Source organism: Massilia sp. UYP32 (assembly GCF_050434365.1).
In the GTDB taxonomy this organism is placed as follows: Bacteria; Pseudomonadota; Gammaproteobacteria; order Burkholderiales; family Burkholderiaceae_D; genus Telluria; species Telluria timonae.
The window spans coordinates 113006-170421 of record NZ_JBNDIK010000003.1 but is presented as its reverse complement, the minus strand read 5'-3'; the positions used below and the strand labels follow the sequence as shown (position 1 = coordinate 170421).

At 63.2% G+C, this 57416-nt stretch carries 50 protein-coding genes (2 of these 50 running past the window's edge); 29 read left to right on the top strand and 21 right to left on the bottom strand.

Going from position 1 to position 57416, the window contains the following annotated elements; translation table 11 throughout:
• On the top strand, nucleotides 1–425 hold the 3' portion of the coding sequence (locus ABIB42_RS03605) for a fumarylacetoacetate hydrolase family protein (protein ID WP_429247914.1). Its footprint begins 568 nt before the window's first position; 425 of the gene's 993 nt are visible here — the last part of the coding sequence; its start codon lies beyond the left edge, outside the window; the stop codon is at nucleotides 423–425.
• A gap of 22 nt (nucleotides 426–447) precedes the next feature.
• On the opposite strand, the gene ABIB42_RS03600 is transcribed toward ABIB42_RS03605, so the two are convergent.
• A complete protein-coding gene (locus ABIB42_RS03600) occupies nucleotides 448–1626 on the bottom strand; it encodes a hypothetical protein (RefSeq protein WP_429247913.1) in 1179 nt (392 codons plus the stop codon).
• A gap of 292 nt (nucleotides 1627–1918) precedes the next feature.
• On the opposite strand from ABIB42_RS03600, the gene ABIB42_RS03595 reads away from it, so the two are divergent.
• The 9 genes from ABIB42_RS03595 (at nucleotide 1919) to ABIB42_RS03555 (ending at nucleotide 12501) form a co-directional block, all read left to right on the top strand.
• Entirely contained in the window at nucleotides 1919–3172 is a 1254-nt protein-coding gene (locus tag ABIB42_RS03595; protein WP_273162305.1) for an MraY family glycosyltransferase, read from the top strand.
• Nucleotides 3173–3301: 129 nt separating this feature from the next.
• Nucleotides 3302–4477 carry a flagellar biosynthesis protein FlhB gene (flhB, locus tag ABIB42_RS03590; protein ID WP_005665816.1) on the top strand — a complete coding sequence of 392 codons (1176 nt, stop codon included), beginning with the start codon at nucleotides 3302–3304 and terminating at the stop codon, nucleotides 4475–4477.
• A 21-nt stretch (nucleotides 4478–4498) separates the two neighbouring features.
• Nucleotides 4499–6616 (top strand): flagellar biosynthesis protein FlhA, encoded by a 2118-nt coding sequence (flhA, locus tag ABIB42_RS03585; RefSeq protein WP_184239093.1) that lies wholly within the window; start codon nucleotides 4499–4501, stop codon nucleotides 6614–6616.
• A gap of 822 nt (nucleotides 6617–7438) precedes the next feature.
• Nucleotides 7439–8815, top strand: a complete 1377-nt coding sequence (gene flhF / locus ABIB42_RS03580) for a flagellar biosynthesis protein FlhF (protein WP_219865008.1) — start codon at nucleotides 7439–7441, stop codon at nucleotides 8813–8815.
• Nucleotides 8808–9629, top strand: a complete 822-nt coding sequence (locus tag ABIB42_RS03575) for a MinD/ParA family ATP-binding protein (protein WP_219865007.1) — start codon at nucleotides 8808–8810, stop codon at nucleotides 9627–9629. Before flhF ends, ABIB42_RS03575 begins: the two co-directional genes overlap by 8 nt.
• Nucleotides 9630–9675: 46 nt before the next feature.
• On the top strand, nucleotides 9676–10404 hold the full coding sequence (locus ABIB42_RS03570; protein WP_005665822.1) for an RNA polymerase sigma factor FliA: 729 nt from the start codon (nucleotides 9676–9678) through the stop codon (nucleotides 10402–10404).
• Nucleotides 10386–11129 (top strand): flagellar motor protein, encoded by a 744-nt coding sequence (locus ABIB42_RS03565; RefSeq protein ID WP_005665823.1) that lies wholly within the window; start codon nucleotides 10386–10388, stop codon nucleotides 11127–11129. The genes ABIB42_RS03570 and ABIB42_RS03565 overlap by 19 nt, the downstream gene beginning before the upstream one ends.
• A 14-nt stretch (nucleotides 11130–11143) precedes the next feature.
• The gene (gene motD / locus ABIB42_RS03560; RefSeq protein ID WP_071361625.1) at nucleotides 11144–11899 is read left to right on the top strand and encodes a flagellar motor protein MotD; all 756 of its coding nucleotides are present in this window, start codon (nucleotides 11144–11146) and stop codon (nucleotides 11897–11899) included.
• 98 nt (nucleotides 11900–11997) lie between these two features.
• Nucleotides 11998–12501, top strand: a complete 504-nt coding sequence (locus ABIB42_RS03555) for a hypothetical protein (RefSeq protein ID WP_208279123.1) — start codon at nucleotides 11998–12000, stop codon at nucleotides 12499–12501.
• Nucleotides 12502–12646: 145 nt separating this feature from the next.
• On the opposite strand, the gene ABIB42_RS03550 is transcribed toward ABIB42_RS03555, so the two are convergent.
• Nucleotides 12647–13696 (bottom strand): M35 family metallo-endopeptidase, encoded by a 1050-nt coding sequence (locus tag ABIB42_RS03550; RefSeq protein WP_429247912.1) that lies wholly within the window; start codon nucleotides 13694–13696, stop codon nucleotides 12647–12649.
• A gap of 309 nt (nucleotides 13697–14005) precedes the next feature.
• Between ABIB42_RS03550 and ABIB42_RS03545 the strand changes: the two genes are divergently transcribed.
• The 6 genes from ABIB42_RS03545 to rfbC all read left to right on the top strand — a co-directional run bounded on the left by ABIB42_RS03545 (nucleotide 14006) and on the right by rfbC (nucleotide 21024).
• Nucleotides 14006–16582, top strand: a complete 2577-nt coding sequence (locus tag ABIB42_RS03545; RefSeq protein WP_429247911.1) for an EAL domain-containing protein — start codon at nucleotides 14006–14008, stop codon at nucleotides 16580–16582.
• 182 nt (nucleotides 16583–16764) lie between these two features.
• Nucleotides 16765–17343, top strand: coding sequence for a hypothetical protein (locus ABIB42_RS03540; RefSeq protein ID WP_429247910.1), 579 nt, complete (start codon nucleotides 16765–16767; stop codon nucleotides 17341–17343).
• 270 nt (nucleotides 17344–17613) lie between these two features.
• On the top strand, nucleotides 17614–18690 hold the full coding sequence (gene rfbB, locus ABIB42_RS03535) for a dTDP-glucose 4,6-dehydratase (protein ID WP_429247909.1): 1077 nt from the start codon (nucleotides 17614–17616) through the stop codon (nucleotides 18688–18690).
• Nucleotides 18687–19592 carry a dTDP-4-dehydrorhamnose reductase gene (gene rfbD / locus ABIB42_RS03530; protein WP_429247908.1) on the top strand — a complete coding sequence of 302 codons (906 nt, stop codon included), beginning with the start codon at nucleotides 18687–18689 and terminating at the stop codon, nucleotides 19590–19592. The genes rfbB and rfbD overlap by 4 nt, the downstream gene beginning before the upstream one ends.
• Nucleotides 19589–20482 carry a glucose-1-phosphate thymidylyltransferase RfbA gene (rfbA, locus tag ABIB42_RS03525; protein WP_429247907.1) on the top strand — a complete coding sequence of 298 codons (894 nt, stop codon included), beginning with the start codon at nucleotides 19589–19591 and terminating at the stop codon, nucleotides 20480–20482. The genes rfbD and rfbA overlap by 4 nt, the downstream gene beginning before the upstream one ends.
• The gene (gene rfbC, locus ABIB42_RS03520; protein WP_429247906.1) at nucleotides 20482–21024 is read left to right on the top strand and encodes a dTDP-4-dehydrorhamnose 3,5-epimerase; all 543 of its coding nucleotides are present in this window, start codon (nucleotides 20482–20484) and stop codon (nucleotides 21022–21024) included. Before rfbA ends, rfbC begins: the two co-directional genes overlap by 1 nt.
• A 112-nt stretch (nucleotides 21025–21136) precedes the next feature.
• On the opposite strand, the gene ABIB42_RS03515 is transcribed toward rfbC, so the two are convergent.
• From ABIB42_RS03515 to ABIB42_RS03470, 10 genes are all read right to left on the bottom strand, one after another.
• The gene (locus tag ABIB42_RS03515; RefSeq protein ID WP_429247905.1) at nucleotides 21137–22396 is read right to left on the bottom strand and encodes a hypothetical protein; all 1260 of its coding nucleotides are present in this window, start codon (nucleotides 22394–22396) and stop codon (nucleotides 21137–21139) included.
• A 1-nt stretch (nucleotide 22397) separates the two neighbouring features.
• Nucleotides 22398–23027, bottom strand: coding sequence for a class I SAM-dependent methyltransferase (locus tag ABIB42_RS03510; RefSeq protein WP_429247904.1), 630 nt, complete (start codon nucleotides 23025–23027; stop codon nucleotides 22398–22400).
• Nucleotides 23028–23053: 26 nt separating this feature from the next.
• A complete protein-coding gene (locus tag ABIB42_RS03505) occupies nucleotides 23054–25624 on the bottom strand; it encodes a glycosyltransferase (protein ID WP_429247926.1) in 2571 nt (856 codons plus the stop codon).
• On the bottom strand, nucleotides 25624–27099 hold the full coding sequence (locus tag ABIB42_RS03500; protein WP_429247903.1) for a DUF6212 domain-containing protein: 1476 nt from the start codon (nucleotides 27097–27099) through the stop codon (nucleotides 25624–25626). The genes ABIB42_RS03505 and ABIB42_RS03500 overlap by 1 nt, the downstream gene beginning before the upstream one ends.
• A 79-nt stretch (nucleotides 27100–27178) precedes the next feature.
• Nucleotides 27179–29518, bottom strand: coding sequence for a glycosyltransferase (locus tag ABIB42_RS03495; protein ID WP_429247902.1), 2340 nt, complete (start codon nucleotides 29516–29518; stop codon nucleotides 27179–27181).
• A 16-nt stretch (nucleotides 29519–29534) separates the two neighbouring features.
• Nucleotides 29535–31400 (bottom strand): glycosyltransferase family 2 protein, encoded by a 1866-nt coding sequence (locus tag ABIB42_RS03490; RefSeq protein WP_429247901.1) that lies wholly within the window; start codon nucleotides 31398–31400, stop codon nucleotides 29535–29537.
• A gap of 171 nt (nucleotides 31401–31571) precedes the next feature.
• Entirely contained in the window at nucleotides 31572–32603 is a 1032-nt protein-coding gene (locus ABIB42_RS03485; RefSeq protein WP_312485324.1) for a DUF4214 domain-containing protein, read from the bottom strand.
• Nucleotides 32604–33115: 512 nt separating this feature from the next.
• Nucleotides 33116–34459, bottom strand: coding sequence for a chloride channel protein (locus tag ABIB42_RS03480; RefSeq protein WP_429247900.1), 1344 nt, complete (start codon nucleotides 34457–34459; stop codon nucleotides 33116–33118).
• 142 nt (nucleotides 34460–34601) lie between these two features.
• Nucleotides 34602–35039, bottom strand: coding sequence for a hypothetical protein (locus ABIB42_RS03475; protein ID WP_219864990.1), 438 nt, complete (start codon nucleotides 35037–35039; stop codon nucleotides 34602–34604).
• 97 nt (nucleotides 35040–35136) lie between these two features.
• Entirely contained in the window at nucleotides 35137–36252 is a 1116-nt protein-coding gene (locus tag ABIB42_RS03470) for an NADH:flavin oxidoreductase (RefSeq protein WP_273027703.1), read from the bottom strand.
• A 115-nt stretch (nucleotides 36253–36367) separates the two neighbouring features.
• On the opposite strand from ABIB42_RS03470, the gene ABIB42_RS03465 reads away from it, so the two are divergent.
• Nucleotides 36368–37252 (top strand): LysR family transcriptional regulator, encoded by an 885-nt coding sequence (locus ABIB42_RS03465; RefSeq protein ID WP_273027704.1) that lies wholly within the window; start codon nucleotides 36368–36370, stop codon nucleotides 37250–37252.
• A 160-nt stretch (nucleotides 37253–37412) separates the two neighbouring features.
• Here ABIB42_RS03465 and ABIB42_RS03460 read toward each other — a convergent pair whose 3' ends face one another.
• The 4 genes from ABIB42_RS03460 to flgA form a co-directional block, all read right to left on the bottom strand.
• Nucleotides 37413–38594 (bottom strand): GGDEF domain-containing protein, encoded by a 1182-nt coding sequence (locus ABIB42_RS03460; protein ID WP_273034755.1) that lies wholly within the window; start codon nucleotides 38592–38594, stop codon nucleotides 37413–37415.
• A gap of 252 nt (nucleotides 38595–38846) precedes the next feature.
• The gene (locus ABIB42_RS03455) at nucleotides 38847–39317 is read right to left on the bottom strand and encodes a flagella synthesis protein FlgN (RefSeq protein WP_071361646.1); all 471 of its coding nucleotides are present in this window, start codon (nucleotides 39315–39317) and stop codon (nucleotides 38847–38849) included.
• A 3-nt stretch (nucleotides 39318–39320) separates the two neighbouring features.
• On the bottom strand, nucleotides 39321–39635 hold the full coding sequence (gene flgM, locus ABIB42_RS03450) for a flagellar biosynthesis anti-sigma factor FlgM (protein ID WP_005665849.1): 315 nt from the start codon (nucleotides 39633–39635) through the stop codon (nucleotides 39321–39323).
• Nucleotides 39636–39752: 117 nt separating this feature from the next.
• On the bottom strand, nucleotides 39753–40454 hold the full coding sequence (gene flgA / locus ABIB42_RS03445) for a flagellar basal body P-ring formation chaperone FlgA (RefSeq protein ID WP_184239033.1): 702 nt from the start codon (nucleotides 40452–40454) through the stop codon (nucleotides 39753–39755).
• Between the two features lie 344 nt (nucleotides 40455–40798).
• Between flgA and flgB the strand changes: the two genes are divergently transcribed.
• The 11 genes from flgB to flgL all read left to right on the top strand — a co-directional run bounded on the left by flgB (nucleotide 40799) and on the right by flgL (nucleotide 51668).
• Nucleotides 40799–41215, top strand: coding sequence for a flagellar basal body rod protein FlgB (gene flgB, locus ABIB42_RS03440; RefSeq protein WP_071361649.1), 417 nt, complete (start codon nucleotides 40799–40801; stop codon nucleotides 41213–41215).
• A gap of 9 nt (nucleotides 41216–41224) precedes the next feature.
• Nucleotides 41225–41626, top strand: coding sequence for a flagellar basal body rod protein FlgC (gene flgC, locus ABIB42_RS03435; protein ID WP_005665852.1), 402 nt, complete (start codon nucleotides 41225–41227; stop codon nucleotides 41624–41626).
• A 14-nt stretch (nucleotides 41627–41640) separates the two neighbouring features.
• Nucleotides 41641–42357, top strand: coding sequence for a flagellar hook assembly protein FlgD (locus tag ABIB42_RS03430; RefSeq protein WP_005665853.1), 717 nt, complete (start codon nucleotides 41641–41643; stop codon nucleotides 42355–42357).
• Between the two features lie 39 nt (nucleotides 42358–42396).
• A complete protein-coding gene (locus tag ABIB42_RS03425; RefSeq protein WP_429247899.1) occupies nucleotides 42397–43947 on the top strand; it encodes a flagellar hook protein FlgE in 1551 nt (516 codons plus the stop codon).
• Nucleotides 43948–44012: 65 nt separating this feature from the next.
• Nucleotides 44013–44753 (top strand): flagellar basal-body rod protein FlgF, encoded by a 741-nt coding sequence (flgF, locus tag ABIB42_RS03420; RefSeq protein ID WP_312485332.1) that lies wholly within the window; start codon nucleotides 44013–44015, stop codon nucleotides 44751–44753.
• A 64-nt stretch (nucleotides 44754–44817) separates the two neighbouring features.
• Nucleotides 44818–45600 (top strand): flagellar basal-body rod protein FlgG, encoded by a 783-nt coding sequence (gene flgG, locus ABIB42_RS03415; RefSeq protein ID WP_429247898.1) that lies wholly within the window; start codon nucleotides 44818–44820, stop codon nucleotides 45598–45600.
• 10 nt (nucleotides 45601–45610) lie between these two features.
• A complete protein-coding gene (locus ABIB42_RS03410; RefSeq protein ID WP_429247897.1) occupies nucleotides 45611–46264 on the top strand; it encodes a flagellar basal body L-ring protein FlgH in 654 nt (217 codons plus the stop codon).
• Nucleotides 46265–46279: 15 nt separating this feature from the next.
• On the top strand, nucleotides 46280–47392 hold the full coding sequence (locus tag ABIB42_RS03405; protein WP_005665859.1) for a flagellar basal body P-ring protein FlgI: 1113 nt from the start codon (nucleotides 46280–46282) through the stop codon (nucleotides 47390–47392).
• 15 nt (nucleotides 47393–47407) lie between these two features.
• On the top strand, nucleotides 47408–48361 hold the full coding sequence (gene flgJ / locus ABIB42_RS03400) for a flagellar assembly peptidoglycan hydrolase FlgJ (RefSeq protein ID WP_005665860.1): 954 nt from the start codon (nucleotides 47408–47410) through the stop codon (nucleotides 48359–48361).
• A 90-nt stretch (nucleotides 48362–48451) separates the two neighbouring features.
• On the top strand, nucleotides 48452–50419 hold the full coding sequence (gene flgK / locus ABIB42_RS03395) for a flagellar hook-associated protein FlgK (RefSeq protein WP_429247896.1): 1968 nt from the start codon (nucleotides 48452–48454) through the stop codon (nucleotides 50417–50419).
• 25 nt (nucleotides 50420–50444) lie between these two features.
• A complete protein-coding gene (gene flgL, locus ABIB42_RS03390; protein WP_219864983.1) occupies nucleotides 50445–51668 on the top strand; it encodes a flagellar hook-associated protein FlgL in 1224 nt (407 codons plus the stop codon).
• Here flgL and ABIB42_RS03385 read toward each other — a convergent pair whose 3' ends face one another.
• Nucleotides 51669–53696 (bottom strand): AsmA family protein, encoded by a 2028-nt coding sequence (locus tag ABIB42_RS03385; RefSeq protein WP_157225466.1) that lies wholly within the window; start codon nucleotides 53694–53696, stop codon nucleotides 51669–51671.
• Nucleotides 53697–53904: 208 nt separating this feature from the next.
• On the opposite strand from ABIB42_RS03385, the gene ABIB42_RS03380 reads away from it, so the two are divergent.
• Nucleotides 53905–54867, top strand: coding sequence for a bifunctional helix-turn-helix transcriptional regulator/GNAT family N-acetyltransferase (locus ABIB42_RS03380; protein WP_273034737.1), 963 nt, complete (start codon nucleotides 53905–53907; stop codon nucleotides 54865–54867).
• Here the strand turns inward: ABIB42_RS03380 and ABIB42_RS03375 are convergent.
• The 4 genes in view from ABIB42_RS03375 to fliP are tightly spaced (at most 51 nt apart) and all read right to left on the bottom strand, a layout consistent with a single transcriptional unit that may run on beyond the window.
• Nucleotides 54864–55775 carry an alpha/beta hydrolase gene (locus ABIB42_RS03375; RefSeq protein WP_429247895.1) on the bottom strand — a complete coding sequence of 304 codons (912 nt, stop codon included), beginning with the start codon at nucleotides 55773–55775 and terminating at the stop codon, nucleotides 54864–54866. The two genes, ABIB42_RS03380 and ABIB42_RS03375, sit on opposite strands and share 4 nt — an antisense overlap.
• A gap of 51 nt (nucleotides 55776–55826) precedes the next feature.
• Nucleotides 55827–56672, bottom strand: coding sequence for a flagellar biosynthetic protein FliR (fliR, locus tag ABIB42_RS03370; protein WP_005665866.1), 846 nt, complete (start codon nucleotides 56670–56672; stop codon nucleotides 55827–55829).
• A 7-nt stretch (nucleotides 56673–56679) separates the two neighbouring features.
• Nucleotides 56680–56949 carry a flagellar biosynthesis protein FliQ gene (gene fliQ, locus ABIB42_RS03365; protein WP_005665867.1) on the bottom strand — a complete coding sequence of 90 codons (270 nt, stop codon included), beginning with the start codon at nucleotides 56947–56949 and terminating at the stop codon, nucleotides 56680–56682.
• Between the two features lie 10 nt (nucleotides 56950–56959).
• A protein-coding gene (gene fliP / locus ABIB42_RS03360; protein ID WP_005665868.1) for a flagellar type III secretion system pore protein FliP crosses the window boundary here: on the bottom strand, nucleotides 56960–57416 show its 3' portion. Its footprint extends 281 nt past the window's final position; the window shows 457 of its 738 coding nt (coding positions 282–738); its start codon lies off the right edge, out of view; it ends in the stop codon at nucleotides 56960–56962.

Below are 57416 nucleotides of genomic sequence, written 5' to 3'. Positions count from 1 at the left end.
ATGCCAAGCCGGCGACCGCTTTCGCGCCGGTGGCGGTGACGCCGGACGAGCTGGGCGAGGCCTGGCGCGGCGGCAAGGCCGCGCTGCCGTTGCGGGTGGTGTGGAACGGCAATCCGGTCGGGACCCTGGAGGCGGGGGAGGACATGGCCTTCAGCTTTCCGCAACTGCTGGCGGCGCTGGCCGCCGGCCGCAAGGTCACGGCGGGCACCATTCTCGGCGCGGGCGTGGTCGCGAACCGCGCGACGCGCCGCCACACGCCGGGTTACGCCAGCATCGCCACGCAGCGCTGGCAGGAAACGATCGATGGCGGCGAAGCCGTCACCCAGTACCTGCGGTTCGGCGACACGGTGCGCATCGAGATGCTCGATGAGAACGGCAAATCGCTGTTCGGGGCGATCGAGCAGACGGTACGGCCGGCGGTGTAGCCGGCTGCGGCCCCGGCCGACCCTACCGCCAAAATCCACTATCGTCGCGCTCGCCCCGCATGTCCACTTCGACCGGCCGGCTGACCCGGCGCAGCGCATCGGCGCGCAGCAGCCGGCCGTCCGGCTCGTGCAGCCGGTACCAAAGAAAGGCCACGCCGGACAGGGACAGGCGTTCGCCGCCGAACAGGTTGCCGCGCACCTGGGTCAGGCCTTCCAGCCGCAGGTCGACGTCCAGCACCAGGGCGCCGGCGCTGCGTTCGGCTTGGCCAAGGTAGCGCGCCGCGGTAAACAAGGGGCTTTTGTCACTGGCTTCGCCTGCCCGCAAGCCGTCGGTGAAGGCGTCGACCGCCTTCAGTTGCGCCCTGGCGGCGGCCTCGACGGCCTGCAGTTCTTTCTTGAGTTCGCCTTTGGCGGCGTCGGCCAGCACTTCCAGCCGCGCCGCGTGCTGGGCCAGCACCGACCGTTCCGCCCCCACCAGCCTGACCTGGTCGAGCAGGCGCGCATGCCGCGCAATGTCGAGTTCGCCCATATAGCCGCCGCTCAGTCCGGCCAGGCGCGCGGGGCAGGAACGCGCCAGCGCGCTGGCGAACAGGGCGCGCGCGCCGTCGCCATAGGCGCTGCCGGCCAGCGTCGCGTCGCTCTTGAACAGGCTGGCGAGGTCGGCCCCGGCGCGGAGTAATACCGTGGGCGCGGTGAGCCAGATCAACGGTATCGCCGTGCGGCGGTCAGCCGATTCCGGGGTGTGCGCGTTAATGTAGCGTTGCAGCTCGAGATTGCGCGCGGCCAATTCCTGCGCGGTGCGCGCGAGGGCGCCGTCGACGGTGCGCGCCGCCACCACGCCCTGGCTGACGATCGGGTCGTACAGGGTGACCTGGCGGTCCTGGGGCAGGCCGGCGCAGACTTCAATGGCGAGTTCCAGCGCCAGGTCGAAGGCACGCGCCAGCCCGGCGGCGCCGAGTTTGGCGGCGTCGACGTTGCCGCTCAATGCCTTGGCCTGGGCCGGCGGCAGGCGCGCCAGCAGTTCGGCGCGCTCGGCTTCGGCCAGCGCCTGCCGGGTTTCTGCTTCCAGCAGGCGGGCATGGGCGTCCAGCAATTCGGGGGAAGGGGCGGCCTGCGACCGGGCCAGACCCGGGTACAGCGCGCTCAGGCATAACACAATATAAAAAATGAAACTAAATGGCTTGCGATTATGTTTTGCCATGGTTCACCTTGTTTGTGATCGAGAAATAAATCTATCTAAATATCACTGAAGAAAAGTGTAACAATTTGTCGAGAAATATTAGGAGAAGTTTCAGGGCGATTGATTGGCAGATCGCAACGTCCCTAGAATCGTCGAATTGTTCTTGCACAATCAATAGCTTGCATGACGTAACAGTGCGTTTGTGACATTGGGATAGAATCCGTGGCCGAGCACGTTTGCCGGAAGATCAACAAGAAATGCGCTAGAATTGACGAGTTAACAAAGTGGTTCTATGAGTATTAATAACCTGCCCATGGCTGGCCTGGAAATCGGCTTTGCCACATCGCTGATCTGCTCCCTCCTGCTCGTGTTCACCACACGCTGGCACGGGCGCTATTCGCTCGACGCGACGCGCGGTGTACAGAAATTCCACATCACCCCGACCCCGCGCATCGGCGGCGCCGCCATCATGATCGGCCTGTGGATGGCGCTGGGCGTGCTGCCGCAGGCGCAGCAGGAACTGTTGCTGCCGGTGCTGATCGCCTCGCTGCCGGCCTTCGTGTTCGGCCTGGCCGAAGACCTGACCCGCACCGTGTCGGTGCGCGCGCGCCTGCTGGCGACCATGGCCAGCGGCGCGGTCTGCTGGTTCCTGACCGGCGTCACCCTCCAGTACACCGGCCTGGCGCCGCTCGACGGCTTGCTGGGCTGGCTGCCGTTCTCGGTGCTGTTCACCGCCTTCGCGGTGGGCGGCGTGGCCAATGCGGTCAACATCATCGACGGTTTCAACGGCCTGGCCAGCGGCACGGTCGTGATCGGCCTGGCCACCCTGGGCCTGATCGCCCTGGGCGCCGGCGACGTCCACCTGGCCCAGCTGTGCTTCGTGATCTGCGCCGTGACGGCCGGCTTCTTCGTCGTCAATTTCCCGTTTGGCAAATTGTTCCTCGGCGACGGCGGCGCCTACCTGCTGGGCTTCCTGCTGGCCTGGCTGTCGGTGATGCTGGTCTACCGCAATCCCTCGGTCTCGGCCTGGGCCCCGCTGCTGGCCTGCGCCTATCCGGTCTTCGAAACCCTGTTCACCATCTGCCGCCGCCTGTGGTGCCGCCGCCATCCGGGCCATCCGGACAGCTGGCACCTGCACAGCCTGGTCAAGACGGCGATCACCGCGCGCTACCTGCGCATGCTGCCGGCGCCGCTGCGCAATGCCTGCGTGTCGCCGGTGTCGTGGAGCATCGCCCTGGTGCCGGCCGCGCTGGCCGTCAACCATGCGAACACCCCCGCCGTGCTGATGCAGGGCGTGGTTGCCAGTTTCGCGCTGTACCTGGTCGTGTACGGCCTGGTGGTCGCCGCCTGGCGCGCCCGCCGCCGCCAGCCGGCGCACGTGGCCGCCGCCCCGCTGGCGCCGGCCACCACGTCCACCGTCAAGGTGGTCAAGCCCGTGGTCGCCCCGATCGCGCCGGTGATCGTGTCCGCCCGCATCGCCAAGCCGACCGCGGCCAACCAGCCGGCCCCGCTGTCCGACCTCGGCCGCGAGCAGCCGGCCCCGGCCTTCGTCCGCCGCCGCATGTAATGCCAGGCATCCGGCCGCGAACAGCGGCCGGTTTCCCATCCTGTTTTATATCTAGCCGCACGGCAATTCCGGCGATAATTTCATTTGCGCGGTACAAAGGCGCATGTGACATAGTTTGGCGGAGTAGGCATGTCGGAAGATAGCGACGCAGAAAAGACAGAAGACGCATCGCCCCGGAAGATCGAGAAGGCGCGCGAGGAAGGCGACGTTCCCAGATCGCGGGAGCTGGCCACCTTTACCGTCCTGATGACTGCCGGGGCTTGCCTGTGGGCCTTTGGCGGCATGCTCGTCGGCAAATTGAGCCTGGCGCTCAAGTCCGGCCTGTCGCTCGACCGCGAACAGGTCTTCAATCCCGCCATCCTGATCGAGCGCATCCTCAATGACCTGGTCGCCGTGCTGCTGGCGTGCCTGCCGATCGCCGGCGCCATCATGGCCATCGCCCTGGTCTCGCCGCTCCTGATCGGCGGCTGGCTGTTCTCGTCCAAGGCTTTCATGCCCAACTTCATGAAGCTGAACCCGATCAAGGGTATTGGCAATATGTTCTCGAAAAACGCCCTGGTCGAGCTGCTCAAGGCGGTCGCCAAGACCATCGTCGTGGGCGTGGTGGCGTATATCGTCGTCAGCGGCCAGAAGGAGGCGATGCTGGGCCTGGCGGTCGAGCCCCTCAATGAAAGCAGCGCCCACGTGGGCGCCATGATCGGCAAATCCTTCCTGTTCATCGTCGGCGCGCTGGGCTTCATCGCCCTGATCGACGGTCCTTACCAGTTATGGCACTGGAAAGACAAACTGAAAATGACGCGCCAGGAAATGATCCAGGAATCCAAGGAGTCGGACGGCAATCCTCAGATTAAGGGGAAGATTCGCCAGTTGCAGCGCGAAATGGCCCGGGGACGGATGATGCAAAATGTACCTACTGCAGATGTGATCGTCACTAACCCGACCCACTATGCGGTGGCGCTGAAGTATACGGACGGCAAGGGCGCGCCGCGGGTCGTGGCCAAGGGCATCGACGACGTGGCCGCCAAGATCCGCGAGCTGGGCCAGGAACACAAGGTCACGCTGATGGAAGCCCCGGCCCTGGCCCGCGCCCTGTACAAGCATACCGATATCGACGAAGAGATCCCGGAAAAGCTGTACTCGGCGGTGGCGGAAGTGCTGGCCTATGTCTACCAGCTGCGCGCCTACAAGAAGGGAGAAGGGGATTACCCGGATCGCCCGACGAAGTTGAAAGTGCCCGACGAGATGGACCCGCTGAACCCGGCGTCGCAACAGCCAGCGCCACCCAAGCCAGGGGGGCCGAATTGAACTGAACACGGAGTGAACTGAATGACCAACAGCATGAAACTGCCAGCCTGGATGAGCGGCCTCGGTGCACGAGGCGGCAAGGCGGCAGCCGCGCCGATCCTGATCATCATGCTGCTGGCAATGATGATCCTGCCGTTGCCGGCCTTCGTGCTCGACGTGTTCTTCAGCTTCAATATCGCGCTGTCGATCATCGTGCTGCTGACCGCACTGTATACGGTCAAGCCGCTTGACTTCCTGGCCTTCCCGGCCATCCTGCTGGTCTCGACCATGTTGCGCCTGGCGCTCAATGTGGCTTCTACTCGAATTGTCCTGACCGAAGGCCACACCGGCTCGGCGGCGGCCGGCAAGGTGGTCGAGGCCTTCGGCCATTTCCTGATTGGCGGTAACTACACCGTCGGTATCGTCGTCTTCATCATTCTGACCATCATCAACTTCTCGGTCGTGACCAAGGGCGCCGGCCGTATCGCCGAAGTCGGCGCACGCTTCGCCCTGGACGCGATGCCTGGCAAGCAGATGGCGATCGACGCCGACCTGAACGCCGGCCTGATCGGCGAAGCCGAAGCCCGCAAGCGCCGCCAGGAAGTCGCGCAGGAAGCCGAGTTCTACGGCGCCATGGACGGCGCCTCGAAATACGTGAAGGGTGACGCCGTCGCCGGCATCATGATCACCGTGATCAATGTGGTTGCCGGCCTGATCGTCGGCGTGGTGATGCACGACCTGGCGGTCGGTGAAGCGACCAAGATCTACACCCTGCTGGCTATCGGTGACGGCCTGGTGGCGCAGATTCCATCGCTGATCATCTCGATCGCGGCCGGTATGGTCGTGTCGCGCGTCGCCAACGACGAAGACGTGAGCTCGCAGCTGACCAACCAGCTGATGGCCAAGCCCGAGACGATGTACATCACCGCCGCCATCATCGGCGGCCTGGGGATGATCCCGGGCATGCCGAACCTGGTGTTCCTGCTGCTGGCGGGCTCGCTGGCCGGCGCCGGCTACCTGATCTCGAAGCGCCGCAAGGAAGCGCCGGCCAAGGAAGAAGCGGCCGCCGCGGCCGCCGCCGAGGCCACCGCCGCCAAGCAGGCCCCGGCCGAGAGCGAAGAAGCGACCTGGCAGGACGTCATGCCGGTCGACACCCTGGGCCTCGAAGTCGGCTATCGCCTGATCCCGCTGGTCGACAAGAACCAGGGCGGCGAGCTGCTCAAGCGTATCAAGGGCATCCGCAAGAAGTTCGCGCAAGAAGTGGGCTTCCTGGCGCCGCCGGTGCACATCCGCGACAACCTGGAACTCAAGCCATCGGCCTACCGCATCACCCTGAAGGGCGTGGAAGTGGGCAGCGGCGAAGCGCTGAACGGCCAGTTCCTGGCGATCAACCCGGGCATGGCCAGCGGCACCTTGCCTGGCCTGGTGACCACCGATCCGGCCTTCGGCCTGCCGGCCACCTGGATCGAAGCCGGCCTGCGCGACGAAGCGCAGAGCATGGGCTACACCGTGGTCGACGCCGGCACCGTGGTGGCGACCCACCTGAACCACCTGATCACGATGCACGCCTCGGAACTGCTGGGCCGTATGGAAGTGCAGGCGCTGCTGGACCACCTGGGCAAGGAAACGCCGAAGCTGGTCGAAGACCTGGTGCCGAAGGTCGTGTCGCTGTCGACCCTGCAGAAAGTGCTGCAGAACCTGCTGGTCGAAGGTGTGCACATCCGCGACATGCGCTCGATCATCGAGGCGCTGTCGGAGCACGCGAACATGACGCAGGACCCGTCGGAACTGACCGCCGTGGTGCGTGTGGCCCTGGGCCGCGCCATCGTCCAGCAGCTGTTCCCGGGCGAGAACGAGTTGTCGGTGATGACCCTGGACAACCGCCTCGAGCGTCTGCTGATGCAGGCGATGGGCGCCGGCGGCGACGGCACCGGCATCGAGCCGGGCCTGGCCGACACCATCGCCCAGCAGGCGGCCCATTCGGCCAACCAGCAGGAGCAGATGGGCCACACCCCGGTGCTGCTGGTGCCGGCCCCGCTGCGCGTGCTGCTGTCGCGCTTCCTGCGCCGCGCCGTGCCGCAGCTGAAGGTGCTGTCGCATGCAGAAGTGCCGGAGACCAAGACGATTCGGGTGACCAGCCTGGTGGGTGTGCCGATGTAATGGGGGAAGGGCGGTTCGTATGCCGCCCGGTCAGTCGGAGCGGAACTCTGGCTCCATCACCGGTGTCTGATGCTATGTATGCTGGTATGGAAGCACACCATCACATAACTCATCCTTGCCGCGAAAACCAAGCGACAGAGATCAAAGACGTTGGATGTGCATGGCATGCGGTGAATAACGACTTGGCATATGAAACACGGCCCGCCACCATCGCTCTTGTAGCGAGAACGGCGCTACCCGTGGCGAGTCTGGCGGTGACGTCAGACACTGCTGCCGAACTTTGTCGGCGGGAGGCGGGAAAGTCACGCCTGTCAGATACGAACACGGTCAACAGGACGGCTCGGGGCAGGAAGAGGACGTTGAGCACATTTGCTCACGTCTTTGATAGCAGTCGTGGGTATAGGTCACAGCACCTGTGCCGCACCCACCGCTCCACTCGACGGCGGTGACCATGACGGCGGAGCGCTCGCACATCTTTTGCCAGTCCCAGTTGTAATTGCATCGCACGCGGCCCTGGATGTTGCGATACAACAGTCGAATCGATTTGACCATGGTGTCCTCCCGGCGCCAGCGACAGGCGGCCTGTCTTGCATACTTGGACCTCTCTTCAGGGGCAAAGATCGCCCGGCCCCGGACGCCTGTTGACGACAACCCTCCGCTTGTCATCCGGTCAAAAGGTATCGCTTTTGCCGATTCCGATGAAATAGGCCCTTTTCCCCATCCTTTTCCCCTGATGGTTTCCTGAGGGCATCGTCAATAATGCTTCCTATCGATGGGCATCGTGCCCGTCATGCAGAACCAGATTGAAGCGCGGAGAACCAGATGAAGGTTAAGAAATTTACGGCAGCAACGTCCCGAGATGCATTGCGCAAGGTGCGCGAAGCCCTTGGTCCGGATGCCGTCATCCTCTCCAACCGTCCAGTCGACGGCCAGGTCGAGATCCTGGCGCTGGACAACGATGACGTGGCCTCGCTGGCCGCGCCGGCCGCCGATTCGGAAATGGCCCAGCCGGCGCCGCAACTGCAGCACTTCGACGACCTGGCCCCAGTGCCGGCAGCGGCCCCCGCCGCCGCCCCGGCCTTCCTGTCGCGCCGCCTGCAGGACGCCGCCCCGGCCGCGCCGATCGCGCCAGCCTACGCCGAACCTGCCCCGACCTACGCCGAGCGCCGCGCCCCGGCCCCGGAGCCGACCATCGACATGAGCGCCATGACCTCGATGATGAGCGCCGCCATCGCCCAGGCCAAGGAATCGGCCGCCGCCGAGATGAACGGCATGATGAGCGAGATCCGCGCCATGCGCGGCCTGATGGAAACCCAGCTGGCCGAGCTGTCGTGGAACGCCACCGCCCAGCGCGAGCCGCACAAGGCGACCGTGCTGCGCGAGATGCTGGCCGCCGGTTTCTCGGCCACCCTGGCGCGCTTCCTGATCGAAAAAATGCCGGCGACCAAGGATGCCGCGGAAGCCATGCGCTGGGTGAAGACGGTGCTGGCGCGTAACCTGACCACCATCGGCAACGAAGACGCGTTGCTGGAGCAGGGCGGCGTGTACGCCCTGGTCGGCCCGACCGGCGTCGGCAAGACCACCACCACCGCCAAGCTGGCCGCGCGCTGCGTGATGCGCCACGGCCCGGACAAGCTGGCCCTGATCACCACCGACGCCTACCGTATCGGCGGCCACGAGCAGCTGCGCATCTACGGCAAGATCCTGGGCGTGATGGTGCACTCGGTGAAGGATGAGGCCGACCTGCGCATCGCCCTGAAGGAATTGCGCAACAAGCACACCGTGCTGATCGACACCATCGGCATGTCGCAGCGCGACCACATGGTGGCCGAGCAGGTCGCCATGCTGTCCGGCTCGGGCGCCGACGTGAAGCGCCTGCTGTGCCTGAACTCGACCTCGACCAACGAAACGCTGAACGAAGTGGTGCGCGCCTACCAGGGCAGCGGCCTGCACGGCGCCATCATGACCAAGATGGACGAAGCCGCATCGATCGGCGGCGTGCTCGACGTCGTGATCCGCCAGAAGCTGAACCTGCACTACATCTCGAACGGCCAGCGCGTGCCGGAAGACCTGCACGTGGCCGACCGCAACCTGCTGGTCGACCGCGCTTTCCGCAACCGCGGCAACGGCGCAAACGAAGCCGACATGCCGCTGATGATGGCTGCGGCACAAGCCGCGCGCGAGGTGAACCGTGGCTAGTTTCGATTTCGACCAGGCCGAAGGCCTGCGCCGCATGCTGCAGGGCCCGCGTCCGCGCGTGGTCACCTTCCTGTCGGCCACGCCTGAAGACGACAAGGGCGCCATGCTGGTCAACCTGGGCGCCTCGCTGGCCCAGGCCGGCAACGACGTGCTGATCGTCGATGCCTGCGAAGTGGAATACGGCGTCGCGCGCCGGCTCGGCATGAACCGGCGCGCTTCGCTGCTGCAGGTGGCGCGCCAGGAAAGCGCATTGAACCAGGTGATCCGCCCGGCGCCGCAAGGTTTTTCGGTGGTGCCGATGGGCGCGCCCGAAACCGCAGCCGAGGCACGCCGCCTGGGCAATACCTTCGACGTGCTGGCGCTGCAAACCGGCATCGTCATCGTCGACGCCGAGCTCGGCCCGGACGGCGATTTCCCGGTGGCCTCGATGCTCGATTCCGAGATCGTGGTGCAGGTGTCCACCAGCGCGGCGTCGATCACGAACGCCTATGCGCTGATCAAGCGGCTGTCGCAGCAACTGGGCCGGCGCCCATTCGGTATCCTTGTTACCGGTGCGACAGAGGCAGAGGCCAAGGTGGTATACGATAATATGTCAGCAGCAGCAACACGTTACCTTGCCGTCAAGCTCAGTTTCATGGGCTCGGTGCCAGCCGACGAGTACCTGCACCGGGCCGCACGCCTGGGCCGGGCCGTGGTCGACGCCTTCCCGCTGGCCGGCGCGTCGGTGGCGTTTCGCCAGCTGGCAGGCAAGTTCGCGCTGCACGCCATGCCGCAGTTCGGCAAGCAGGGGAGCGCGGCCCACTTTGGCTCGTAATCGACATCGGCAATAGAACACAAGCAGAGAGAAGACTGACACCAGCATGTACACGGTCAAAGGGAAAGCGGACAAGAATTCTTTGCTGACGGAGCATATGCCGTTGGTAAAGCGTCTTGCCCACCACATGAAGGCCAAGCTGCCGCCTTCGGTGGAGGTGGATGACCTGGTGCAAGCTGGCATGATCGGCCTGCTGGACGCCATCAACCGCTACGAAGACAACCATGGCGCGCAGTTCGAGACCTATGCGGTGCTGCGCATCCGCGGCGCCATGCTCGACGAATTGCGCAGCAGCGACTGGATGCCGCGCAGCACGCGCCAGAACATGCGCAAGGTCGAGACCGCGATGCACGAGCTGCAGCAGCGCCTGGGCCGGCCGCCGAGCGAATCTGAAGTGGCCAAGTCGCTCAAGCTCTCGCTCGAGGATTACCAGGAGATGCTGGCCGACTCGGGCGGCCACCAGCTGGTCTATTACGAAGACTTCCATGACGACGACGGCGACGGCAACTTCCTCGACCGCTACGCGGTGGACGACAGCGACCCCTTGCGCGGCCTGATGGAGACCGACTTCCGCCACGCGGTGATCGAGGCCATCGACAACCTGCCGCCGCGCGAGAAACTGTTGATGGGCTTGTACTACGAAGAGGAATTGAATCTGAAGGAAATCGGCGCCGTCATGGGTGTGAGTGAATCGCGGGTGTCGCAGCTGCACACCCAGGCCGTCGCGCGCCTGCGCACCACCTTGCGAGAGCATATATGGACTGGGCCAGCGTAGGCGGCCTGGTGCTGGCGATAGCCGGCATTTTCCTCGGCTACACGCTCGACGGCGGCAAGTTTGCATCGCTGATGCAGCCGGCCGCCTTCGCCATTGTCGTGGTCGGCACCTTCGGCGCCGTGCTGCTGCAGAGCGAAACCCGCACCTTCCTGCGCGGCCTCGGCATGCTGCGCTGGGTGTTCGTGCCGCCGAAGAACGGCCGCCAGAAACTGTCGCGCGACATCACGCTGTGGAGCCAGTCGGCGCGCCGCGACGGCCTGCTGTCGCTGGAGCAGTACATGAACAAGGCCGACCCGTTCGTGGCCAAGGGCCTGCGCCTGGTGGTCGACGGCATCGCGCCGGACAAGCTGCGCAGTTTGCTGGAACACGAGATCAACGGCTATGAATTCGCCCAGCGCCAGGCGGCGCGCATCTGGGAATCGGCGGCTGGCTATGCGCCGACGATCGGCATCCTGGGCGCCGTGCTGGGCCTGATCCACGTGATGGAAAACCTGTCCGACCCGGCGCGCCTGGGTTCGGGCATCGCGGTCGCTTTCGTGTCGACCGTGTACGGCGTGGGCCTGGCCAACCTGTTCTTCTACCCGGTCGGCAACAAGCTCAAGGCGATCGTCAATGACCGGGTCTCGCAGTACGAGATCCTGGCCGAAGTGTTCGCCGATCTCGCCAGCGGCGACCACGGCCGCGTGGTCGACGAGCGCGTCGCCAGCCTGCTGGCGCGCCACTGACGGCAGGCGACATCATGGCCCGCAAGCGCTACGACGACGACGTCCCGCAAGAGCACCACGAGCGCTGGCTGATCTCCTACGCCGACCTGATCACCTTGCTGTTCGCCTTCTTCGTGGTGATGTACGCGATCTCCATCGTCAACGAGGGCAAGTACCAGGTGCTGTCCGACGCCCTGGGCGACGCCTTCGGCGGACGCGGCGCGGCCACACAGGTCAATACCAACGTCGAGCCGGTGCTGCCGCTGTCGCACATCATCAACCGCAAGCGCAACGAGGCCGCGCGCCGCGAGCAGGAGCGCATGGGCGTGATGGCGCGCGAGCTGTCGGCGACCCTGCTGCCGCTGGTGAAGTCGGGCCAGGTGCGGGTGACCCAGAACGCGCGCGGCGTCAGCGTCGAGATCAATGCCAGCGTGCTGTTCGAGCAGGGCGAAGCGGCGCTCGACCCGGAGGCGCGCGAAGTGCTGGGCGCGGTGGCCGGCCTGCTCAGGGACGATACCCACCGCATCGAGGTCGAGGGCCATACCGACGACGTGCCGATCGCCAGCCCGGTGTATCCGTCGAACTGGGAACTGTCGACCGCGCGCGCATCGAGCGTGGTGCGCCTGTTCATCGACAACGGCCTGCCGCCGGCGCGCCTGTCGGCGATCGGCTTTGCCGACACGCGGCCGGTGGCGCCGAACACGGACGTGGCCGGACAGACCCGCAACCGGCGAGTGGCGGTGACCATCCTGGCGGCCTTGCCTGAAACAGGCGGTAACATTCTTCCCTGAACTGCAGCGATAACTCATGTCATAATCGAAAGGCGGTTGCCGCGCTCGCGGCAGCCTTTCTTGAAAACCATGGTGGCCCCGTGTCGTAAGGAGACGAGATGCATGTCAAACGAAGCATGCCGGCAGCTGTGCTGGCGACGTTGCTGGCGCTGGGCGGCCTGGTCGGCGCGGTCAAGGCCGTGGAGGCCAAGGTGAACGTGCATCACCGGCTCGAGGTCGAGACCGGCGCCAAGTCGGTCAAGGTGCGGGTGCTGATCGAGAACCGCGGCGACCAGTCGGTGTGGATCCCGCGCGAGATCGCGCTGGGCGACGACCTGACCGCCCCGCGCTTCAACCTGCGCACACCCGGGGAAGAAGTGGCCTACACCGGCCGCATGGTCAAGCGCGCCGCGCCGGGCCCGGCCGACTACCTCGAGGTCAAGCCGCAGACCACCCACCTGAACACGATCGACATCACCCAGGCCTATGCCTTCAAGCCGGGGCAGCACAGTTACGAGATCCGCTATGCCGGGCCGTGGCTGAGTAGCCTGGGCAAGCTCGATGCGGCCAGCATCAAGAGCAGTCCGGCGATTCCGGTGAAGTTTTCGTTTACGCAGCGGTAGAGCCCACTGGCTGAACGGTGGGGTGGACGGCTCCGCCGTCCACGCGTCCAACCGCCGTATGAGTCACCGCGCATCCGTGATTTGAACGCGTGGACGGCATAGCCGTCCACCCCACCGGTACGAATGAACATTCAAAGCCCGGCCATCATTGCTGCGCAGGCGTATTCTCCCCAAAATACTCATGTGAGTCGGCGTTGTTGATCGCCCGCTCCGGCGCCGTGCGCGCCAGTTCGGAGGCGCCGGCCTGGCCGTACACGTGGTCGTCGGTCGCCGCCACCACGTCGAAATGGCTGAGCTCGTGCAACAGGGTGCCGCCGCGCGAATCGGTGCCGGTCACGGCCGCGGCCCAGAACGCCCTGCACACCCACACGGTGTAGGGCCGCGCCGGGTACACATAGGCGAAATACGGCTCGTCGCAATCGCAGTCGATCTTGACCGGCTTGTTCTCGAACGCGTCCTTGATGGCCGTGAAATTGCTGGTGACCTTGGCGCCGCGCGCGGCGTCGAGGGCGCCGAACCAGGTCGTGTAGCGCTCGCCATATTGCTTGCCGGACGTCAGATAAGCGTGGCTGTCGGCCGTCATCGCGCGGCCCGCGTCCATCGCCGTCACCAATTGCTCCTGCTGGGCGTTCGAGCAGTTGGCGTAGCTCAGGCCGGCCCCGCCCGGCTCCGGCGCCATGGCGGCCGGCTTGGCGCCGCGCGGCAGGCGGCCGTCGACCCAGATGCTGACCGGCTTCGAGACCAGCTCACCGACCACCGCCTGGACGCCGGCGCCCGGCGCCGGCATGGCCGCGCTGTGGTAGCGGATCGTGTAGCTGCCGGTCACGCTCATCTCGTACAGCCGCGACAGCTCGACCGTCTTGCTGAGCGAAGCGCCGGGATCCAGGCGCACGTAGTCCGCCGGACCGGGCGCCGCGCGCTTGATGCGCCGGCCGAGATAGCGCACCGGCTGGCCGTCGCGCCGCACCTCGAACAAGGGCGCTTCCACCCCATCCAGCGGCGTGCGCCAGCGCAGCAGGTGCTGGGCGGCGCCCGACGAATTGGTGAGCGTGACGCGCACCATCACGTCGTCGCCGCGCTCGACGGTGGGCTTTACGGGTGTGACGATGACGTCGACGGCGGCCGCGGGGCTGCTGGACAACGCCAGCACCAGGGCCGCGGCGGCGGCCGAAGGCAAGAGAGGGTAGGGGGACATGGCGGGCTCCTGAAATGATGACGATTCCCCACTGTCACCCCATCCCTGCGCTGCATCTTGTGCTGATGCAACGTCCATCGCTTCTCGACTTAAACCAAGTTAATAGGCCGGCAAACACTAAGACAAATAAACAACAGATCGCCAGTAAGTGACAGACCGCCATGAAGCTATTTGCTATCATGCAACTAAGATATCCAGCAGGTTATTAATTCTTGGTCAAGACGATTGACCAGAGGCGTTTCCCATGATTACCCAGATGAGAAGTGGTACGGCCAGGTCGGTGCGGTTCTTGCAGGCGCGGAGGATTGCATGAGGGAAACCCGGGAAATGATCGACGCCCTCGCACGAGAGATCGGCCTGGACGACGAAGAAATCGCGGCGCGCCGCAGTTTTCTGCAATTCGACGAGCGCGACGCCGCCGTCCTGCGCGAGGTGCACGCCTTGCTGGACCAGGAGCGCGACACCTTCTCGGACAGTTTTTATGCGCACCTGCTGGCCTTCCCGCGCCTGCGCGAGCTGCTGGCCGACAGCGAAACCACCTCGCGCCTGCGGCGCGCACAGGCCGGCTACTTCAGCAGCCTGACGGCCGGCGACTACGGCCCGGCCTACATCCACGAGCGCCTGCGCGTGGGCGCCACCCACCAGCGCATCGGGCTCGACCCGAAATGGTATATCGGCGCCTACCGCAAATACCTCTCTGAACTGTCCAGCCTGCTGTGGCAAAAGCTGGACCACGATCCGGCGCGCTTCATCGAGGCCTGGGATGCGGTGCTGAAGGTGGTCTGCTTCGACATGGGGCTGGCGCTGGACACCTACGCCCACGCCGACCAGCGCAATGTGCGCCAGAACCGCGACTACCTGGAACAGGTGATCGACGGCATGCCGGCCGGCCTGGTGGTGGTGGATGCCGACCGCAAGGTGCGCTCGATGAACCGCACGATGGCCGACCTGGTCGGCGCGCCGGAAGAAGCCGCCGCGGCCGGGCACCCGCTCGAGCAATGGCTGCCCGCCCCCGAGCTGGCGGCGCGCGTCGACGAGGCGCTGCGCACCGGCGCGCCGCAAGACAACGTGCTGGTGACGCTGGACGGCCGCGCCGACGGCGTGCGCTACGTCGAGTTCAACATCCGCCGCACCCGGCAGGCGGGCGGCCACATGCTGCTCCTGATCGGCCAGGACATCACGTTCCGCCGCAAGGCCCGCCTGCGCCTGCAGGAGAGCGAGGAGTTCTTCCGGCTCACCTTCAGCCAGGCCGCGGTGGGCATCGTACTGCTGGGCCCGGACGGGCGCCTGCTGCGCGTGAACCGCAAGATGGCGCAGATCCTGGGCTACAGCGAAGTGGAGCTGCTGCAGCGCTTCTTCCAGCAACTGACCCATGAAGCCGACCTGCCCGACGAGCTGGCGCTGGTAAAACGCCTGCGCGCCGGAGAAATCGGCGACTACCAGCGCGAGCGGCGCCTGCTGCGGCGCGACGGCACGCCGATCTGGGTGAACATCAGCGTCTCGATGATGCGCGACGCCAACGGCAACCAGCGCTTCATCTCGGTGGTCGAGGACATCTCGCGCCGCAAGAGCGCCGAAGAAGCGCTGCTGCGCATGGCCAACCACGACGCCCTGACCGGCCTGCCGAACCGGGTGCTGCTGCAGGATCGCCTGGCGCAAGCCATCGTGCACGCGCACCGCGCCGGCACGCAGGTGGCGGTGATGTTCATCGACCTGGACCGCTTCAAGCACGTCAACGACAGCCTGGGCCACGATGCCGGCGACCAGATGATCGTCGAGATCGCGCGCCGCCTGGCGAGCAGCCTGCGCGAGAGCGATACGGTGGCGCGCCAGGGCGGCGACGAATTCGTGGTGGTGCTGCCCGAGCTGGGCGGCGAAAACGATGCGGCCAAGGTGGCGCAGAAGCTGCTGGATAACCTGTTCCAGCCGCTGATGCTGTGCGGGCAGGAGGTCTTCCCGACCGGTTCGATCGGCATCGCGATGTATCCGCGCGACGGCCTGGACGCCGCAACCCTGCTCAAGTGCGCCGACAGCGCCATGTACCAGTCAAAAGGCACGGGCGGCAACCACTACAGTTTCTACGTCGCCGACATGGGCGCCCAGTCGGTGGAACACCTGCGCATGGAAGGCGCGCTGCAACGCGCGCTGCAGCGCCAGGAATTCCTGCTGCACTACCAGCCGGTGGTGGACATCGCGAGCGGCGCCGTGAGCGGCGTGGAAGCGCTGCTGCGCTGGAAGCCGCACGGCCGGCCGATGGTGGCGCCATCGGACTTCATCCCGCTGGCCGAGGAAACCGGCCTGATCGTGCCGATCGGCGAATGGGTGCTGGAAACCGCGATGGCGCAGCAGGTGGCCTGGCTGCGCCGCGGCCTGCCGCCGGTGCGCGTGAGCGTGAACCTGTCGGCGCGCCAGTTCCTGGGCCAGGACGTGGCCCAGCGCGTGGCCGAGTTGCTGAACAAGACCGGCTGCGATCCGCGCTGGCTGACGCTGGAGATCACCGAGAGCGTGCTGATGCAGAACCCGGCCGCCGCCGCCGAGACCATGGCCAGGCTGGCGAACATGGGCGTGCAGCTGGCGATCGACGATTTCGGGACCGGGTATTCGAGCCTGGCGAGCCTGAAGCGCTTTCCGATCCACAGCCTGAAGATCGACCGCAGTTTTGTGAGCGACCTGACCCAGGATGCGGACGACGCCGCGATCGTCAACGCGGTGATCGCGCTGGCGCATTCGATGAAGCTGAACGTGATCGCGGAAGGGGTGGAGACGTCGGAGCAACTGGCCTTTTTGCACGAGCATGGGTGCGACCAGATGCAGGGCTATTGTTTCAGCAGGCCGGTGGAGTCGCAGGGGATCGAGGTGTTGTTGAAGGCGGCGGAGGCGGCGTGAAAGCGGGCGGCTTGCCGCGGGCATTATGCCCAGTGCGTGAGAAAGCACGCATTTTTCATCGAACTATTTTGGTATCCTGTCACGTTGTTTGAACCCGCCAGCCTTCCATGCCATTCCGGATCCTGATCCCCGTTCTCGCGATTGCACTGCTACCAGCGTACAGCGCGGCCCAGCCACAGCCTATGGAAGCGGCCAGCGCCGCATGCTTTCACGACCGCGCGCGCCTGCTGGCCCTGGACGAGGACAGCTTCGACCAGGATTTGAGCGGCGGCTGGCGCGCGATCGCCGACAAGGGCGGCGAATGCGAACTGGTGGCGGCCGATCTGCTGCGCGACTACCGCCAGCTGCACAAGAACGATTCCACCATGCTGCTTTGGCACGAAGGGCAGATGCGCGCCTTTGCCGGCCAGTATGCGCAGGCGATCGACCTGATGCGGCGTTCGCGCGGACCGGGAGAAGAGGACAAGGGCGGCTGGAAGGCGTACGTCGATGCCACGGTCGCTTTCCTGGGCCGGGAAGAGGCCGCTCTCGAAAAGGCGCGCCAGCGGCTTGCCGCACTCGCGCCGCCACCCGGGGAGAAGCTGGTCATCAAGGATGGCTACTTCGAGGTGAAAACGGCGGACGGCCAGACCCTGAACATGCGCTGGCCGCCGAATATCGACGTGGTCGAAGGTTTGCAGAACTGCTTCGACCAGCCTTACAAGACTGCTTATGCGATGGAGTGCCGCACCAGAAAGACTCGGCCGGCGAACGGAATCTAGCCCGGCCGCAGGGCATGGCAGGGTGGGATGCGCAGTGCTTCCGCATTGACAAAATCTCTCGATCGCTCGGACAATGGTGCTGGATACTATGTTTGCAATCTCCAGCACGACCAAACGGATGCATGTACGCACGTGAAGCATGATCGCAGCAGGCTCCCTGTTGCGCCACCGGTCTCGAGACCGAATGGTTCTCGTCAATGACAATTTTCAGACGCGAGCCGACGCCCCGGCCCGGCTCGATGTCCAACCAACTACCCAGGAATCGCAGGAATGACCATCCTCGTGACGGGCGGAGCGGGCTTTATCGGCTCGAACTTCGTCATCGACTGGCTGGCGCAGCATGACGAGTCAGTCATCAATCTCGATAAGCTGACCTATGCCGGCAATCTGCAGAATCTTGCCAGCCTCGAAGGCAATCCACGCCACCACTTCGTGCGCGGCGACATCGGCGATGGCGCCCTGGTGGCGCGCCTGCTGGCAGAACATCAGGTTCGCGCAGTATTGAACTTCGCGGCCGAAAGCCACGTCGACCGCTCGATCGAAGGGCCGGGCGCTTTCATCCAGACCAATATCGTCGGCACCTTCAATCTGCTGGAAGCGGTGAGGGCGTACTGGAGCGGGCTGGAGGCAGATGCGCGTTCGGCATTCCGTTTCCTGCACGTGTCCACCGACGAAGTCTATGGCTCGCTGTCGAGCGAAGCGCCAGCCTTCAACGAGCAGAACCGCTACGAGCCAAACAGCCCGTACTCGGCCAGCAAGGCGGCGTCGGACCACCTGGTGCGCGCCTATCATCACACCTACGGCTTGCCGGTACTGACGACCAACTGCTCGAACAACTACGGTCCCTACCACTTCCCGGAGAAGCTGATCCCGCTGGTGATCCATAACGCCCTGGCTGGCAAGCCGCTGCCGATCTACGGTGACGGCCAACAGATCCGCGACTGGCTGTATGTGACCGACCATTGCAGCGCCATTCGCCGCGTGCTGGCCGATGGTCAGCTGGGCGAGACCTATAACGTGGGCGGCTGCAACGAGAAAGCCAATATCGACGTGGTGCGCACGCTGTGCGCCATACTCGACGAGTTGCGCCCGCGCGCCGATGGCGCTTCCTACGCGACCCAGATGACCTTCGTGAAGGACCGCCCGGGACATGATCGCCGCTATGCGATCGACGCCGGGAAGCTCGAACGCGAGCTGGGTTGGCGTCCGGCCGAGACGTTCGAAACCGGCATCCGCAAGACCGTCGAGTGGTATCTGGCGAACGGGGAATGGGTGCACAACGTCACCAACGGCGGCTATCGTGAGTGGATCGATCGCCAATATGCGGAAGGGCGCACCGGCACATGAAGATCCTTTTGCTCGGCAAGGACGGCCAGGTTGGCTGGGAACTGCAGCGCGCGCTGGCGCCGCTGGGCGAGCTGCGCGCCTGCGGCCGCGCCGAGGCCGATTTCAGCGATCCCGAATCGCTGCGCGGCCTGGTTCGCGGCTTCGCGCCCGATATCATCGTCAACGCCGCTGCGTACACGGCGGTCGACAAGGCGGAAAGCGACGAGGTGGCCGCGCGGACCTGCAACGCCGTGGCGCCTGGCGTGCTGGCAGAGGAAGCCGCTGCCTGCGGCGCCTGGCTGGTGCACTATTCGACCGACTATGTGTTCGACGGATCGAAAGAGGGCGCGTGGGCCGAGACCGACGCCGTCCATCCGCTGTCGGTGTATGGCCAGACCAAGGTCGACGGCGAGGAACGGATCCGCGCGAGCGGCGCCATGCACCTGATCTTGCGCACCAGCTGGGTATTCGCTCCGCGCGGCGGCAATTTTGCCAAGACCATGCTGCGCCTGGCAAAGGAGCGCGACGCCCTGAGCGTGGTCGCCGACCAGCATGGCGCGCCGACCGGCGCCGAACTGCTGGCCGATGCCACGGCGCTGGCGCTGCATCGCATCGCGGCGCTGGGGGCCGACGCGCGCCGCCTGTCCGGCACCTATCACGTCGCCGCAAGCGGCAGCACCACCTGGCATGCGTATGCCAGACATGTGCTGGCGCAGGCGCAGGCGCATGGCGCGGTGTTGAAAGTGGCGCCGGATGCCGTGCAGCCGATCGCTACCAGCGCATTTCCGACGCCGGCCATGCGACCGGCGAACTCGCGCCTGGATTGCAGCAAGTTTTGCGCGAGTTTCGGATTGGTGCTGCCCGACTGGCGCCACCACGTGAACCGCATGATCGCCGAGTTGTCGGCGCAAGGAAACCTATGAGCGAACCCGTGAAACGCAAGGGCATCATCCTGGCCGGCGGCAGCGGCACCCGGCTGCATCCGGCGACGCTGGCGATCTCGAAGCAGCTCCTACCGGTATTCGACAAGCCGATGATCTACTATCCGCTGAGCACGCTGATGCTGGGCGGGATCCGCGACATCCTGATCATCTCGACGCCGCAGGACACGCCGCGCTTCCAGCAACTGCTGGGCGACGGTGCGCGCTGGGGCCTGAACCTGTCGTACGCCGAGCAGGCGTCGCCGGACGGCCTGGCGCAGGCTTTCCTGATCGGCGAACGCTTTATCGGCGATATGCCGTCGGCACTGGTCCTGGGCGATAACCTGTTTTATGGGCATAACCTCCATACCTTGCTCGACCGCGCGAACGCCCGTACCGATTGCGCCAGCGTCTTCGCCTATCATGTCCAGGATCCCGAACGGTATGGCGTGATCGAATTCGATCGCGAAGGAAAGGCCGTGAGCCTGGAAGAGAAGCCAGCCGTGCCGCGCTCGAACTACGCGGTCACGGGGCTGTACTTCTACGACGAGAACGTGGCGCGGCTGGCGCGCACGCTCAAGCCGTCCGCGCGCGGCGAGCTCGAGATTACGGACCTGAACCGCCTTTACATGGAAATGGGCAAGCTGCACGTCGAGATCATGGGCCGCGGCTATGCCTGGCTCGATACCGGCACCCACGAGTCGCTGCTCGATGCGAGCCAGTTCATCGCGACGATCGAGCACCGGCAAGGCCTGAAAGTGGCATGTCCGGAAGAGATCGCCTACCGCAAGGGCTGGATCGACGCCGCCCAGCTCGAGATGCTGGCGGACCCCATGAAAAAGAACGGCTACGGCCAATACCTGTTGCGTGTTTTGAAAGAAACGGTGTTTTGATGCAGATTACCCGCTTGGCCATTCCCGACGTCCTGCGTATCGAACCTCGCGTGTTCGGTGACGAACGCGGATTCTTTTACGAGAGCTTTCACCAGGGCCGGTTCGAGGAAGCGATCGGCCGGCAAGTCACCTTCGTGCAGGACAACCATTCGAAATCGGCGCACAACGTGCTGCGCGGCCTGCATTACCAGATCCGGCAGCCGCAGGGCAAGCTGGTGCGCGTCGTCGCTGGCAGCGTGTTCGACGTGGCGGTGGACTTGCGCCGCTCGTCGCCGACGTTCGGGCAGTGGGTGGGTGAGGTCCTGAGCGCGGAGAACAAGGCGCAGATGTGGGTGCCGGAAGGGTTTGCGCACGGCTTCCTTGTGCTATCGGCGTCAGCTGAGTTTGTCTATAAAACGACTGACTACTACGCGCCAGAGCACGAACGCTGCATTGCATGGGATGATCCTACCCTTGGCATCGTATGGCCGAGGCAACAGCCGATTCTCTCTGCTAAGGATAGGAATGGTCAGGCATTCGTAACGGCACAAGTTTTTGAATAATAGGCGGGTGCCAATTCTATCATGTTAATCTTAAGTTCTTGTGCAAGCGGTTCCTTTATTAATAGTGTTGTGAAAACAATGAGAATTCCGAATTATTTTTGAGGCGTCCTCGTCACTTAATATCGGAATACTCGCTTTCATCCCATCTGTGGCCAAATGAGCTATTAGGTATTCGCCAGTCTGCACCATAGGTTTTTCTTAGATATTCCATTATATTATTTGGCATGGGGGAATTAACTCCGAGAAAATCCATTATTGCGGCTGGGAAGATATCATGAGTTTTATATGCATTGCGTCTGGATGGGTAAAATGAAACGTTCTCACCTTCAATTAGCCCAGCAAATATATCCAGCTGAAATCCATTTTTGAAGTAAACCCATCGATGTGAGAAGAAGTTGCCCTCTACTTTATATCCGTGTGATCTTAGATTCTTCTCAATTAGTCCGAGTGCTACAGTTAAAGAGGGAGTTGTTTCTTTATCAAACCCAACGATTAAATCAAGATCGTCATCGTGATCAATGAAATCTCCCTTTCGAACATATCCCAGTGCTGCGCCAAAGCCGAACGCTACTTTTGCCCCTATACTTTCTAGATTCTCTGAAACTGTTTTTCCAAAACGCAAATACTCCTTCTTCTCTTCGATACTCCAGTATCGAAAAGACCGCTTCAATCCATGAATGGTAAACTCTAAATTGTAGAGCTGAGCAATCTTATTTAAATCATGGCGATAAGGTCGGAAGACTTGGTTGGTGCTAAACGTTTCAGAAGCTGCACTCACATTCCAACGTGCTATGTTTATCAAAAGTTCTGCGATTTTTTCGTACTGAGCGTCGAGCTGTCCAACAATATTTAAGTACTGTTGAAGAAGCCATCTTTCGGCCTCTGTTACTCGTGCCACCGCATCATACAGAGTTATAGCTTCGCCGGAATCTAGAATACAAATGATCCGAAGAGTTCTCGATCGCTTCGCATATTTGTCATTTCTATTCGAAAGCTGAAGGAATGCCGACGAGATAGGTTCAGGAAAAGTAACTTCTGCCCAAGGGGTTTCGTCTTGGTCAGTATGGAAACCAATGAAATTTGCACCATTTACAAATGCTTTCTCGGTCAGATAATTCTCCGCGCCGTTGAAGCATGAGCTGGTGCGTATTTCGGCTGTTCCGATATCAATTTTTTCAAAATTATCGGCACCACCTCTAAACATTTGCATGTCTTTAAGGTGGAGATATTCTTTTTCCTGCAGCTCAAAACGTATAGAGGATATCTTCTGGGGCGGGAGCGGGAATGTGAGTTTATCTTTTGACCATGCAAGATCTGGAAAAATGTTTGGCCAGGAATTGCATACCTTTTCGAAGAATTGTTGAACGCTCATATTATGGGCGCTTGAAAATGACTCGAGCTACGTATGCGTCATCATTTTTGTATTTGGCGTATCCAAATCCCTCAACGAAATATTCGACAGTGAGACCTATTTTGCACCCGGCAGTTATCACCGAAATGGGGTCAATGTACCGGCGATAGTGCGCCGATGTGACTTTGGGTAGATCGCGATCGCGGATGGTTCTAAATTCTAAGGCTACGATATCTCCAGGGCAGCTGCAGAGCGCAGTAACGATATTAAAAAATTCTTGTTCTTGCTCTGCAGTGATGGCATGAAGGAAAAAGCGACTATAAAGGATAACCGGCATGTCGCTTTGCTTATGCTCAGTTAACTTTTGTGGTAGGCGCTCGTCCTCCACTAACGCGTGTATAAAACGAGCCTGTCTTCCAAGTCGGTCGGTAAGTGCACTTGCGGCATGTACTGCTGCTTCTGAACCGTCAACGCCGATGACATTAGAGGAATACTGAGAGAAAAACACTGTGTCTCGCCCGTTTCCGCAACCGAGATCAAAAATCTGAGTATTGTTTCCGTACTCTGCTGCAATGAAAGCGGCAAATTGGGATGGAGGTGGGGTAGCACCGTGTTGGTTTTGATAGTAATTTTCCCAATGATCCTTAGTCATATCTGTCTTTATCCTTCTTAATCAAGTTAACTAACTGGCTGAAAGGAGTTGGCAACCTCCCAATTCCGAGATATAGCTGTCGCGATAGCATTATTTGCCATTGTACCTAAGTCGATTTTTCCATAAATAATATCCTGAATTATCTGTGTGGCGGATCTGAGACTATAGTTCTTAAGTGTAAATCCTGAAATCGTGTGCTCAATGAGCTCATTAATTGCACCGACTTCGGTAGTGAGCGGAACACAGCCCAGACGCATTGCCTCGATTGCAGTGAGTGGGAGACCCTCCCAATGCGACGGCATGAAAATTATGTCTGCCCAAAGATAATGTTCCGAAATTTGGCTCGCGTCATATGCGGGTGGTGCACTGCAATTGGCTAGGACCTCTTTATTACGTATATTTTCTGAGGATTTGTCGAGCACATTTCCACCAACAAAGCGCCATTCAACGGGCAGCGAACAGTTCTTAGTGTGGGCAGCTAGTTCTAATGCGCGCTCAAGACCTTTTTGTCCATCGAATCTACCAATAAATAATATTCTTAGATCTCTACTTATTGAAAAATATTGTTTTCTTTCATGGAGTGCTAAAAGTGCATCTGGATGAATCGGATATCCTGGGCCATTTGGAATAGGTATGATCTTGCTTTCAGGAACCCCCATTCCATGCAACCAGTCTGCCATTTGATTCGAGCATGTCAGGAAATAATCATATGCGTGTTCGTAAGCTAGGCCCAGATACGAGTGACCGACAGGTCGGCCATATGCGGTAAGGTCAGTCACATGCAGGTAGTTAGCAGTTTTCACTCCAAAACGCCGTAACTGTCCCATAGCGCCGGAAGCCATCGCGCTGTGGCTATTGATCACGAGATCCATGCTCGCTAACAAGCCATATAATCGGCTTAAATCATTCTTTTCGGCTCTGCTATCATTGTTAGTACCATAATAGGATTGGCCGTCCCAGTTGGTGCAAGTGCCAGAATCCAAGAAGATAATGCTATCGACAAAACCGTACTCTTTTTTATTGATAACAGCATGGCTATCATCCATTATTACAAATGTAATACGCCATCCGTTGGATGCCATCTCGCGAGCGACATTGAGTGCAACTTTTTCAACGCCACCGAATTTCAGCAGTGGAACGAGAAAGGCCACATCGCGTTGTTCGCCGTCGCTAACACGAGGGTAAAGTGTGGCAGAAATTTGGCATGCTTCTCGAGCGCGAGTAAATCCATCAAATTGGGAAGGAATTCCCGCGTCTTTCCACAGCCAGCGATTTTGATTTCCCTTAGAAGAGCTTGACTCTCTCAGCTGAGTATAACGTCTCAATAGACCACTTACTGCACCGCGGTATTGCCGATGATCTTGGGGGATTTCGAGTTGAAGCGCTAAGTCGAAAACTTGCATTTCAGGAGTCATGGTGGATAACGATGACAACCACTTTGCGCTTGTATCAACAACCGCACTATGTAAGATTCTCGAAGAGATCATCGCAATGTCTGCGTATCTCTGACCACCAGAATAATGTTGAGACGAACTACTGATTCCGATTGTTTTTGCGTTAAGTGTTTTGGCAACTGTTGCGAGCGCGATAGGGGTGCCTCGAGTAACTGCATCTTCTAACCGCCAGAGAGTCCAATGCAGCAATCCGTTTCTCTCAAGTAAATCTAAAGTACGTTGACTTGACGTTACGACAAAGCTAGGCAGCTTGTTTCTTGCTGGCGCCATCGTCGTGGCCCACCACATATCCTCAAACTCGTCAATAGAGATTTCCCTATTTGGATGGCGCGGATCAGTGGCGAATACAACTTTGTTTGTATCCTCTAGGATAATCGAGTAGCGAGGCAATTCGTCGTTTTCAGTTTGGAGGACCGATTTTTTCTTATAAAGTCGCGAATGCTTCCTTCTCATGTATGAAAGAATTTCTTCACTGTCTCGATTCGAGTCAGCAAGCATGCTTTCTGCACGTTTCCTATACATAAAACCGAAAGATGGGCAGTGGGATCCGGATTCGCCAGCTTCGAGTGCGGAAAGCCAGAAATCCCAATCTTCAAATCCTAACTTCATGTTTTCATCAAAGCGCACGCCCTTCGCTAGTAACTGCTGGCTGACCATGCTGCCGGCTTCACAAATATTTCTACCAAGGTGAGTGAGTTTGCAATACTCTCCCGAAAAATCGCCATACCAAGGATAGCCGAACATGTCAATGTCCGGATATACCCACCCGGTAAATCCTCTTGCGGCCAATGCGTCATAGCCGTGCTGCATCGCCTTTGGGTGAAGCCGGTTGTCGGCATCGAGAAAATATACACCTTTAAGGCTCTTCCAAGTATTAACTGCGTAGTCGATACCGGCGTTGCGTGCAGAGCTCAATCCACCGTTAGGTTTTTTAATATAGACAATTTTTTCTGGACGAGTTATTGCATAACTGCTGCAAACCAGATCCGTTTCGACATAAGGACATCCGTCGTTAATGATGACGATTCGATAGTCGAAATTTGTGATCTGTTGCAAACCGGATTCTATCGCCTCGGCAACTAAGACGCTGTGTTTGAAAACCGGAAGGATAATTGCAATTTCAATCTTTTGTGTCGACGTCATCAAGCAGTCTCCACAGTTTCAGAGAAAAATTCTAGATCTTGGAATGTTGCCCATGCATTTTCTATCGATGCACCAGGGGGGAGCTTGGTCATCAATAAGATATGTTGGGATTCTATCAATGGTCTCGTCATCAAATGTACTGACGCTTCCATTCCTGCTTTAACCACATGCCACCCCGAGAATCCAGTAAGTGATTGTGGGTTTTCAAAAACCTTCATGATATTCGAAAAATCAGTATTCTTAGGAACAAGCGCTATGCTGTAACAAATATCACTTGCGTCTTTATTCTCTGTTTTAACTGATGCGGAAATTCTTGCCACTTCCTTTGGGCAATCAACGGAAAGCAGTGCAATCGTTACACCTTCGGCTGGAGGATGCACGAGGAGGCGTGAGCCCCCGTCAAGAGGTTGAACAAGCTGAGCTGTGGTAGGGCCGTTCCCGCTAACCAAAACAGTTGCTTGAAATGTGCTTTTATATTTCGCACGCATCAATTTCTTCGGTTTTGGAGAATTTGGATAAAAAGCATCTAGCATGGTGGGCATTCGAAGCCCAGGAAGATAGGAAACGCAGCGGAATGCCAATGAACGCAACGGCGGAGTATCGTTTGAGTTGAATTTTAAACGATAATCGTTCATCGGTTGGTGCCAGGATAAAGCAGTGCCGGGCATTAAACCTTCAGATGCAGGCTGCCAATTGATTTGTAAGAGCAGCGATTCTGATGGGTTATTAGGGGTTTCGGATAGCGAGAATAGATTCCACCCCTCTCGCAGGTGCGAAAATTCAACCGTCCAAATTCCAAGAACCGTCTCCGATTCACGTGTGGTTACTGAAATAGTAATGTGCCCAGAAACTTTCCTTTCTGGGACTGCGAAAAAAATTTCTATGCCAGAAAATCCCTGCGAAGAAACTGGCAAGACTTGTGAAGCTGAAACTGGAGCTGCAGTGAAATCTTCTGGATAATAATATGCGGTCTGATCTGCGGAGAAGGATATCCGGCTAGCAGCCGGTGCATGATGGAGGATGTAGTTTTCCAGAGATGAAAAAGCTAATTGTGTTCTCTCGTGTGCTTGTCGTGTTGCAATCAACGAACGCTGCAATTTTACTACTTCGCCAGCAAAGCGTGCCGCTAAGTATTGTAATTGTTCTTGAATCCAGATTGCTAATAATTTGCTCGAATTGCTTAATGGCTGATTTTTAGCTAGGCAAAGGTTATGTGCGCAACTAACTGGTAGTTTTGGAATGAGTTTCTCAAATGCTTCGTTTGAATGGTTTTCCCATGTTACCCGTCCGAGAATTAGGTGCGAGATTGTGAGTAAAAAACCAACGTCGAGTTTTTCGCCATTCACCATCTCAAGTTCAATTTTTTCGTTCTCGTTTTTAATGAACACTATCTTTATGAAGCTTGCGAGCTCCATATCTATAAAACGGTTTTTTTCAGTCGACAGAGCGAGCAAGTAATAATCAGGACTGTTCATGGCTTGGGTTATCTATTTTCCGGTTCAGCTAGTGTTGATTTAATTTTTATAATGCAAATTTGAGCAATTTTTCGACATGCTATTTAAAAACTGAGTCTGGTAAGCGGGGGGTGCGATATCTTGGTGGGATCGCCAATCCACCGAATGCGTGGCTATTGGGGTCAAGATTTAGACTGGGGTGATAAATTGGGTCTTGCGCTAAAATTTGTCCCCATTTGCTGCGAAGGGAATCCACTTCCCGCTGCGCACGCGCCTTTTTCTGGGGCGTATCCTCATTCCCCCGACTAGCCGACTCCGCATGCAACAGCTTTGCATACGGAGTCCAAATAATTGCCTTTCCTGCCGCACGTATCTTCAAGCACAGATCGACATCGTTGAACGCGACCGGAAATGTACTCGGATCCATCCCACCGAGATCAAGAAAATCTTGACGACGCAAGAACAGGCATGCGGCCGTACATCCGCTAACCTGTTGCACTAGCTGATTCCGTCCATGATCGCCCCAATCCGCATTAGCCAGTCGATTGCCGAAATGCCCTGCCACATTTCCTACACCGAGCAGGATACCGCCATGTTGCACCATGCCGTTTGGCCACAGTAACTTTGCGCCCACCGCGCCAACGCCGGGACGCAATAGCTGCGCTATGAGTTCTTCGAGCCATCCCTCGTGCAGTGCTTCGATGTCGTTATTAACGAGGCCAACGATTTCGCCGCTGGCCAGCGCGATTGCTCGATTGTTTAGGTCGGCATAATTGAACGGCCCTGGCATCGGCAGAATGCGTACGCCCTGTTGCGCGACCTCGGCAAAATAAGTATGCGTTTCTTCCTCCTGCGAGCCATTGTCGATCACGATAATCTCGAGCTTTGGCCATGCAGTGAACTGTCGAATAGTGCTTATACAACGCTGAAGCAAATCGACCCGGTCGCGGGTGGGAATCACTAGGCTGACGGTCATTTCGCGCGCGCGCTCCGGTAGCGGATGGACCACGCGCCGTGCGGCGTGCGTCACGCCCGGCGGCAGCTTGTCTAGCTCAGCGATCCGCGCCTGCGGTTCTACTGCTAGCAGGGCGCGCGAAGCAGCGGCGAAGCGCGCGCTACGTTCGTCCTCGCTCAGCGGCGACAGCATCTTATATAACACGCGTGGAACGTGGACCGTGCTCGTCGCACCCTGCGACCACACCGACGCTAATGCGGACCATGCGAAATCGGCAGGCGTATGTACTTTCTGCAGGCCGTGCGCCACGTCACGGCGAACCAACAGCAGGTCAAGCGGATAATCACTAGCCAGCGCATAGTCGGGATTCCACGCCGGCTTGAACCAGGGCGTACTGTTAGTTTCGCTATCGGTATAAACCACCTGCGCCTGCGGCAGCGCGAATCCTTCCAACGCCCAAGCCAGTGCGTGCGGTGCCAGAGTGTCTCCAGCACGCACGGAGCAGACCACATCGCAATTTGATTCCAGCGCCTGCGCCAGCAAGGCCGCGAAAGGCTGGCCGGAGAAAGCTTGTACGGCCATGCCGTGCTGCGACTGCAAGCTGGCCAACGTGCGCTCCATCGCCGTCGCATCTCCAGCGCCGGTCACGATCACGGCCGTCGTCAGTGTCGGCAGGGTGTCCGGCCCTTCGCGATCGAAACGTGCCGACCACTCCGGCCAGGCCGACATGGGAAGACTGCGCGGCAGGTGGCGCTGATAGATATCCGCCACTTTCAGCAGCAGTTCGTCGGCATCGTCCGGCAGCAAGCCCACCAGGCCATCCATCGAGCAGCAGATCGTCAATGGGCTGCCGTTCAACGGTCGTCCCTCGTCATCGACCACGCGCACGCTATGCACGGCGCCATCCGCCAGCGACGCTGGCAGGGCCAGGTCGAAGCCATGCGCGCCGTCGACATAGCCGCGCATCGACGGATGGATGATGTTGGCGGCGGCTTGCGCCACCATCTCGTTGCCGACGAAGGCGCGCACCGTCACGGTTCGTTTCTGGTCGGCCGGATCGAGCGCCCAGCCATGCAGGCGCAGCCCGCCGTCTCCGACGACGGTATTCATGGCGGCTACCGGCGGGGCTTTCGATTCCTCCAGCCGGAAGCCGCCCGCCAGCGTGAGCTCGGTGTTAGCCACGCGTGCCGAGATCACGCCGCCAGACGACGGCAGGAGCGCGCCGAGATCGGCCACGAAGCCGTGGCAAAGGTCCGGGGCGCCCAACGCTTCCAGCTGCTCAGCTAGATCGGTGCGCGCCACATCAGCGAGGATGCAGGCGACCGGCACATCGTCGCGGCAGATTTCAACGATCACGCGCGCGTCGGGACGAGTGCGATCAAAGGCCCAACCGTACACCAGCTGTTTATAAATGCCATCGAGCGCGCCATGCCAACGCGCGGCGCCGACAGTCGCCTCATCAAGAATTTCGGATTCGTTTTTCATTCAGGGAAAGCAGGTATCAGGCGGCCTTGGCGCCTGCGTTGCGGGTAAGCCAGTCGTTCAGCCAGGCGGCGGCATGAAAGCCGTCGTCGAGGAGCACGGGACGCAGCTTGGAAGGCAGGCCCGCAGGATTATCGGTCAGCACGGCGCGGCAACCGGCAACCTGGAGCAGGCGCGCATCGTCCAGCAGCGGCAGGGCGTCGCCCTCGAGTTCCGGCACGTGGTCGACCACGCCGGTGTGCACGAGCGCGTCGCTTGAGTCGCCAATGACCAGCAACCGCAACCGCAGCTGCGGACGGCTTGCAAGCATGCGCGCCAGCGCCAGCACTTGTCGCGCCGCTGGCGCCAGCGGATCGTGCCGCCAGACGGCAATGCGTTGCACCGATGAAGGCAGCGCCGGCAGCGTCGCCGGCAAGGGTTTCTTCGCCACGGTCTGCGGCAAGGCAGCGGTATGCTGGGCCGCATCGGCCTTGCGCAGCCATCCAGCCGCGCGCGACTGTGCAAGCGCATCGCGGAATTGAAGGCGTGCACCGGCCAACGGATCGCCGCGCTGGAACGCGGTAAATTCAGAGTAATAGTCGGGATAGCGCGCCACCACCACGCCCCGGTTCTGCGCCACGCGCAGCGACTTCTCGGCACGGAACGACACCGTGCCTTCGTGCGCTACGAACACGCCGGTGGCCTGCAGATGCCGCCAGCCGGCCGCGCGGGCGCGCATGCACCAATCGACTTCTTCGCCATAGCCGCGGATCAGCGCGGTGCCGTCGAGCATGCCGATGGCGTCGAGCACCGTGCGCCGGATCAGCATCGTGAAACCGCAGCAGGACGGCAGCTCGATGTCGGCGCCACCCGGAGCGGCGCGCACCTCGGCCGCCACCTGGTCGAGCAGCGCGAGTTCGCGCGTGTCAGGCGCAGGCGCGGCCTGGCTCATCACCGGGAAGCTGCTGATCTCGCCGTTATTGGTCCATGGCGTCACGGAGGCGACGTCAGTCGTCGCATACAGCGCGCGCGCCAGGCGGTCGATCCAGTCGCCATGCACCTGGGTGTCGGCGTTGAGCAGCAACACGTCATGGTCCGGGTGGGCGCGCATGCCGCGGTTGACCGTTTCGATGAAGCCGAGGTTGCAGGCATTGCGCAGCAGCGTGATGGCGCCGCTTGCTGCCTGCTTGTCGAGCCAGGCCGACAGCGCAGGTTCCGGACTGCAGTCGTCCACCACCACGATCCGGGCCGGCGTGCTGTTGAGCGGCAGGCTGGTCTTGACGCTCTCGATGCAGGCGCGCACCAGCGCCAGCTCGCGGTAGACGGGGATCACGACCGATACCGGCCGGATATCGGTATCGGCAGGATTGGTCGCGGCCGGCTGTGCACCGGCGCGAATGGTCGGCGTCTCGTAGAACGCCAGCGGCGAGCCGGGCAGCAGTTGCCGGCGTCCGTCGGGTTGCAGCAGGGTGATCGACCACACGGCGCCGGGGCGCGGCGGCGTCAAGCGCACGCGGGCGCCGTCGCCGGGCACCTCGAACTGGTATTGGGTGGTCTCGTCGGACAGCAGCAGGGTCGCGCGTGGCGCGCCATTGCCGAGGAAGACCATCGCCTCGATTGCGTCGTCGTTCTTCCAGCAAGCGCCGGTATGGGTGACGCCGGCCGCGCGCAGGATGGGCATCAGGCTTTCGTGGCGCCCCGCGCGGCAGCGCGCGGGCAGGAAGGCCGGGCCCAGGCTGGCGACGTCGGCGCGGCCGCCGTCCTTCAGCCAGGCCTGCAGCATGACGTCCTGCAGCAGGGGATTCTCCGCTTCACTCAGCCATGCGGCGTGCCAGGCGCGGGAGGCCATGAACGGATAGGCCGTTTGCAGGATCTTGGCGCGCAGGATGGCGGGAATGCGGTTCATGGGCAAGCGGCGGCATACGTATTCGGCGGCCAACAGCGCATCGGCGTGCTGGCCAGCCGTGAACAATTCCACAGCTCGCGTCAGAAGTGCATCGTCCCGCAGGCGGGACGTGCACGTAGAGAGGAAAAAGGGGGCAGGGCCCCCTTTTGGGTGTTGCATCGTGCTACTTAATTACACGGTTGGGTCGATGATGGTGACCGTACCGACGATCTCCACTTCGGCGCCGTCGACCGACGCTTCCGCGAACGCGGTTGCCACGTCAGCGCGCGAAGCACCGTCTTCCAGGCGATCCAGCCAGTAATCGGCGCCGGCTGCATCGGCTGGACGGCCGAACAGACCTGCGTACAGGGCGTCGACGAACTCGGCGTCGTCCTGGTCCTTGGCGGTGTACTCGGCCGACTCCAGGAAGCCCGAAGCGATCGTGTGCAGGGTGGTGGTACCATCGGCGTGGTCGTACCAGAACTCCAGACCGCCGGCGTCCGCGTTACGGCCCAGCAGTGCGTGGTACAGGTTGGCCACGGCTGCCTGCTTCTCGTTGGCAGCGAAGATCAGCACGTCGTCGCCATCCAGCTGGACGAAGTCGACGTCGCTCATGGTCACCGACACGCCGGTAGCGGCGTTGACGATGGTGGCTTTGCCGTCTTCGGTGGTGATGACGAAGTCTTCTTCGGCGCCCGCTGCCTGGACGACGGTCTTGTCGTTGCCCACGACGGTGCTGCTGCCTTCGGCTGCGATCACCAGGGTGTGGCCCGAACCTGCGACGACGGTGTCTTCGTCACCGGCGACCACTTGGGTGTTCACGCCATCGGCGATGGTGATGGTGTCGGCGCCTGCGGTGCCCACCACGACGCGCGCGATTTCTTCGCCGGCCACGGTCGCTGCCGACGAGTTGCCGGTTGCAGCTGGTGCTGGTGCGGTGCCGATGGTTGCGTCAACGCCGCCATTGCCCTGGAAGAAGATCGCAGGGACGTCACCGGTCACGGTGAGGGTGGTCTGCTGGGTAGGCGAGGTCTCGATGAACACGACATCGACGCCTGCTGCCGGGGTGATCGTGGCATTGTTGGCGGCGGTGACATTGTCAGCAACGACGGTGCCGCTTGCTGGCAGCAGGTCCAGAATGCTTGCAATGGTTTCATCGCTGAAGAATTGCGCCGAGGTAGCTTTCAGCTGGTTGCTGATCGCGGTGGCGTTGGTATCGTACATGTACTACTCCTAAGTAGGATCAAAATTCCCGGTAAGACCGGACGCTCCAGGCGCACAAGCACTGCCTGTGGACCTTGCTTGCGCACCCTAGATATCGTGGGCCCGTCGTGACAGGGGCGGCTCCCGATGCAATACTGCAACGGGAAATCGATACAAATCGAAGAGTTCGGCACGAGCTTCGCCGGCATTGCCATGGGCTAAGTTGAGAGCGTTATCAATACAGGCCAACAACCTTGGCCCCACCGATTCACGGAGTTTCCATGATGCAGTGCGCAATCGTCGGGGATTCTACATGGATCGTTCTTCGACAAAACTCTCCGATTGTTTCACGCCCATAAAATGTGTTCAATTGCGCACAATGTATTTACGCAAAAATGAAACAAAATTACGAACAGATACATGTACTATACCAATAGTATTCCTTTTTTGAAACATTTTCCGGCAAAATTGATGCCGTGCCGCATCGATATTGTTTGGATCACTATCGATCATGCCGGCCGGAAGCGCTCGTGTCAGCCACGGTCGTTCGCATCACGCTGCGGCCGCGGCGGCAACTGGATCGCTGCCAGCGCCCCATACAGCGGCGGGCCGAGCACGCGCGACACCGTGCTCGCCACGACCGCGCAAGCCATCAGGCTCAGCACCATGCCATGCCCGTCGACCATCTCCATGACAATGATGAAGGCCGTCAGCGGCGCCTGGGTCGCCGCAGCGAGGAAGCCAACCATCCCCAGCGCGATCAGCGCCGGCGCATGCGGATAGCCGGTCAGCACGGCGATGTCATGGCCCAGGGCGGCGCCGATCGACAGCGATGGCGCGAAAATCCCGGCCGGCACCCCTGACCAGGCGGTCAGCCAGGTGGCCACGAACTTGAACAGGGCGAATGCGACCGGCACGCTGGCTTCGTTCTCGAGCAAGCCGCGGGTCGCCTCGTTGCCGCTGCCATAGGTGGCGCCCCCGCTGACGATGCCGATGATGGCGACCACGAGGCCGCAGCCGAGGGCGAAACGCACCGGGTAGCGGGCGCGCCAGCGGCTGGGCAGGTCGGGCGACGTTCCGCGCAGGCTGGCCAGCAGCAGCCGCGCGAACAGGCCGCCGGCGAAGCCGCACACCACGGCCGCCAGCAATCCCGGCCACAGCAGGGCCAGGCCGATCGGACCGGGGTGGATCACGCCGAAGTGGGGGCCGTTGCCGTGAACCGAGACGGCGATCAGGCCGGCCAGCACGATGCCGGCGACGATCAGGCCGCTGTTGCGCTGCTCGGGCGTGCGCGACAGCTCTTCGATCGCGAACATGATGCCCGCCAGCGGGGTGTTGAAGGCGGCGGCGATGCCGGCCGCGCCGCCCGCCACCAATAAAGAGTGCGCGCTGATGCCGCTGCGCCGCGGCAGCCAGCGCCGGGCCGACAGCATCACGCCGGCCGCGATCTGTACCGACGGGCCTTCGCGCCCCAGCGACAAGCCGCCCAGCAGGCCGGCCGAAGTCAGGCCGATCTTGGCCAGGCTCAGCTTGAGCGACACGAGGAGGGGACGGCGTCCGCCCGACAGCGCGGGATCGAGCGCCGCCATCACTTGCGGGATGCCGGAGCCGCCGGCGCCGCGCACATGACGGCGCGTCACCCAGACGATGGCGGCGCAGCACAGCGGCGTCCAGAGCAGCGGCGCCCACCATGCCATTTCATTGAGTTGCTGGAATTGTCCGAAGGCGGATTCGGCAAGCCAGGTGAAGGCCACCACGACCAGTCCGGCGATGGCGGCCATGCTGACCACGACGATCCGGGTGCGCCAGAGGTGGGGAGAAACGAATTCACGCCGGAAGGCGGAGCGCACATCGTGCGGAGAGGGTTCGGGCGCCATGATGGCCGGGAATTTATCGGAGCCATCATTATAAACATTTGGACGAATGTATTGCTGTTCGGCGTGCAATCAGGACGCCGGAAAATGTCGCCCGCCACTTTCCTGGCGGGGCGACACGCATGCTGGCATGCAGCCTGCTCAACTACCGTGGCCCGTCTCCCGGCGTTCCGGAACTCTCGGCGCCCTCGGCCAGCCGCTCGCTGATCTTGTCGTCGCTGGCACGTCCCACATAATCCTGCGTCGCCCGGTCGTAGTGGGTGCCCGGCGAGCCGCCGGTCGCCGCGCCGCCGATCGCCGACTGGCCGTTCTGCCTGTCTTCGGACTTGCCCAGCACGCCGCCGGGAATTGGCCCGGATGCATTGCCATGGCTGCTCTGCGCCGCGCCGGCCGGGCCGACATTGCTTTCAGGCGAAGCCTTGGCGAAATTGCTCTGGATACCGGATTGCCCGTTGCCCGAGCCGATGCTCGACGTGCCGCTCATGTCGTCGGTCACGAAGCCCGCATAGGAATCGGCGCGGCCCTGGCGCAGGCCCTGGTCCTGATCGTCCTGCTGGATGTCCTGCGGTTTTTTATCTTCCATGATGCTCTCCTTGGCACAGCTGACAAAATGAACATCTGGGTTCACCAGTCATCGTTCCCAATAGGAGGGCGGAGCGCCTGCGCGTAGGACTTTCCGTTCAATCGATCACAGCCAACGCCAGCTCGCATTCCTTGATGTCGGCGATCGGACCCAGGATGGCACCGTCGAAGACGCGGGGCGCCAGTTCGCGCTGCCACAATGTCGGCATGTCGGGATTGGCCAGCGCGCCGCGCCCCAGCGCCAGCACGTCGGCGCCGGCTGCGCGCACCTCGCCGGCACGCTGCACGTCATGCAGGCCGCCATTGGCGATGATCGCCACGCCAGGGGCATATTTGCGCGCCAGCGCCACCAGGCTGTCGCCGCCATCGGCGAAGGCCGGTTGCCACGCTTCGAATTCCGTGACGTGGATGAAGTCGGCCCCGGCCCGCGCCAGCGCGCCGAAGATCGCCTGCGCATCGGCCTCGCCGCCGGGCCACTTGCTGGTGAAATCGTTCACCTTGCCCTGAGAGATGCGAATGCCGACCGGGGTCTGGTCGCCCACGGCCGCCTTCACCGCGGCCAGCACCTCGGCCAGCAGACCGACGCGGCGCTCGACTGGGCCGCCCCAGCGGTCGGTGCGCAGATTGGTATGCGCGGTCAGGAACTGGTCAAGCAGGTAGCCGTTGGCGCCATGGATCTCGATGCCGTCGAAACCGGAGATGCGCACCGCGCGCACGGCACTATCGACGAATCCCTGCACGACCTGCGCGATCTCTTCCTCGCTGATCTCGTGCGGCACGGCATACTCGCCTTTGCCATGGTAAAAAGTCATCTGCTTACCCTTCGGCTGGACGGCCGATGGCGCCACGCCGTGGCTGCGGAAGCGGTTGCCCTGGCTGAGGGCGCCGGCATGCATCAGTTGGGCGAAGGTGAGGGCGCCCTGTTCGCGCAGCGCCTCCGTAATGGGCGCCCAGCCGCGCGCCTGCTCGTCGTCGGCCAGGCCGGGCTGGTTCAGGTAACCCTGCGAAAATGCCTGGTCGGTGTACAGGCCCTCGGTGATCACCAGCCCGAAGCCGCCGCGGGCGAAGCGCAGGTAATAGTCATGCATGGCCCGGGTCGGCGCGCCTTCCGGCGTCGCGGAAACGCGGGTCATCGGCGCCACGGCCAGCCGGTTGCGCAGCTTGGCGCCTTTTATATCGGTTGCGGATAGAATCGGGTTCAGGGAATCGCTCATGCTGGTCTTCGCTCGGTTGGTGTCGCTTGGCGACGATGAAGCCATGGTAGACGAGCGCCGACGGGCGATAAAGACGGGCCGGTGTGCAGCCGCTTTAACATATTCAGTTATAAACATGCAGATTTCGGATGTGCGCATCTTTCTTGCGGTGGCGGCCGGCGGCACCTTGTCGGCGGCCGCGCGCCAGCTCGGCATCGGCCCGATGCAGGCGTCGCGCCGCATCGCCGCGCTCGAGGCCGACCTCGGCGTGCGGCTGTTCCACCGCACCACGCGTTCGCTGGCGCTGACTGCCGAGGGCGAAGCCTTCGCGCCGTATGCGGCCACCCTGGCCGAGGCCGACGAGAGTGCGCGCGGCGCGCTGCGGCCCAGCGGCGCCCGCGCCTCCGGCCTGCTGCGCCTGACCGCGCCCAGCGTGTTCGGCCAGGCCATCGTGCTGCCATTATTGCCGTCCCTGCTCGAGCGCCATCCCGACCTGCGCGTCGACCTCGACCTGTCCGACCGGGTGCAGGACATCGTCGGCCAGGGCCTGGACCTGGCGTTGCGGGTGGCCACCCCGGGCGATTCGGAACTGGTGGCGCGGCGCCTGGCCGCCAATCCGCGCCTGCTGTGCGCCGCGCCGCGCTACCTGCGCGCGCACGGCACGCCCGCCACCCTGGCCGATCTCGAACACCACCAGTGCATCGGCCTGCATGCGGTGGCGCGCTGGCCCTTCATGGTGGACGGCAGCCTGCAGCGGCGGCGGGTCGACGCGCGCGTGCTCACCAGCAGCGTCGACGCCGCGCGCACCGCCGCCGTGCAGGGGCTCGGCTTGGCGATGCTGACGTTCTGGGACGTGCATGAACACCTGCGCGCCGGCAGCCTGGTGCGCGTCGCGCTGGAGGACGCGGCGATGGAAGAGCTGTCGGTGTGGGCCGTGACCCCGACCCGGCGCTACGTGCCGGAACGGGTCAAGGTGTTCCTGGGTGCGCTGGAGGAAGAGCTGGCCCGCCTGGGCGGCTAAGCGCCTATCCCGGTAGGTGGGAGTCGCTCCTGCCGCGCCTGGCAAGCGTGCGCTGCGTTGCTCGTCGTTGCATGGCTCGCCATGCGGCCTCCTCGCGCCTTGCTCACGCCCGCCATGCATCGGCATGAGCTTCCCCCCACCTACCGGGATAGGCGCTAAATCAGCCGGCCTGGCGCGGGCGCGCCGGCTGCAGTTGCGGCGCCAGCGCGATCACCTTGTCGCGGCCGGCCGACTTGGCCGCGTACAGCGCGGCGTCGGCGCGCGCCAGGGTCGCCTTGAACGGCTCGTCGGCCTGGGTCGCGGTCACGCCGATGCTCAGGGTCAGCGGGGCTTGTCCGCCATGGCGTTTCAGGGTGGCGGCCAGCTGGCGCAGCTCGGCCTGCAGCTTTTCGCCCACCGTGCAGGCCTGGGCCAGGGTGGTTTCGGGCAGCAGCACCGCGAACTCGTCGCCGCCCAGGCGCGCCATGCAGTCGGCCGCGCGCAGCGAGGCGCGGGCGCGTTCGGCCACCAGCTGCAGGGCGACGTCGCCGGCTTCGTGGCCGCCGCCGTCGTTGATTTCCTTGAAATGGTCGAGGTCGATCAGCATCAGGGCCAGCGGCTGGCCGTTGCGCCGGCTGCGCGCCAGCTCGCGCTCGGCGATGTCGAAGAAGGCCTTGCGCGACCAGGCGCCGGTCAGGTGGTCGTGGTTGGCGACGTACTCGGCCTGCTGCAGGATATAGCGGTGCATGGTCAACAGGCCGCCCAGCGTCAGCGCCGGCAGCGCCAGCGCGGCGGCGGTCAGGATCGCCAGGCTGGCGCTGCTCGGCTGCAGCAGCGAGCCGGGTGGTTCGGCCGCCAGCAGCAGCCAGGCCATGCGCACGGCGTGGCCCGCCACGACCAGGCCGCACATGAGCAGCACGAAGCGCTGCACCTTGTTCAGGGCGGCGGGCGCCAGCACGCTGCGCGCGATGTCGGCGCAGACGGCGGCCTGGAACAGCGAGGCGACGGCGCTGCGCGCGGCGAAGGAATCGAAGCGGTAGTGAAAGAGCGCGATCAGCAGGCCGACCGCACCCACCAGCAGCGCCAGCGGCGCGAGGCGCGCCGGCAGGCCGGCCAGCTGTCGGTAGCCGGCCGCCAGCGCGGCGCCGGCGCCGGCATAGGCCATGTTCGCCACTTCATAGGCCAGCAGCGGCGGCAGTTCGCGCCCGAAGGCGTACAGCAGATTGCCCACCAGGCCCAGCACGGCCGAGGCCAGCATGGCGCGCATGCCCCGCACGTTCTCCGATCCCGCGGCCAGCAGGGCCAGGAAGACGAGAAAGCAGAGCAGGGCGGCGATCAGGAAGATCTGCTGGGTGGCGAGCATGTGGACTGGCCTGTGCGCTGGAAGCGTTCAGATAGCAGGGAAATTTCGGTCGTTAGCGGCAAAACACGGTCGTTCCCGCGGAGGCGGGAACCCAAGGTCTTAGCGCAGCCACGGTAGGTTGAAGACTGCGGCAGCTCATGCATACTTGGGTTCCCGCCTCCGCGGGAACGACGTTTTGGTGTTCGTTGCCGATGGCGTGAGGCGGTATTATGCCCTTGAAAATTTGCCGGCGGGAATGTTTATGTCGGCTTTTCAGCCAACGACATACCGTTTCGATGCCCCCAGCCCCACGGTCTGGCCGCTGGCGCCGTAGATCGCGCCGGTCGGCGCATTGGTGGGGGTGCGCAGGGCGTTGAGCACGCCCTGGTTGTGCGCCAGTTGCTTGCTGATCAGCATGCCGTTGACGCGGTTGAGTTCTTTTGCTTCGCGGGCCACGTCCAGCATGCGTTCCCATTGTTCCCGCGCGCCGCCATCGTCGCTGGCGGCCAGCCATGGTCCCATGCCCGCTTCCGATCCCTCGCATCCGGCTGCCCGCAGCGCCGCGTGGCGCTGTTGCGACAGGCTCGACAGGCTGGCCAGCAGGGCGTTCTTCTGCGTGGTCAGGCTGGACAGTTCGTCGGCGTCGAGCGCGACCAGGGATTGCTGTTCCTGTTTCATCAATGCCACGAGGGCGTCGAGGTGCTGGTGTTCGGCTGCAATGGTCTGGGTCGGGCTCGGAGTCATGGTTTAGCGTTGTCTTGAATGGAGCAAGTCGCGTACGGTTTCTAGCAAGCCGTCCGCCACTTTCTCGGAGTTGACTTGGAACTGGCCATCGGCGATGGCCATCTTGATGCGTTCGACCTTCTTCGCGTCGAACACCTGCGCGCCGCCGCCCACCGCATTGGCCATCGCCTGGCCCTGCGAGGACAGCCGCACGCTGTCGGTCTGCGCCTGGGTCGTCGGCGCCGTCGTTGCGGCCTTGTCGGCGCCACGCGCGGTATTCGTCTGCGTGGTCGCCGGCTGGAGGCCGGGGTTGCCCTTGAGCGTATCGTTGATTTTCACAGCATCATCCTTCTCGGTTCGAAGCTACAAGCTCCGGGATCTGCTTGATGTAACGGCTGCGCCTTTACAAACTTTAGCGATCAATCACGATTTCGATGCCGCGAAAATCACATTTCTTTATAGAACTATTTCCACCATCCCGCCGTTGCGCGCCAGGCCGCTGACGACGGTGCCGGACTGGGTGCGCACCTGCACCACCTGGCCGTCGCTGGCGTTGTTGATCGCCTTCGCCTCGCTCGTCACCGAGAAGTTCGAACCGCGCGAAACCAGTCGTACCGCCTGGCCCTGCTTGATCACCTGCTGCGCGCGCAAGGTGTCCGTGCGCAGCGCGGTGCCGGCCGGCAGCGAGATGGTCGGGGTGCGGCCGATCGCCTGCGCGATGTCGGTGATGATGCCGTTCGGCATGGCGGCGATGTCGGCCTTCACCAGCACCAGCTGGCTTGCGTCCAGTGGCTGGCCCTGGGCCAGCGGCACGGCGGCGGCGACGTAGTCGGCCACCACGCTCACCTGCGCCTGCAGGTACAGCGACCAGGCGGGGGCGGTGCAGCGCACGCCCACCGTGGTCTTGCCCCAGGGGCGGGCGCCGGGTTGCAGGAAGGCCTCCGGCGCCGGGCAGGCTGGCAGGCTCAGGCGTGGGTCGACGCCGCCCACCTTCACCGTCACCTGGCCCGGCAGGCCGGCGCTCTGGGTCTTCAGGAACTGTTCGGCGACCGCGCGCACGCTTTCCGCCTTCTGGCGCCCGGCGCCGGATGTCTGTTGCGCCTGCGCGCCGCCGAACACGAGGGCGAGCAGCGAAAAGGCGACAAGTTGCTGTTTCATGGAGATTCCAGTTGATGGGAGATCGGAATGCTGCCATGTTAGGTCGAATGATTCCGTAGCGAAACATTGAATAGCAGGGGATTTCTACCTCCTTATCTGTCGATTGGCTTTTGGGTTGGGTCCGTATCATCGCTTCTGTCCGTTCTTCCAAACTTACGTAAAGCTAGTGCGTCTTGCCTTACGGTTGGATTTCTGCTTCGTTGGGGCTGGTTTCACCCTGTGTAACTAGGGCCAGAGCCTTCCCCTCCACAGACTGACACGGTGGAACTCACCGCCGTAGTTTAAGACTACGCAGATTTAGAGTAGTTCCAAGCTAACTATTACCACCTAGACCCGGAGGCAGCATGATCGGCAATCTCGACAACTACCTGCGTTTCAATGAAACCGCACTGTCCCTGCGCTCGCAGCGCCAGGAACTGCTGGCGTCGAACATCGCCAACGCCGACACGCCCAATTACAAGGCGCGCGACATCGACTTCGCCAGCGCCCTGCAGAATGCGATGGCGGGCGGCAAGAACGCCGGCGCGATGAACACCACCAATAACGGTCACATCCCGCGCGGCGCCGCCACCGGCGACACCCTGGCCAACGGCACGCCGGTGCTGTACCGCGGCGTGGTGCAGGGCAGCGTCGATGGCAATACCGTCGACATGGACGTCGAGCGCAACCAGTTCGCCGACAACGCGCTGCGCTACGAGGCCGGGATCATGATGATCAACAGCCAGCTGAAGGGCCTGATGACGGCGCTGCAGAGCCAATAAGGACTGACGATGTCGCTATTTAATATCTTCAATGTGTCGGGCTCGGCGATGAGCGCCCAGGCCCAGCGCCTGAACACCACCGCCAGCAACCTGGCCAATGCCGACAGCGCCACCTCGCCCACCGGCGAAGCCTACCGCGCCAAGGCGGTCGTGTTCGAGTCGGTGCCGACCGCCTCGGGCGCCACCGGCGTGCGCGTGCGCGAAGTGGTCGAAGACCCGTCGCCGCTCAAGCAGGTCTACGATCCCAAGCATCCGATGGCCGACGACAAGGGCTATGTAGCGATGCCTAATGTAAATGTGGTCGACGAGATGGTGAACATGCTGTCGGCCTCGCGCTCCTACCAGACCAACGTCGAAACCATGAACGCAGCCAAGACCATGCTGCTCAAGACCCTGACCATCGGCCAATAACCTTCCTATCTACCATGACCAGCCCGATCAGCTCCCAGAGCCCGACTTCGAATATCGCCGACCTGCAGGCGGCAATGAACGCCAAGGCCAAGACCGAGACCGACAGCGTCCAGGCCGACACCGACAAGTTCATGACCATGCTGGTCACCCAGCTCAAGAACCAGGATCCGCTCAGCCCGATGGACAACGCGCAGATGACCAGCCAGCTGGCCCAGCTGCAGACCGTGACCGGCGTGAACAAGCTCAACACGACCCTGGAGTCGCTCAAGGCCAGCTACCAGTCGACCGAGTCGCTGCAGGCCACCCAGCTGATCGGCAACGGCGTGCTGGTCGAGGGCGAAGACATCCTGCTGCACAAGAGCCAGGCGATCCTGGGCGTGGAGCTGGCAACCCCGGCCGACAAGGTGCAGGTCGTGGTCGTCGATTCCAAGACCGGCAAGGACGTGGCGTCGCTGGAACTGGGCGAGCAGGATGCCGGCATCGTGCCGATCGCCTGGGATGGCGTGCCGGACGCCACCAAGGTCGACGCCGACGGCAAGCCGATCGTGCTGCCCGACGGCGCCTACACCTTCCGCGTGATCGCCAGCCGCGGCGGTGAAGTCCTCAAGGATGCCAAGACCCTGTCCTTCGACAGCGTCGCCAGCGTCACCACCGGTGGCAAGGATGGCGTCAAGTTGAACCTGCCGGGCAAGGGCGCTGTCACCCTGGCCGATATCAAACAAGTCATGTAAGCCTAGCCGCTTACTCTACCCTTATTCAGGAGTACTACCATGTCTTTCCAACAAGGCTTGAGCGGCTTGAATGCTGCAGCTAAATCGCTCGACGTTATCGGCAACAATATCGCCAACGCCAGCACCGTGGGTTTCAAAGGGTCGACCACCCAGTTCGCCGACGTCTATGCGAGCGCGCTCAACGGCGCGGGCGGCACCCAGGCCGGTATCGGCGTCAAGGTCGCAGCCATTGCCCAGCAATTCACCCAAGGTAATATCGAAACCACGAACAATCCGCTCGACATCGCCATCAACGGTTCCGGTTTCTTCCGCGTCGAGCAGGCCGGCGTGGTGCAATATTCGCGCAACGGCCAGTTTTCGCTCGACAAGCAGGGCTATATCGTCAACCCCCAGGGCGCCAAGCTGACCGGTTACGGTCTCGGCGCCAACGGCCAGCTGGCCGCCGGCGCGCCGGTGCCGCTGCGCATCGACACCTCGGACCAGCCGCCGAAGGTCACCACCAAGGGCCTGATCCAGCTGCAGCTCGACTCGCGCTCCAGCGCGCCGGCCGACTTGGAGTTCGACCCGAGCGACCCGACCACCTACAACAAGCAGGTGCCGATGGCCGTGTATGACACGCTGGGCAATGCGCACACGCTGTCGACCTATTACGTGCGCGACAAGGACAATCCGGAAGTCTGGAATGTCTACGCGTCGAAGGACGGCACCGAACTGAACGCATTGGCAGCCGTCGGCGTGACCCAGACCGACGAAGCATCGGTCGAGGCAAACGCGACGTGGACCACCGCCAACAACGCGGTGCCGAAAGACGCGACCGCCGTTGCTGGCGCGGCGGCCGGGTATGCGCGCGCCGCCGCAGCAGCGATCGCGGCTAAGGCAGGTGAACTCGATGTGAAGTATGCGGCGTCGGGCAATGCCGCCGAGGTCAGCGCAGCCGCGCTCGCCGCAGCCGCGGTGCCGGGCGCGACCCCGGCCGACATCGATGCCGCGATCGCCAAGGAACTCAAGATGGAAGGGCAGAAAGTCGGCTCCCTGGTATTCAATACCAACGGCTCGCTGAACATGGCCGAAAGCGGCAACTCGGACGGCAAGAACGGCAAGTTCGACTTCGTCATCCCGGTGGTGCCGTCGACCGGCGCCGAGTCGGTGCTGAATGTGCAGATCGATTTCGCCGGCACCACCCAGTACGGCACCGCCACCAGCGAAAAACGCATCGAGCAGGATGGCTACAAGCCGGGCGCGCTGCAGCGCTTCACCACCGGCGCCGACGGCACCATCCTGGGCCAGTACAGCAACGGCCAGACCAAGGCGCTGGGCCAGGTCGTGCTGGCCAACTTCAGCAATCCGAATGGACTGGAACCGCTGGGCAATAATGCCTGGGCCGAGTCGGCCAACTCGGGCGTGCCGCTGATCGGCGTTGCCGGCACCGGCGGCATGGGCGTGATGCAATCGAACGCCACCGAGGCGTCGAGCGTCGACCTGACGGCCGAGCTGGTCAACATGATCACCGCGCAGCGCGTGTACCAGGCCAACTCGCAGACCATCAAGACGCAGGATTCGGTGATGCAGACGCTGGTCAACCTGCGTTAACGACTGGATATGCCGGCGGTGGGTAAACCACCGTCGCACCACCGCAACAAACAAAGGACCGCACCATGGACCGCCTGATCTACACCGCCGCCTCCGGCGCCAAGCACATCCTCGAGCAGCAGGCCACGACCTCGAACAACCTGGCCAACGTCAGCACCACCGGCTTCCGGGCCCAGATGGACGTGTTCCGCGCCGCGCCGGTGCAGGGTCCGGGCCTGCCGACGCGCGCCTTCGTCGTCGACTCGACCGCCGGCAACGACTTCTCGTCGGGCGCGCTGCAGGTCACGGGCCGCGACCTGGACGTGGCGGTGAAGGGGCAGGGCTGGCTGGCGGTGCAGATGCCGGACGGCACCGAGGCGTATACCCGCAACGGTTCGCTGCAGATGAGCCCGAACGGCGTGCTGACCACGGCGTCGGGCCAGACCATCGCCGGCGAGGGCGGCCCGATCACGATCCCGCCCGACGCCACCGTGACGGTCGGCGGCGACGGCACCATCTCGACCATCTCCAACGTCGACTCGCCGGCCGCCCCGGCCGTGCTGGGCCGCCTGAAGCTGGTCAATCCGCCCGAAGGCGACCTGGTGCGCGGCGACGACGGCCTGTTCCGCCTGAAGGATGGCGGCAACGCCCAGCTCGACCCCACGGTGCAGGTGGCCGGCGGCGCACTCGAGGGCAGCAACGTCAATCCGGTCGATTGCATGGTCGATATGATCTCCCTGGCAAGGTCGTTCGACACGCAAATGAGCCTGTTGAAGAACGCCGAGAATAACGCCGCAAAAGCGACCCAGATCCTCGCTTTGAATTGATAGTTGCCCCGGCATAATTCTATTGTGCGTGGCGGTGTTCGCCTGCCACCAATAGGAGAATGCCATGATTCGTTCGCTGTACATCGCCAAGACCGGCCTGGAAGCCCAGCAGACCAACCTGGACGTCATTTCGAACAACCTCGCCAACGTCAGCACCAACGGCTTCAAGAAGTCGCGCGCCGTATTCGAGGACCTGCTGTACCAGAACGTGCGCCAGCCAGGCGCCCAGTCGTCGCAGCAGACCAACCTGCCATCGGGCCTGCAGATCGGCACCGGTGTGCGCACCGTCGCCACCGAGCGCATCCACACCCAGGGTAACCCGCAGCTGACCGGCAATGACAAGGACGTCATGGTCAACGGGCCCGGCTACTTCCCAGTCATGATGCCGGACGGCACCCAGGCGTATACCCGCGACGGCTCCTTCCAGAAAGACCAGAACGGCCAGCTCGTCACCTCGAGCGGCTTCGTGGTCCAGCCCGCCATCACCGTGCCGGCCAATGCCGAATCGATCAGCGTCGGCCGCGACGGCACCGTGTCGGTCAAGATCGCCGGCGAAACCGCGATGACCCAGATCGGCGCCCTGCAACTGACGACCTTCATCAATCCCGCCGGCCTCGAGTCGCGCGGCGAGAACCTGTACGTCGAAACCACCTCGTCGGGCGCACCGAACCTGAACGTGCCTGGCACCAATGGCGCAGGCAACCTGATGCAGGGTTATGTCGAATCGTCGAACGTCAACGTCGTCGAAGAGATGGTCGCCATGATCCAGACCCAGCGCGCCTACGAGATCAACAGCAAGGCGATCACGACGTCCGACCAGATGCTCCAGAAACTGTCGCAGCTCTAATCCAGTCCTCATGAAAACTCTGTCCCTGTCTTTCCTCGCAGCCGTGGTCCTGCTTGCCGGTTGCAACACCGCGCCGACCACCATCGTGCAAGGCCCGACCAGCGCCCGCCCGATGCTGGTGGAGACCGCGCCGGCCACCGACGGCGCCATCTTCAACGTCAACAGCTACCGCCCGATGTTCGAAGACCGCCGCGCGCGCCACATCGGCGACCTCTTGACCGTCAACATCAGCGAGCGCACCAGCGCCACCAAGACCGGCGCCAGCTCGGGCAACAAGACCGGCAGCGCCAGCTTCACCGCGCCTGGCCTGCTGGCCGGCACCATCGGCGCAGGCGTCGACCTGGAGTCGGGCACCAAGTATGCCGACGGCGACAACCAGAGCGCCTCGAACAACTTCAGCGGCACCATCGGCGTGACCGTCACCGAGGTTCTGCCGAACGGTAACCTGATCGTGGCCGGCGAAAAGCAGGTCGCGATGAACAAGGGCACCGAGTTCATCCGATTCTCGGGCATGGTCAGCCCGGACACGATCCAGGCCGGCAATACGGTGTCGTCGGCGGTGATCGCCGATGCGCGGGTCGAATACCGCACCAACAGCCGTCTCGACCGCGCCGAGGTGACCTCGATGCTGTCGCGCTTCTTCCTGTCGATGCTGCCGTTCTAATTTAAAGAGTCATTCATGCGTAAGATCACCGTCTTCATGCTGCTCGCCGCCGCGCTTGCGGGGACTGCTCCAGTGGCCCAGGCCGAGCGCCTGAAGGACCTGGCGACCATCGCCGGCGTGCGCCAGAACCAGTTGTCGGGCTACGGCATCGTCGTGGGCCTGGACGGCACCGGCGACCAGACCACGCAAACCCCGTTCACCGTGCAGTCGATCAAGGCGATGCTGCAGCAGAAGGGCATCAACCTGCCGGCCGGCGTCCAGCTGCAACTGAAGAACGTGGCGGCGGTGATGGTCACCACCTCGCTGCCGGCCTTCGCCCAGCCGGGCCAGACGCTGGACATCACCGTGTCGTCGATCGGCAACGCGAAAAGCCTGCGCGGCGGCACCTTGCTGATGGCGCCGCTGCACGGCGCCGACGGCCAGGTGTACGCGATGGCCCAGGGCAGCCTGGTGGTCGGCGGCGTCGGCGCGCAAGCCCCGGGCGGCGGCGCCCAGGTGCAGGTCAACCACCTGTCGGTGGGCCGCATCTCGGGCGGCGCGACCGTCGAGCGCGCGGTGGCGTCGAACCTCGGCGCGGACAACCAGATCCGCCTGGAACTGAAAGAGACCGACTTCGCCACCGCGGCGCGCGTGGTCGAAGCCGTCAACGACCAGTTCGGTCCCGGCGTGGCGACCGCCCTCGACGGCCGCGTGGTGCGCGTGCGCACCCCGTCGTCGAGCGACCAGCGCGTGGCCTTCCTGGGCCAGCTGGAACAGATCGACGTCAAGCAGCCGCTGGCCTCGGCCAAGGTGATCATGAATGCGCGCACCGGTTCGGTGGTGATGAACCAGGCCGTGATGCTGGAAAACTGCGCGATCTCGCACGGCAACCTGTCGGTGACGATCGGCGCCGACACGCAGGTGAGCCAGCCGAATCCGGGCACCCTGGGCGCCACCGTCGTGACCCAGAATCCGAGCGTCGAGATCAGGAAGGAACCGGGCCAGGTGCTCAACGTCAAGGGCGGCGCTTCGCTGGCCGAAGTGGTGAAGGCGATGAATTCGATCGGCGCCACCCCGCAAGACCTGCTGGCCATCCTGCAGGCGCTGAAGGCGTCCGGTTCGCTGCGCGCCGAACTTGAAATCATCTAATTCATTGAGCCACGCATGATCGCCTCGCGCCTCTCCAACGACCAGACCGCCAAGCTCGCGCTCGACACCAACAGCCTCAACGGCTTGCGGCAGAGCGCGAAGGATGGCTCGCCGGCCGCCCTCAAGGAAGCGGCGACCCAGTTCGAGGCGATGTTCATCAATATGATGATGAAGAGCATGCGCGACGCCACGCCGCAGGAAGGTCTGATGGACAACCAGCAGACCAAGACCTTCACCACCATGCTCGACCAGCAGATGAGCCAGAACCTGGCCAAGCGCGGCGTCGGCCTGGCCGACGTGCTGGTGCGCCAGCTGAGCTCGCAGCAGATGGGCCAGCAGGCGCTGGCGATCGGCGCCGACGGCGTGAGCGCCGGCGCAAGCACCGGCATGGGCACGCGCGGCCTGCCGGGCGCGATGAATGGCGCCGCCATGTACCAGAACAGCGCCGGCACGGAAGGCGCCGGCAAGGCGCCGGCGCTGCCGGCCACGCTCGAGAATGGCCGCACCCAGGCGCCGCACGTGCGCGCCTTCCAGGAAAAGCTGCACGAGCACGCCCACGCGGCCGAGCAGAGCACCGGCATCCCGGCCAAGTTCATGCTGGGCCAGGCCGCGCTCGAGACGGGCTGGGGCAAGCGCATGATCAAGAATGCCGACGGCACCAGCAGCAACAACCTGTTCGGCATCAAGGCCGGTCCGAGCTGGAAGGGCAAGGTCGCCACCGCCGTGACGACCGAGTACGTGAACGGCAAGCCGCAGACGAAAGTGGAGAAATTCCGCGCCTACGATTCGCCCGCCGATTCGTTCCGCGACTACGCCAGGCTGATCGCCAACAATCCGCGTTACGAAAAAGTCATTGCCAGCGGCGGCGACGCCGAAGCCTTCGCCAAGGGCCTGCAGCGCGCCGGCTATGCGACCGACCCGAATTACGCGGCCAAGCTGACCCGGTTGATCAAGAACTCGCTGGCCTGAAGCGCTGGCCCAGAAAAATGTCGTTACAAATGACCGTCAAGTTTTTCCAAAAGCTGCCGTAGACGGACTTGTTAAAGAGAGAAAAAAGTCATGAGTAGCCTTCTCGCCATCGGTAAGACCGGCCTGTACGCAGCCCAGGCGGCCCTGTCCACCACCGGCCACAACATCACCAACGCCAACGTGGCCGGCTACAGCCGCCAGGTGGTGGTGCAGGCCACCTCGGCCGCCCTGAACACCGGCGTCGGCTTCATGGGCACCGGCACCCAGATCGCGCAGATCAAGCGCTACAGCGACGACTTTTTGAACACGCAGGTGCGCAACGCCCAGGCCAGCAGCAGCGGCCTGGAATCGTATTATTCGCAGATCAAGCAGATCGACAACCTGCTGGCCGACACCACGTCGGGCCTGACCCCGGCGATGCAGGGATTCTTCAAGGGCGTGCAGGACATGGCCGCAAACCGCGCCTCGGTGCCGTCGCGCCAGGCCATGCTGTCGAACGCCGAATCGCTGGCCACGCGCCTGAACGGCCTGGATGCGCGCCTGGGCGAGATCCGCGAGGGCGTCAATTCCGAGATCGAGTCGAGCGTCACCGCGATCAACACCTACGCCCAGCAGATCGCCAAGCTCAACGAGCAGATCGGCAACTATGCCTCGTCGCCCCAGCGTCCGCCGAACGACTTGCTGGACCAGCGCGACCAGCTGGTGCTCGAACTGAACAAATACGTCAAGGCCACCGTGCTGCCGGGCGATAACAACAGCCTGACGGTTTCGATCGGCAATGGCCAGCCGCTGGTGGTGGGCCAGGATTCCTTCCAGCTGGCGACGATGCAGTCGCCGACCGACCTGACGCGCCTGGAAGTGGGCTATCAGGTCGGCGACAAGGTGTCGGTGCTGCCCGACGGCGCGCTGCCGGGCGGCAAGCTGGGCGGCGTACTCGATTTCCGCAGCAACACGCTGGACAAGGCCCAGAGCCAGCTCGGCAAGATCGCGATCGGCCTGGCCTTCGAGTTCAACCGCCAGCACGAGCTGGGCCTGGACCAGAACGGCGAGCCGGGCAAGGCCTTCTTCAACGAAGCGCCGGCCTACGTCGGCAAGAGCGTCAACAGCTCGCGGCTGAGCACGTCGGAACTGACGGCCAAGGTCGTCGATCCGTCCAAGCTGACCGACAACGACTACGAGGTCAAGTTCTCCGAAGGCCGCTACCACGTGGTCAGCCTGCCGGACCGCACCTCGGTCGGGTCGGTCGAGCCCGATGCCGACGGCAACGCCACCTTCGGGGTCGGCGGCGTGGAGATGAGCTTCTCGAAGAGCGCGCGCGAGGGCGACACCTTCCTGGTGCGCCCGACCATCAACGGCGCGGCCGACTTCAAGGTGCTGGCCACCGACGTGTCGCAGATCGCGGCCGCGGCTCCGGTCCTGAGCAAGGAACCCTTGACCAACACCGGCAGCGGCAAGATCAGCGAAGTCAAGGTCGAAAAAGAATTCCTGGACACGCCGCCCACGCTGCCGATCACGCTCACGTTCAATGCTGGCGCCGGCGACGAGCCCGGCACGCTGACGGGTTTTCCCGATGGCGAGCCTGTCTACAGGGTGGACGACAAGGGCGAGAAGACGCTGATCGAGGGCGACGTCCAGTTCGAAAATGGCGCCACCTACAGCTTCGGCGGCATCACCGTGACCATGACCGGCGCCCCGGGCGGCGGGGACAAGTTCGAGATTGCCGACAACAGCAGCGGCGTCGGCGACACCCGCAACATCGCGGCGCTGGGCGAGCTGCAGACCAAGAACATCTTCAACGGCGGCACCGCGACCATCCAGTCGTCGTACGCCCAGATGGTGAGCGAAGTCGGCAACAAGACGCGCGAAGTCCAGATCAATGCCTCGGCCAGCAATGCCCTGCTGGCGCAGGCGCAGGGCGCCCAGGCCGACGTCGCCGGCGTCAACCTGGACGAGGAAGCCACCAACCTGATCAAGTACCAGCAGGCCTACCAGGCGGCCAGCAAGGTGATGCAGATCGCCGGCACGATCTTCGATTCGCTGCTGTCGATCGGCCGCTAACGCCTGACCCCGAGCAAAGACCATCATGCGCATCAGTACCCTGAACCTGTACAACACTTCGACCAACCAGCTCAACAACCTGCAGTCGGCGCTGGCGCGCACGCAGATGCAGCTGTCGACCGACCGCCGCCTGTTGACCCCGGCCGACGATCCAGTGGCGTCGGCGCGCGCGCTGGAGGTGACTCAATCGCAGAACGTCAACGCCCAGTTCGCCACCAACCGCAGCAGCGCCAAATCGTCGATGGGCTTCGTGGAATCGGCGCTGCAGAACGCCGGCGACCTGCTGCAGGAAATGCAGCGGCTGACGGTGGATGGCGGCAATGGCGCCATGCTGCAGAGCGACCGCGAGAAGCTGGCCACCGAACTCGAGGGCCGCCTGGCCGACCTGCTGGGCGTGGCCAATACCGCCGACGGCGCCGGCGGCTACCTGTTCTCGGGCTTCAAGACCACCACCCAGCCGTTCACGGCGACGCCGACCGGCGCCGCCTACCAGGGCGACTCGGGCGTGCGCCAGCTGCAGGTGAGCGAGTCGCGCAAGGTCCCGCTGTCGGCTTCGGGCAGCGCCGTGTTCGAGTCGATCCCGACCGGCAACGGCACGTTCCAGACCAAGGCCGATACCGACAATACCGGCGCCGCCATCATCTCGTCGGGTTCGGTGGTCGACCGCAAGGGACTGGACGGCAGCAAGTACGAGATCGTGTTCGACGTGAGCGCGGACACGCCGCCGGTGACCACCTACTCGGTGTACCGGACCGATCCGAGCAGCGACGAGCCCCTCCAGGAAGGCGTTCCCTACAAGGAAGGCCAGCAGATCGCCTTCGGCGGCATGGCGATGGACATCAAGGGCGTGCCGGCAGCCGGCGACAAGTTCAGCGTCGAGCCGAGCCAGAAGCAGTCGGTGTTCACCACCGTGACCGACCTGATCAAGACGCTGCGCATGCCGGGCGACGGCGCGGCAGGCAAGGCGGCGCTGACCAACCAGCTCAACTCGGCGCTCGACAACCTCAAGAACGCCCACGACAACGTGCTGACCGTGCAGGCCTCGGTCGGCGCCCACATGAACGAACTCGACTACCTGGACAGCGCCGGTTCCGACCTCGACATCCAGTATGCGACCACGCTGGACGACCTGCAGGGGCTGGACACGGTCAAGGCCATCTCGGACTTTTCCCAGCAACAGCTGACCCTGCAGGCGGCGCAGATGTCGTTCAAGACGATGTCGGGGCTGTCGCTGTTCAACGTCATCTGATCAGCGCGCCGCCACCGGCTTCGGCGGCGTCTTCGCATTCACTTTCGGCGGCTTGGTCGCCTCCCTGATCTCGGCGCCGCAATTGGTGTCCGGCGCCTTGTCGACGTTAATCAGCGGCAGCAGGGCGGCCAGCGGATTCACGGTGGCCAGCGCCACGGCCGCGCCGGCCTTCAGCGCCAGCGGACCCGCCTGCGGTCCGACCTTCGGCTCGGTGAAGGTGCCGCGCGCATACAGCGGCGTGCGCAGCGACAGCACGCGCGCGCCCTTGGTTTTCGGCCGCACGTCCAGGTCCAGGCGTTCGCTGGCCAGGTCGACGTAACCCGACATGTTCACCACCGCATCCTCGCTGTCGAGCACGAAGCGGTCGATGTTGGCGCGGCCATTGCGCACCGTGGTCTGGGCCGCCACGCAATTGAGCATCATCTGCTTGTCGCCGAAGATCTTGACGAAGATGGCGTTGGCCACGTTCAGGCCGGCCAGTTCGAGCATGAACTGGCTGACCGTGCCCTCGGTGACGACGGCATTGATTTCGCCGTGCGAGGTGCCCAGCATGGCCGCCACCGTATTGCCCTTGCCGGCCAGCACGCCGTCGCCATTGACCTCGCCGAAGCTGGCCTGCATCGACTGCAGCTTGGGGAACAATTCGCGGATCTTGAGGCCGCGCGCCGCCAGGCGGGCCCCGGCGTCCAGCGTCTTGCCGCTACCGTCGAGGCGGATGTTGGAGGTGATGCGCCCGCCCGCCATGCCGAAGCTGAGCGGGGTGAGGGTGAGCACCTTGTTCTTCATGCGGATGGTGGTCTCGAGGTCTTCCAGCGGAATGTCATGGGTGCGCACGATGCGCTTGCCGGAGAATTTGACGTCGGCATCCAGCGCTCCCCACTTCTCGGTATTGAACCCTTCCACCGGCAAGGCCTTGCCGGGCGGCGGCGCCTTGATGCGGCCCGCTTCCTTGGTGCCGGCGCCGGTGTCGGCGCCGACGGTCGGCCCCAGGTCGGCCAGGCGCAGTTGCTTGGAGGTCAGGGCGCCGCTCAGGAACGGGCGCGGCTTGCGCTGGGCATAGGTCAGGGTGCCGGCGAGGTCGCTGGCGCCGACCTTGCCGGTGAAGTCTTTATACGTGAAGCTCCAGAAGTCGCCGTCCTTCTTGCCCAGCAGTTCGCCGCGGGTCGAGTAGGGCGGGGTTTCCGGCAGCAGCACGCCGGTCAGGCCGTACAGGTCGGCCATGCTGGCGCCGGCCAGCTCCATCTTGAGGGCGAAGCCGGACGGCGAGCGCGGATCGCGGACTACGCCGCGCAGGCCGAGCTTGTTCTGGCCGGCGCTGGCCTCGGCCTCGATCGGGAAGGTGATGTCTTCGCCGGTCAGCGACAGCACCGCGCCGGCCTTGCCGCCGCCCGTGATCTTCGCCTTGTTGTAGGTGCCCGACAGGGTGAAGGCCAGGCCGTACGGCGGCACGCCCGCGGCCGGCGCGGGTTGCTGGCCGTCGATCGTGCGCGCGTCCGCGCGCAGGTCGATGCGGAGCGGCTCGTCCGCATAGCGCAGCTTGCCGCTGTTGAAGGACAGGCGCTGGATGTCGACATTCCACTGTGACGGGCCGTTGTCCTTGAAGGTCCAGGAGTTGCGGCCATCCTCGAGCCGCTGCACGGCGATGTCGGGGGCCGCCAGGCGCAGGTCGGTGATGACGACGTCCTTGCGCAGCAGCGGCAGCACGTGCAGGCCCACCTCGACGCGCTGCGCCCCGGCCATTTGCGGGCCGACCGTGCTCCAGGTCGGGTTGCTCATGGTGACGTCGTTGGCGCTGATGTACGGGCGCGGCACGTAGCGTCGCCAGCCGCGTTCGCTGTCCAGTCCGCGCTGGAACTTGACGTCCAGGTCGCCCCGGATCGCGAATTCACGGCCCGTGGTTTCCGATACCTTGCGGTTGATATACGGCCGCAGCATATTCCAGTCGAACAGCAGGAAGAAGAGGATCACGATGACCGTGATTCCAAGCAGGATCCAACCCACGATCTTGAGAGGTCTAGATGTTTTCATGTCGATAGCGGCCACATGCATGGCTTGGTGGAGGCGCTACGCCCTAGGATGTTCAGGCTACCCCTGCCGTGCGCTTTTGTTTGTTGGCTAAGTAGCATTACGGGCCAAAAGGTGGCGTTTCAGGCATGCGGCATCGAAGGGGGAGAAGCGTTGACGATCTGGTTGGCATGAATATACACTGTTATATATCGCGTTATGGAGATTGCCGATGTCGGATTTATTGAAAGAGCTGGGCCCGACCTTCCTGGGCAGCCGCCTGAAGCGCCTGGGCGAACGGATGCAGGCGGGGGCCGCCAGGGTCGCATCGGATGCGGGCTTGCCGGTGCAGCCGGCCCACATGCCGCTGCTGGCCGCGCTCGACGGCCAGGCGCTGACCATCGGGCAACTGGTCCAGGTGGTCGGCGTCAGCCAGCCCGGCATCACGCGCGGCATCGGCCAGTTGGCCGACCTGGGCCTGGTCGAGTCGCAACAGGACAGGGACGGCGATGGGCGCCAGCGCACCATTTCGCTGACTTCCGAGGGCAATGCCGTGCTGGCGCGCGCCAAGCTGTATGTGTGGCCGCAGATCGGCGAGGCGGTCAAGACCTTGTTCGGCGGCCGGCCTGAAGAGTTCATGGAGCAGATCGCCGCCATCGAGGCGGCGCTGGCGGAGCATTCCATCGATGCGCTGGCCGCGCGCTCGACGCCGCAACTTCTCACGATCCACGAGTTCAGCGACGAGCTGGCAAGTCACTTCCACGACATCAACGCCGAATGGATCAACGCCATGTTCAAGCTCGAGGCGACCGACCGCGAGGTGCTGGAAAATCCGCGCGCGAAGATCGTCGACCCGGGCGGCGTGATCCTGTTCGTGGAAGCGCGCGGACTGGGCATCGTCGGCACCTGCGCGCTGCAAAAGACCGGCGCGCGCAGTTTCGAGCTGACCAAGATGGGCGTGCGCGAAAGCGCGCGCGGCCTGAAGGCCGGCGAATTCCTGCTCGAGGCGATGATCGCCCGCGCCATGGGGCTCGGGGCCGAACCGCTCTACCTGCTCAGCAACGCCCGGTGCGCCGCCGCCATCCACCTGTACGAGAAGCTGGGTTTTGAACACGACGCCGGCATCATGGCGGACTACGGCGCGCGTTATGCGCGCTGCGACGTGGCGATGCGCTACCGCGCGCCGGCGCGCTAAGCGAGGAAAAACTCCAGCCCGCGCGCCATGGCCGGGAACATCGCCGAGCCATGGTTTTCATGCGCCAGCAGGTGGAACCGGACCCGTGCCAGCGTCTGGTCCGCCTGCAGCCGCTCGGCGAGCTCGCGCGCCTCGTCGACCATGCGCCGCCTGGCCGCGATCGCCTGGCGGCCTTCCAGCGCGGCGCCGTTCGCCGCCGGCTGTTCCAGCTCGCCCACGGCCAGCATCAGGGAGGGTTTCGACGGCAGGGAAGCAAGGCGTTTGGCGAATCCCTCCATGCCCGCCAGCACCGCGCGTTCGCCATACCAGATCGACGGGCTGGCCGCGAGATAGGTCTGGAACATCGCGGGGCGGGTGAGCAGCGCGTGCAGCGTGCACAGGCCGCCGTACGAATGCCCGTACAGCGCCTGGCGCGCCGGGTCGAGCGGCGCCAGCGTCGCCACCAGCGGTTTCAGTTCTTTCTCGATGAAGTCGAGGAACAGGTCGGCGCCGCCTTCGGTCGCCGGTCCCGCCTTGCCGGTCGGCGGCGTGTAATCGCGGCCGCGCGCGCTGCTGTAGGGCTGGTCGCCGGCATAGCCGATGCCGACGATTACCGGTGGCGTCTGGCCGGTGACGCGGCTGCGCACGCCGGCGCTGCGCGCCATGAGCGTCAGGGTCGGGAAGGTGGCGTTGCCGTCCAGCGCATACAGCACCGGATGCCCCGCGGCGGGCGCCGCGCCGGGCGGCACGGCGACGAAGATGCGGTAGTGCTGGCCGGTGATGGCGGATGTCAGGTCATGTTGCCGGGCCAGCGGCAGGGTGGCGGTCTGCCACCCTTCGGCGGCGCGCGCCAGCGGCGCGGCGAGGCCGGCCAGGGTGGTAACGGCGGCGGCGCCGAGCAGGCGGCGGCGAAGCAGGGAATCGGGCATATGCAACAAGATGAATGAGAATTATTCTCATTCTAACCTTGTTTCCTGTGATCAGCCAGGCGCCGGCACCACCGGCGCCGGTTGCGCCGGGGCCGCTCCCGCCGCTCCCGGCTGTGGATTGCCGGCGCGCGGCAGCGACCGGGTGGTTTCGATGCCCTGGTTGAACAGGTTGACGATCGGCGCGCTGAGGTAGGGCAGGGCCAGGCTCAGGGTCAGGAAGCCCACGCCCAGCGTGATCGGGAAACCGATGCCGAAGATGTTCAGCTGCGGTGCGGCGCGCGTCAGGATGCCGAGGGCGACCTGCGTGATCAGGAGGGCGGCGATGATCGGCATCGCGATCTGCAGGCCGGCCGAGAAGATGCGTCCGCCCCAGCGCGCCAGTTCCAGCGCCGCGTTGGACGAAAACGGCGTCTCGGTGATCGGCATGGTGACGAAGCTTTCGGCCAGCGCCTCGAGCAGCACCAGGTGGCCGTTCACGGCCAGGAAGGCCATGGTCGCGACCAGGGCCATGAACTGGCTGATGGCCGACGAACGTCCGCGCGTGCTGGGATCGAAGAACATGGCGAAGCCCAGGCCCATGGTCTGGCTGGCCACCTCGCCAGCGTACTCGACGGCGGCGAACACGAGGCGCATGGCGAAGCCCATCGCCAGCCCGATGATCATTTCCTTGACCAGGATGAGCAGGCCCGCCCATGACGTGGGATCGGCTGCCGGCACCGCCGGCACCAGCGGCGCGATCACCAGCGCCAGGAACACGCCGAGCAGGACCTTGACGCGCAGCGGTACGCCGGCGTTGCCGAACAGCGGCGCGGCGGCGATCAGCCCCAGGATGCGCGACAGCGGCCACAGCAGGGCGGCGATCCAGGCGTTGATCTCGACCGAGGTCAGCGTCAGCACGCGGGCCTTACCCGATCAAGCCCGGAATCCCGGTGAACACCTGGCGCATGTAGTCGAGCATCACCGACAGCATCCACGGCCCGGCCACCACCAGGGCGACGAATACGCCGACCAGCTTCGGGATGAAGGACAGGGTCGCTTCGTTGATCTGGGTCGCGGCCTGGAAGATGCTGATGATCAGGCCGATGATCAGCGCCACCAGCAGCAGCGGGGCCGAGATCATCAGCGTCACTTCCATGGCCGTGCGGCCCATCGTCATCACGCTTTCGGGTGTCATGGCCGCCTCCTCAGTAGAAACTCTGGGACAGCGAGCCCAGCAGTAACTGCCAGCCGTCGACCAGCACGAACAGCATCAGCTTGAACGGCAGGGCGATGACGGCGGGCGACATCATCATCATGCCCATCGCCATCAGCACCGACGCCACCACCATGTCGATGATCAGGAAGGGGATGAAGATCGCGAAGCCGATCTGGAACGCCGTCTTCAGTTCGCTGGTGACGAAGGCCGGAATCAGGACCCGCAGCGGAATGTCTTCGGGCCCCTGCAGCGCTTCGGAACGCGAGATCTTGACGAACAGCGCCAGGTCGGACTGGCGCGTCTGCTTGACCATGAACTCCTTGAGCGGCACCGCACCGCGGTTCATGGCATCGGTCATCTGGATCTCGTTGCGCTGCAGCGGCAGATAGGCCTCGCTGTAGATGCGGTCGAACGTCGGTCCCATCACGAAGAAGGTCAGGAACAGC

Excerpts from the sequence above, each read along its gene's own strand:
- flgC (WP_005665852.1), top strand. The coding sequence starts at position 41,225 with ATGTCGCTATTTAATATCTTCAATGTGTCGGGCTCGGCGATGAGCGCC.
- ABIB42_RS03485 (WP_312485324.1), bottom strand. The coding sequence starts at position 32,603 with ATGTACGATACCAACGCCACCGCGATCAGCAACCAGCTGAAAGCTACC.
- rfbC (WP_429247906.1), top strand. The coding sequence starts at position 20,482 with ATGCAGATTACCCGCTTGGCCATTCCCGACGTCCTGCGTATCGAACCT.
- ABIB42_RS03570 (WP_005665822.1), top strand. The coding sequence starts at position 9,676 with ATGTACACGGTCAAAGGGAAAGCGGACAAGAATTCTTTGCTGACGGAG.
- ABIB42_RS03550 (WP_429247912.1), bottom strand. The coding sequence starts at position 13,696 with ATGTCCCCCTACCCTCTCTTGCCTTCGGCCGCCGCCGCGGCCCTGGTG.
- ABIB42_RS03500 (WP_429247903.1), bottom strand. The coding sequence starts at position 27,099 with ATGAACAGTCCTGATTATTACTTGCTCGCTCTGTCGACTGAAAAAAAC.
- ABIB42_RS03455 (WP_071361646.1), bottom strand. The coding sequence starts at position 39,317 with ATGACTCCGAGCCCGACCCAGACCATTGCAGCCGAACACCAGCACCTC.
- ABIB42_RS03470 (WP_273027703.1), bottom strand. The coding sequence starts at position 36,252 with ATGAGCGATTCCCTGAACCCGATTCTATCCGCAACCGATATAAAAGGC.
- flgB (WP_071361649.1), top strand. The coding sequence starts at position 40,799 with ATGATCGGCAATCTCGACAACTACCTGCGTTTCAATGAAACCGCACTG.
- rfbA (WP_429247907.1), top strand. The coding sequence starts at position 19,589 with ATGAGCGAACCCGTGAAACGCAAGGGCATCATCCTGGCCGGCGGCAGC.
- ABIB42_RS03490 (WP_429247901.1), bottom strand. The coding sequence starts at position 31,400 with ATGAACCGCATTCCCGCCATCCTGCGCGCCAAGATCCTGCAAACGGCC.
- flgK (WP_429247896.1), top strand. The coding sequence starts at position 48,452 with ATGAGTAGCCTTCTCGCCATCGGTAAGACCGGCCTGTACGCAGCCCAG.
- ABIB42_RS03540 (WP_429247910.1), top strand. The coding sequence starts at position 16,765 with ATGGAAGCGGCCAGCGCCGCATGCTTTCACGACCGCGCGCGCCTGCTG.
- ABIB42_RS03505 (WP_429247926.1), bottom strand. The coding sequence starts at position 25,624 with ATGACGTCGACACAAAAGATTGAAATTGCAATTATCCTTCCGGTTTTC.
- rfbD (WP_429247908.1), top strand. The coding sequence starts at position 18,687 with ATGAAGATCCTTTTGCTCGGCAAGGACGGCCAGGTTGGCTGGGAACTG.
- flgF (WP_312485332.1), top strand. The coding sequence starts at position 44,013 with ATGGACCGCCTGATCTACACCGCCGCCTCCGGCGCCAAGCACATCCTC.
- flgA (WP_184239033.1), bottom strand. The coding sequence starts at position 40,454 with ATGAAACAGCAACTTGTCGCCTTTTCGCTGCTCGCCCTCGTGTTCGGC.
- flhA (WP_184239093.1), top strand. The coding sequence starts at position 4,499 with ATGACCAACAGCATGAAACTGCCAGCCTGGATGAGCGGCCTCGGTGCA.
- ABIB42_RS03380 (WP_273034737.1), top strand. The coding sequence starts at position 53,905 with ATGTCGGATTTATTGAAAGAGCTGGGCCCGACCTTCCTGGGCAGCCGC.
- ABIB42_RS03555 (WP_208279123.1), top strand. The coding sequence starts at position 11,998 with ATGCATGTCAAACGAAGCATGCCGGCAGCTGTGCTGGCGACGTTGCTG.
- ABIB42_RS03545 (WP_429247911.1), top strand. The coding sequence starts at position 14,006 with ATGAGGGAAACCCGGGAAATGATCGACGCCCTCGCACGAGAGATCGGC.
- ABIB42_RS03475 (WP_219864990.1), bottom strand. The coding sequence starts at position 35,039 with ATGGAAGATAAAAAACCGCAGGACATCCAGCAGGACGATCAGGACCAG.
- ABIB42_RS03460 (WP_273034755.1), bottom strand. The coding sequence starts at position 38,594 with ATGCTCGCCACCCAGCAGATCTTCCTGATCGCCGCCCTGCTCTGCTTT.
- ABIB42_RS03495 (WP_429247902.1), bottom strand. The coding sequence starts at position 29,518 with ATGAAAAACGAATCCGAAATTCTTGATGAGGCGACTGTCGGCGCCGCG.
- ABIB42_RS03465 (WP_273027704.1), top strand. The coding sequence starts at position 36,368 with ATGCAGATTTCGGATGTGCGCATCTTTCTTGCGGTGGCGGCCGGCGGC.
- ABIB42_RS03480 (WP_429247900.1), bottom strand. The coding sequence starts at position 34,459 with ATGGCGCCCGAACCCTCTCCGCACGATGTGCGCTCCGCCTTCCGGCGT.
- flgJ (WP_005665860.1), top strand. The coding sequence starts at position 47,408 with ATGATCGCCTCGCGCCTCTCCAACGACCAGACCGCCAAGCTCGCGCTC.
- ABIB42_RS03385 (WP_157225466.1), bottom strand. The coding sequence starts at position 53,696 with ATGAAAACATCTAGACCTCTCAAGATCGTGGGTTGGATCCTGCTTGGA.
- flgG (WP_429247898.1), top strand. The coding sequence starts at position 44,818 with ATGATTCGTTCGCTGTACATCGCCAAGACCGGCCTGGAAGCCCAGCAG.
- motD (WP_071361625.1), top strand. The coding sequence starts at position 11,144 with ATGGCCCGCAAGCGCTACGACGACGACGTCCCGCAAGAGCACCACGAG.
- ABIB42_RS03600 (WP_429247913.1), bottom strand. The coding sequence starts at position 1,626 with ATGGCAAAACATAATCGCAAGCCATTTAGTTTCATTTTTTATATTGTG.
- ABIB42_RS03375 (WP_429247895.1), bottom strand. The coding sequence starts at position 55,775 with ATGCCCGATTCCCTGCTTCGCCGCCGCCTGCTCGGCGCCGCCGCCGTT.
- fliQ (WP_005665867.1), bottom strand. The coding sequence starts at position 56,949 with ATGACACCCGAAAGCGTGATGACGATGGGCCGCACGGCCATGGAAGTG.
- ABIB42_RS03405 (WP_005665859.1), top strand. The coding sequence starts at position 46,280 with ATGCGTAAGATCACCGTCTTCATGCTGCTCGCCGCCGCGCTTGCGGGG.
- flhF (WP_219865008.1), top strand. The coding sequence starts at position 7,439 with ATGAAGGTTAAGAAATTTACGGCAGCAACGTCCCGAGATGCATTGCGC.
- ABIB42_RS03410 (WP_429247897.1), top strand. The coding sequence starts at position 45,611 with ATGAAAACTCTGTCCCTGTCTTTCCTCGCAGCCGTGGTCCTGCTTGCC.
- flhB (WP_005665816.1), top strand. The coding sequence starts at position 3,302 with ATGTCGGAAGATAGCGACGCAGAAAAGACAGAAGACGCATCGCCCCGG.
- ABIB42_RS03510 (WP_429247904.1), bottom strand. The coding sequence starts at position 23,027 with ATGACTAAGGATCATTGGGAAAATTACTATCAAAACCAACACGGTGCT.
- ABIB42_RS03425 (WP_429247899.1), top strand. The coding sequence starts at position 42,397 with ATGTCTTTCCAACAAGGCTTGAGCGGCTTGAATGCTGCAGCTAAATCG.
- ABIB42_RS03595 (WP_273162305.1), top strand. The coding sequence starts at position 1,919 with ATGGCTGGCCTGGAAATCGGCTTTGCCACATCGCTGATCTGCTCCCTC.
- ABIB42_RS03565 (WP_005665823.1), top strand. The coding sequence starts at position 10,386 with ATGGACTGGGCCAGCGTAGGCGGCCTGGTGCTGGCGATAGCCGGCATT.
- ABIB42_RS03430 (WP_005665853.1), top strand. The coding sequence starts at position 41,641 with ATGACCAGCCCGATCAGCTCCCAGAGCCCGACTTCGAATATCGCCGAC.
- rfbB (WP_429247909.1), top strand. The coding sequence starts at position 17,614 with ATGACCATCCTCGTGACGGGCGGAGCGGGCTTTATCGGCTCGAACTTC.
- flgL (WP_219864983.1), top strand. The coding sequence starts at position 50,445 with ATGCGCATCAGTACCCTGAACCTGTACAACACTTCGACCAACCAGCTC.
- ABIB42_RS03515 (WP_429247905.1), bottom strand. The coding sequence starts at position 22,396 with ATGAGCGTTCAACAATTCTTCGAAAAGGTATGCAATTCCTGGCCAAAC.